This window comes from Streptomyces flaveus (assembly GCF_014647675.1).
Taxonomy (GTDB): Bacteria; Actinomycetota; Actinomycetes; order Streptomycetales; family Streptomycetaceae; genus Streptomyces; species Streptomyces flaveus.
Map to the genome: position 1 here is coordinate 72,920 of NZ_BMPQ01000007.1, position 57,671 is coordinate 130,590.

Annotated in this window: 49 protein-coding genes (1 of these 49 cut by a window edge); 27 read left to right on the forward strand and 22 right to left on the reverse strand. The window is 70.1% G+C overall.

Going from position 1 to position 57,671, the window contains the following annotated elements:
- Nucleotides 1–606, forward strand: a complete 606-nt coding sequence (locus tag IEZ21_RS16435; RefSeq protein WP_033322916.1) for a GTP-binding protein — start codon at nt 1–3, stop codon at nt 604–606.
- A 13-nt stretch (nt 607–619) separates the two neighbouring features.
- On the opposite strand, the gene IEZ21_RS16440 is transcribed toward IEZ21_RS16435, so the two are convergent.
- The gene (locus tag IEZ21_RS16440; protein ID WP_189322645.1) at nt 620–1,048 is read right to left on the reverse strand and encodes a PPOX class F420-dependent oxidoreductase; all 429 of its coding nucleotides are present in this window, start codon (nt 1,046–1,048) and stop codon (nt 620–622) included.
- Between the two features lie 94 nt (nt 1,049–1,142).
- On the opposite strand from IEZ21_RS16440, the gene IEZ21_RS16445 reads away from it, so the two are divergent.
- Entirely contained in the window at nt 1,143–1,556 is a 414-nt protein-coding gene (locus IEZ21_RS16445; protein WP_033322920.1) for a roadblock/LC7 domain-containing protein, read from the forward strand.
- A gap of 151 nt (nt 1,557–1,707) precedes the next feature.
- Nucleotides 1,708–2,649 carry a DUF6397 family protein gene (locus tag IEZ21_RS16450; RefSeq protein ID WP_189322646.1) on the forward strand — a complete coding sequence of 314 codons (942 nt, stop codon included), beginning with the start codon at nt 1,708–1,710 and terminating at the stop codon, nt 2,647–2,649.
- Between the two features lie 4 nt (nt 2,650–2,653).
- Here the strand turns inward: IEZ21_RS16450 and IEZ21_RS16455 are convergent, their stop codons facing one another.
- Nucleotides 2,654–3,526, reverse strand: coding sequence for an acyl-CoA thioesterase (locus tag IEZ21_RS16455; RefSeq protein WP_189322647.1), 873 nt, complete (start codon nt 3,524–3,526; stop codon nt 2,654–2,656).
- 19 nt (nt 3,527–3,545) lie between these two features.
- The gene (locus tag IEZ21_RS16460; protein ID WP_033322924.1) at nt 3,546–6,059 is read right to left on the reverse strand and encodes a DEAD/DEAH box helicase; all 2,514 of its coding nucleotides are present in this window, start codon (nt 6,057–6,059) and stop codon (nt 3,546–3,548) included.
- A gap of 145 nt (nt 6,060–6,204) precedes the next feature.
- On the opposite strand from IEZ21_RS16460, the gene IEZ21_RS16465 reads away from it, so the two are divergent.
- Nucleotides 6,205–6,999, forward strand: a complete 795-nt coding sequence (locus IEZ21_RS16465; protein ID WP_033322926.1) for a metal-dependent hydrolase — start codon at nt 6,205–6,207, stop codon at nt 6,997–6,999.
- Between the two features lie 5 nt (nt 7,000–7,004).
- On the opposite strand, the gene IEZ21_RS16470 is transcribed toward IEZ21_RS16465, so the two are convergent.
- The 4 genes from IEZ21_RS16470 to IEZ21_RS16485 all read right to left on the reverse strand — a co-directional run bounded on the left by IEZ21_RS16470 (nt 7,005) and on the right by IEZ21_RS16485 (nt 11,680).
- The gene (locus tag IEZ21_RS16470; RefSeq protein ID WP_189322648.1) at nt 7,005–7,280 is read right to left on the reverse strand and encodes a type B 50S ribosomal protein L31; all 276 of its coding nucleotides are present in this window, start codon (nt 7,278–7,280) and stop codon (nt 7,005–7,007) included.
- Nucleotides 7,281–7,334: 54 nt separating this feature from the next.
- Entirely contained in the window at nt 7,335–7,805 is a 471-nt protein-coding gene (locus IEZ21_RS16475) for a DUF5709 domain-containing protein (RefSeq protein WP_189322649.1), read from the reverse strand.
- 288 nt (nt 7,806–8,093) lie between these two features.
- The gene (locus IEZ21_RS16480; protein WP_189322650.1) at nt 8,094–9,884 is read right to left on the reverse strand and encodes an ABC transporter ATP-binding protein; all 1,791 of its coding nucleotides are present in this window, start codon (nt 9,882–9,884) and stop codon (nt 8,094–8,096) included.
- Nucleotides 9,881–11,680: an ABC transporter transmembrane domain-containing protein gene (locus IEZ21_RS16485; protein ID WP_189322651.1), complete on the reverse strand. Its 1,800-nt coding sequence runs from the start codon at nt 11,678–11,680 to the stop codon at nt 9,881–9,883. The genes IEZ21_RS16480 and IEZ21_RS16485 overlap by 4 nt, the downstream gene beginning before the upstream one ends.
- Before the next feature lie 188 nt (nt 11,681–11,868).
- Here IEZ21_RS16485 and IEZ21_RS16490 point away from each other — a divergent pair, with 188 nt between their 5' ends.
- The 3 genes from IEZ21_RS16490 (at nt 11,869) to IEZ21_RS16500 (ending at nt 15,867) form a co-directional block, all read left to right on the forward strand.
- Nucleotides 11,869–12,612 (forward strand): hypothetical protein, encoded by a 744-nt coding sequence (locus tag IEZ21_RS16490; RefSeq protein WP_189322652.1) that lies wholly within the window; start codon nt 11,869–11,871, stop codon nt 12,610–12,612.
- Nucleotides 12,613–12,670: 58 nt separating this feature from the next.
- Entirely contained in the window at nt 12,671–14,296 is a 1,626-nt protein-coding gene (locus IEZ21_RS16495; protein ID WP_189322653.1) for a peptide-N4-asparagine amidase, read from the forward strand.
- A 146-nt stretch (nt 14,297–14,442) separates the two neighbouring features.
- Nucleotides 14,443–15,867: a cation:dicarboxylate symporter family transporter gene (locus IEZ21_RS16500; RefSeq protein ID WP_189322654.1), complete on the forward strand. Its 1,425-nt coding sequence runs from the start codon at nt 14,443–14,445 to the stop codon at nt 15,865–15,867.
- Between the two features lie 63 nt (nt 15,868–15,930).
- Here IEZ21_RS16500 and IEZ21_RS16505 read toward each other — a convergent pair whose 3' ends face one another.
- Nucleotides 15,931–16,380: a MarR family winged helix-turn-helix transcriptional regulator gene (locus IEZ21_RS16505; protein WP_033322941.1), complete on the reverse strand. Its 450-nt coding sequence runs from the start codon at nt 16,378–16,380 to the stop codon at nt 15,931–15,933.
- 95 nt (nt 16,381–16,475) lie between these two features.
- Here IEZ21_RS16505 and IEZ21_RS16510 point away from each other — a divergent pair, with 95 nt between their 5' ends.
- Nucleotides 16,476–18,275 carry an ABC transporter ATP-binding protein gene (locus IEZ21_RS16510; protein ID WP_189322655.1) on the forward strand — a complete coding sequence of 600 codons (1,800 nt, stop codon included), beginning with the start codon at nt 16,476–16,478 and terminating at the stop codon, nt 18,273–18,275.
- Nucleotides 18,276–18,318: 43 nt separating this feature from the next.
- Entirely contained in the window at nt 18,319–19,152 is an 834-nt protein-coding gene (mltG, locus tag IEZ21_RS16515) for an endolytic transglycosylase MltG (protein WP_189322656.1), read from the forward strand.
- Between the two features lie 18 nt (nt 19,153–19,170).
- Here mltG and IEZ21_RS16520 read toward each other — a convergent pair whose 3' ends face one another.
- Entirely contained in the window at nt 19,171–20,265 is a 1,095-nt protein-coding gene (locus IEZ21_RS16520) for an NAD(P)-binding domain-containing protein (protein ID WP_189322657.1), read from the reverse strand.
- A gap of 275 nt (nt 20,266–20,540) precedes the next feature.
- Here IEZ21_RS16520 and IEZ21_RS16525 point away from each other — a divergent pair, with 275 nt between their 5' ends.
- Both IEZ21_RS16525 and ybiA read left to right on the forward strand, forming a co-directional pair.
- Nucleotides 20,541–20,963, forward strand: a complete 423-nt coding sequence (locus IEZ21_RS16525) for a secondary thiamine-phosphate synthase enzyme YjbQ (protein WP_189322658.1) — start codon at nt 20,541–20,543, stop codon at nt 20,961–20,963.
- 112 nt (nt 20,964–21,075) lie between these two features.
- Nucleotides 21,076–21,669, forward strand: a complete 594-nt coding sequence (ybiA, locus tag IEZ21_RS16530; protein ID WP_189322659.1) for a riboflavin biosynthesis intermediates N-glycosidase — start codon at nt 21,076–21,078, stop codon at nt 21,667–21,669.
- A gap of 111 nt (nt 21,670–21,780) precedes the next feature.
- On the opposite strand, the gene IEZ21_RS16535 is transcribed toward ybiA, so the two are convergent.
- On the reverse strand, nt 21,781–24,906 hold the full coding sequence (locus IEZ21_RS16535) for an amidohydrolase family protein (protein WP_189322660.1): 3,126 nt from the start codon (nt 24,904–24,906) through the stop codon (nt 21,781–21,783).
- Nucleotides 24,907–25,203: 297 nt separating this feature from the next.
- On the reverse strand, nt 25,204–25,977 hold the full coding sequence (locus IEZ21_RS16540) for a sulfite exporter TauE/SafE family protein (protein ID WP_189322661.1): 774 nt from the start codon (nt 25,975–25,977) through the stop codon (nt 25,204–25,206).
- Between the two features lie 252 nt (nt 25,978–26,229).
- Between IEZ21_RS16540 and IEZ21_RS16545 the strand changes: the two genes are divergently transcribed.
- Complete coding sequence (locus tag IEZ21_RS16545) at nt 26,230–27,531, forward strand: MFS transporter (protein ID WP_189322662.1); 1,302 nt, start codon at nt 26,230–26,232, stop codon at nt 27,529–27,531.
- Between the two features lie 60 nt (nt 27,532–27,591).
- Here the strand turns inward: IEZ21_RS16545 and IEZ21_RS16550 are convergent, their stop codons facing one another.
- The 10 genes from IEZ21_RS16550 to IEZ21_RS16595 form a co-directional block, all read right to left on the reverse strand.
- Nucleotides 27,592–28,344 (reverse strand): SDR family NAD(P)-dependent oxidoreductase, encoded by a 753-nt coding sequence (locus IEZ21_RS16550; protein ID WP_189322888.1) that lies wholly within the window; start codon nt 28,342–28,344, stop codon nt 27,592–27,594.
- Between the two features lie 34 nt (nt 28,345–28,378).
- Nucleotides 28,379–29,437, reverse strand: a complete 1,059-nt coding sequence (locus tag IEZ21_RS16555) for a phosphotransferase family protein (protein WP_246567805.1) — start codon at nt 29,435–29,437, stop codon at nt 28,379–28,381.
- Nucleotides 29,434–30,636, reverse strand: a complete 1,203-nt coding sequence (locus tag IEZ21_RS16560; protein ID WP_189322889.1) for an acyl-CoA dehydrogenase family protein — start codon at nt 30,634–30,636, stop codon at nt 29,434–29,436. The genes IEZ21_RS16555 and IEZ21_RS16560 overlap by 4 nt, the downstream gene beginning before the upstream one ends.
- Nucleotides 30,637–30,674: 38 nt before the next feature.
- Nucleotides 30,675–31,478 carry an SDR family NAD(P)-dependent oxidoreductase gene (locus IEZ21_RS16565; RefSeq protein WP_189322663.1) on the reverse strand — a complete coding sequence of 268 codons (804 nt, stop codon included), beginning with the start codon at nt 31,476–31,478 and terminating at the stop codon, nt 30,675–30,677.
- A gap of 20 nt (nt 31,479–31,498) precedes the next feature.
- A complete protein-coding gene (locus IEZ21_RS16570; protein WP_213089305.1) occupies nt 31,499–33,238 on the reverse strand; it encodes an ABC transporter permease in 1,740 nt (579 codons plus the stop codon).
- Nucleotides 33,239–33,242: 4 nt separating this feature from the next.
- Nucleotides 33,243–34,418 (reverse strand): ABC transporter ATP-binding protein, encoded by a 1,176-nt coding sequence (locus IEZ21_RS16575; RefSeq protein WP_189322664.1) that lies wholly within the window; start codon nt 34,416–34,418, stop codon nt 33,243–33,245.
- Between the two features lie 97 nt (nt 34,419–34,515).
- Complete coding sequence (locus tag IEZ21_RS16580; protein WP_189322665.1) at nt 34,516–35,580, reverse strand: ABC transporter substrate-binding protein; 1,065 nt, start codon at nt 35,578–35,580, stop codon at nt 34,516–34,518.
- A gap of 373 nt (nt 35,581–35,953) precedes the next feature.
- Nucleotides 35,954–37,015 (reverse strand): NADP-dependent oxidoreductase, encoded by a 1,062-nt coding sequence (locus IEZ21_RS16585; RefSeq protein WP_189322892.1) that lies wholly within the window; start codon nt 37,013–37,015, stop codon nt 35,954–35,956.
- Between the two features lie 61 nt (nt 37,016–37,076).
- Nucleotides 37,077–38,444 (reverse strand): FAD-dependent oxidoreductase, encoded by a 1,368-nt coding sequence (locus IEZ21_RS16590; protein WP_373302237.1) that lies wholly within the window; start codon nt 38,442–38,444, stop codon nt 37,077–37,079.
- Between the two features lie 30 nt (nt 38,445–38,474).
- Complete coding sequence (locus IEZ21_RS16595; protein WP_189322667.1) at nt 38,475–39,515, reverse strand: NAD(P)-dependent alcohol dehydrogenase; 1,041 nt, start codon at nt 39,513–39,515, stop codon at nt 38,475–38,477.
- 97 nt (nt 39,516–39,612) lie between these two features.
- Between IEZ21_RS16595 and IEZ21_RS16600 the strand changes: the two genes are divergently transcribed.
- From IEZ21_RS16600 to IEZ21_RS16625, 6 genes are all read left to right on the forward strand, one after another.
- Complete coding sequence (locus tag IEZ21_RS16600) at nt 39,613–40,416, forward strand: SDR family NAD(P)-dependent oxidoreductase (RefSeq protein ID WP_213089306.1); 804 nt, start codon at nt 39,613–39,615, stop codon at nt 40,414–40,416.
- A 183-nt stretch (nt 40,417–40,599) separates the two neighbouring features.
- A complete protein-coding gene (locus IEZ21_RS16605) occupies nt 40,600–41,754 on the forward strand; it encodes an acyl-CoA dehydrogenase family protein (protein WP_189322668.1) in 1,155 nt (384 codons plus the stop codon).
- A 123-nt stretch (nt 41,755–41,877) separates the two neighbouring features.
- Nucleotides 41,878–43,839, forward strand: coding sequence for an oxidoreductase (locus IEZ21_RS16610; protein WP_189322669.1), 1,962 nt, complete (start codon nt 41,878–41,880; stop codon nt 43,837–43,839).
- Entirely contained in the window at nt 43,836–44,243 is a 408-nt protein-coding gene (locus tag IEZ21_RS16615; RefSeq protein ID WP_189322670.1) for a hypothetical protein, read from the forward strand. Before IEZ21_RS16610 ends, IEZ21_RS16615 begins: the two co-directional genes overlap by 4 nt.
- Nucleotides 44,244–44,368: 125 nt before the next feature.
- Nucleotides 44,369–45,826, forward strand: coding sequence for an aldehyde dehydrogenase (locus IEZ21_RS16620; protein ID WP_189322671.1), 1,458 nt, complete (start codon nt 44,369–44,371; stop codon nt 45,824–45,826).
- Nucleotides 45,827–45,961: 135 nt separating this feature from the next.
- Nucleotides 45,962–47,482: a GMC family oxidoreductase gene (locus IEZ21_RS16625; protein WP_189322672.1), complete on the forward strand. Its 1,521-nt coding sequence runs from the start codon at nt 45,962–45,964 to the stop codon at nt 47,480–47,482.
- A 331-nt stretch (nt 47,483–47,813) separates the two neighbouring features.
- Here IEZ21_RS16625 and IEZ21_RS16630 read toward each other — a convergent pair whose 3' ends face one another.
- Nucleotides 47,814–48,614 (reverse strand): alpha/beta fold hydrolase, encoded by an 801-nt coding sequence (locus IEZ21_RS16630; protein ID WP_246567809.1) that lies wholly within the window; start codon nt 48,612–48,614, stop codon nt 47,814–47,816.
- A 430-nt stretch (nt 48,615–49,044) separates the two neighbouring features.
- On the opposite strand from IEZ21_RS16630, the gene IEZ21_RS16635 reads away from it, so the two are divergent.
- The 9 genes from IEZ21_RS16635 to IEZ21_RS16675 form a co-directional block, all read left to right on the forward strand.
- A complete protein-coding gene (locus IEZ21_RS16635; protein ID WP_246567811.1) occupies nt 49,045–50,505 on the forward strand; it encodes an FAD-binding oxidoreductase in 1,461 nt (486 codons plus the stop codon).
- Nucleotides 50,506–50,909: 404 nt separating this feature from the next.
- Complete coding sequence (locus IEZ21_RS16640) at nt 50,910–51,698, forward strand: enoyl-CoA hydratase/isomerase family protein (protein ID WP_189322674.1); 789 nt, start codon at nt 50,910–50,912, stop codon at nt 51,696–51,698.
- A gap of 5 nt (nt 51,699–51,703) precedes the next feature.
- Entirely contained in the window at nt 51,704–52,090 is a 387-nt protein-coding gene (locus tag IEZ21_RS16645; protein ID WP_189322675.1) for a Zn-ribbon domain-containing OB-fold protein, read from the forward strand.
- Complete coding sequence (locus tag IEZ21_RS16650) at nt 52,087–53,232, forward strand: thiolase family protein (RefSeq protein ID WP_189322676.1); 1,146 nt, start codon at nt 52,087–52,089, stop codon at nt 53,230–53,232. The genes IEZ21_RS16645 and IEZ21_RS16650 overlap by 4 nt, the downstream gene beginning before the upstream one ends.
- Before the next feature lie 47 nt (nt 53,233–53,279).
- The gene (locus IEZ21_RS16655) at nt 53,280–54,500 is read left to right on the forward strand and encodes an acyl-CoA dehydrogenase family protein (RefSeq protein ID WP_189322677.1); all 1,221 of its coding nucleotides are present in this window, start codon (nt 53,280–53,282) and stop codon (nt 54,498–54,500) included.
- A gap of 16 nt (nt 54,501–54,516) precedes the next feature.
- Entirely contained in the window at nt 54,517–55,497 is a 981-nt protein-coding gene (locus IEZ21_RS16660) for a phosphotransferase family protein (RefSeq protein ID WP_189322678.1), read from the forward strand.
- 60 nt (nt 55,498–55,557) lie between these two features.
- Nucleotides 55,558–56,814: an acyl-CoA dehydrogenase family protein gene (locus tag IEZ21_RS16665; RefSeq protein WP_189322679.1), complete on the forward strand. Its 1,257-nt coding sequence runs from the start codon at nt 55,558–55,560 to the stop codon at nt 56,812–56,814.
- Entirely contained in the window at nt 56,811–57,587 is a 777-nt protein-coding gene (locus tag IEZ21_RS16670) for an SDR family oxidoreductase (protein WP_189322680.1), read from the forward strand. Before IEZ21_RS16665 ends, IEZ21_RS16670 begins: the two co-directional genes overlap by 4 nt.
- Nucleotides 57,584–57,671, forward strand: partial view of an SDR family NAD(P)-dependent oxidoreductase gene (locus IEZ21_RS16675; RefSeq protein ID WP_189322681.1) — the start only. It continues 686 nt past the right edge of the window; the window shows 88 of its 774 coding nt (coding positions 1–88); the start codon lies at nt 57,584–57,586; its stop codon lies off the right edge, out of view. The genes IEZ21_RS16670 and IEZ21_RS16675 overlap by 4 nt, the downstream gene beginning before the upstream one ends.

The window sequence follows — 57,671 nt, forward strand, 5'->3', positions numbered from 1 at the left end:
ATGGTCTCCGAGCACTCCGACACCCCGAACGGTGAGACGGCCCCACTGGCCTTGAAGATCCTGGTCGCCGGCGGATTCGGCGTGGGCAAGACCACCCTCGTAGGAGCCGTCAGCGAGATCAGGCCGCTGCGCACCGAGGAACTGCTCAGTGAGGTGGGCCAGTCGGTCGACGACACCGGCGGTGTGGACCAGAAGGTCACGACGACCGTCGCCATGGACTTCGGCCGCATCACCATCAGGTCCGGTCTGTCGCTCTACCTGTTCGGCACACCGGGACAGGACCGGTTCTGGTTCCTGTGGGACGAACTGTCCCAGGGCGCCCTCGGTGCCGTCGTCCTCGCGGACACCCGGCGGCTCGGGGACTGCTTCCCCGCGGTCGACTACTTCGAGCACCGGCGCATCCCGTTCGTCGTGGCCGTCAACTGCTTCGCGGATGCGCGTACTTACGGAGCCCACGAGGTATCACGCGCCCTCGACCTCGACCAGGGCACACCCGTGGTGCTCTGCGACGCCCGTGACCGCGACTCGGGGAAGGAGGTGCTGATACGTCTCGTCGAGTACGCCGGGCGGATGCACACCGCCCGGCTGCTCGACTCCGTCGGCTGACGCTGCGGCTCGCTCAGTCCGAGACAGCGGCCTGGGCGAGGACCTTCTCGATGCTCACCCGCACGAGGAGTTCGCCCGGCACGCCGTTGCGGGCGGCGAACTCCTCGGCCCGGTCCTCGCCCATGTAACGCGCCCCTATCCGCCCGGCCCACAGCCGGACCTCATCGAGATCCTCCGAGATCCGGGCGCGCCCCCGCAGGACCACGAAGGCGTACGGGGGCCGGTCGTCGTCCACGCACAGGGCGACCCGGCCGTCCCGGGCAAGATTGCGCCCCTTGACGGTGCCCTTCCCGGTGTTGAAGACAAGGTCGTCCCCGTCGAGCACGAACCAGATCGGTGCCACATGCGGACTTCCGTCCGCTCGGACAGTCGACAGCTTGCCGGTGCGGGTGCCGTCCGAGACGAACGCCCGCCATTCCTCATCAGTCATGTTCTGTGCCATGCACCCATCCTGCTTGCCCGGACGGCGGCTGTGGGGAAGGCTGGCTCGTCAGATCCTCAGGCCAGAGGTGACTCACAACACGGGGAGACGGATCATGGAGCCGAACCAGGGACTCGGCTGGCTGCTGGACGACCTGACCGAGCGCGTCGAACACGTACGACATGCGCTGGTGCTGTCCAACGACGGGCTGGTCACGGCGGCCAGTACGGGGCTCAGGCGCGAGGACGCCGAACACCTCGCCGCCGTCTCGTCGGGGCTGCACAGCCTGGCCAAGGGCTCGGGCCGGCACTTCGGCGCAGGCCGAGTCCGGCAGACGATGATCGAGTTCGATGACGCGGTCCTGTTCGTCACGGCGGCGGGCACCGGCAGCTGTCTGTGCGTGCTCAGCGCGGCCGAAGCGGACATCGGCCAGGTCGCCTACGAGATGACGCTCCTCGTCAACCGCGTCGGTGAACACCTCGACATCGATGCGCGACAGCCGGAACACGCACCCGCCATAGACCCCTGACCTGCAGAGACGTTGACCCGCTCCAGGTTGTCCACAGGCTGAGCGGGGGCGTGGCGAACCGGCTACGGTTTTTCCCGAAGCGAGCGCACGCATACGGCGCAAGCAAGGCAAAGGCACGCAAGTGCATGTCGCTGTACGGGGGAGAACCATCATGTCCGGCAACACCATCACGCAGTCCGCCCTGCCCACCACTGCCCTGGCCGCCGCGGCGGCGGTCCGGCGGACACTCGCGCCGAGCCGTGCGGCGCGGGAACTGGGCCTGAAACGAGGCGAGTTCGACCTCGCCGTCCGACTCGGATGCATCAGGACCGTCCCCGACGAAGGGGGCGGAGGCCGTCGCGTCGCCTGTGTGGAGATCGACCGGGTGCGTTCCGAAACCGGTTTTCCCGAGGCGCTGCGCGAGCGCGTCAAGGCCGTGGGCACCGCGGAGGGCGCGGCCCTCATGGGGGTGTCGGCAGCCCGGTTCACGCGGTTCGCACGCCTCGGCCTGATCTCGCCCGTCAAGTGGTACCTGAACCGGTACAGGGCTGTGGTCTGGCTGTATCTGGCCGAGGAACTGCGGCAGTTCGCCGCGGGCGAGGACAACGCCCCGCTGTTGAGCGGCCGTACGCCCGAGGGTCTGCGCGACCAGTTGGACGCGGGCGTGGACCTGCGGGCCCGCAACTGGCGCGGGCGGCATGTGGGATTTCTGCTGCGGCAGACCGGGGATCCCTGGGCGCGCGCCGCGGCCGTGGCGTCCCTGCTGGATCCCGTGCAGGTCGCGGAGATCATCGAGGACCCGTACGAACGCGCCTATCTGAACCGCTTCCGCCCCGAGCAGCCGGCCCACGGCGCGCCTGATTCACCCGCCGCCCACGTCGTCGCACGGATCACGACTGCACAGGACCCGGACGAAATCAGCTGGCTCCGCAGCGACTTGGCGAACACGATCGATGAGGCACGAGAGGACCGGCCCGCCCCACGTCCGACACCGAGGGAAGCCGAGACACCGCGTGCGCGTCGGGAACCACGGCTGATCGAGGAGCGGCAGAGCGTCGGGGAACCGGAACGCTCCCGCGGCCTCTTCGGATGGCTGCGCCGCAGAAACCCCTGACCCGTCAGGCCTCGAGCTTGCGGAACAGCCCTTCCTGGACGACCGAGACGAGCATCCGTCCGTCCCGGTCGTAGATGCGCCCACGCGCCAGACCTCGGCCACCCGTGGCGATCGGCGACTCCTGGTCGTACAGGAACCATTCGTCGGCGCGGAACGGCCGGTGGAACCACATGGCGTGGTCCAGAGAGGCCATGTCGAAGCCGCGGGGGCCCCAGAGCGGTTCCACCGGGATGCGGACGGCGTCCAGGAGGGTCATGTCGCTCGCGTACGTGAGCGCGCAGGTGTGGATCAGAGGGTCGTCGCCCAGGGGGCCGACGGCGCGCATCCACACGGCGCTGCGCGGCTCGGCGTGCTCGATCTCCTCGGGCGTCCAGCGCAGCCGGTCCACGTAGCGGATGTCGAAGGGCTGGCGCCGGGCCATGCGCTCCAACGTCTCGGGGAGCTCGCCCAGATGCTCCTTGATCTCCTGAGTGACGGTCGGGAGCGACTCAGGATCCGGGACCTCGCGGGCCGGTGGCAGCTGGTGCTCGAAGCTCCCTTCTTCAGGCTTGTGAAAGGAGGCGGTCAGATTGAAGATCGTGCGGCCCTGCTGCACGGCGGTGACGCGGCGCGTGGTGAACGACCGCCCGTCGCGGACCCGTTCGACCTGGTACACGATGGGCACACCCGGGCGGCCCGGGCGCAGGAAGTACGCGTGCAGCGAGTGCACAGGCCGCTCCCCGTCCGTGGTGCGGCCGGCGGCGACCAGGGCCTGGCCCGCCACCTGCCCGCCGAAGACCCGCTGCAAGGACTCCTGCGGGCTGCGGCCACGGAAGATGTTGACCTCGATCTGCTCCAGGTCGAGCAGATCGACGAGTCGTTCCGCTGGGTTCGTCATGTGTCGCGTTCTCCTGTGTTCACAGCTGGCCGACGTCGGTGACCTTGACGATGGCACGTCCCTCGGCGTCGGAGGCAGCGAGGTCGATCTCCGCGCTGATGCCCCAGTCGTGATCGCCGTTCGGGTCTGCGAAGGTCTGCCGCACGCGCCACAGGCCGTTCTGCGGCTCCTCCTCGATGAGCAGCAGCTTGGGGCCGCGTGCGTCGGGGCCGGTGCCGAGGTCGTCGTACTCGTCCCAGTACTTGTCCATGGCCTCGCCCCAGGCGTCGGCATCCCAGCCGGACTCGGCGTCCATCTCCCCGAGTTCCCCGACCTGGTCGAGGGCGGCGAGCTCGACACGGCGGAACATGGCGTTGCGGACCAGGACGCGGAAGGCACGCGAGTTCGAGGTGACCGGCTTGACCTGGTCGGCCTTCTCCTGGGCCTCCTCGGCCGTCATCTCCTCCGGGTTGGCGAGCTGCTCCCACTCGTCGAGGAGGCTGGAGTCGACCTGCCGCACCATCTCGCCGAGCCAGGCGATCAGGTCCTCCAGATCGTCGGACTTGAGGTCGTCCGGGACGGTGTGATCAAGCGCCTTGTACGCGCTGGCGAGGTAGCGCAGCACGATGCCCTCCGTGCGGGCGAGTTCGTAGTGGGAGACGAACTCCGTGAAGGTCATGGCCCGTTCGTACATGTCACGGATGACGGACTTCGGCGACAGCGGATGGTCACCGACCCACGGGTGGCTCTTGCGGTAGGTGTTGTACGCGTGAAAGAGGAGCTCTTCCAGCGGTTTGGGGTACGACACGTCCTGGAGCCGCTCCATCCGCTCCTCGTATTCGACGCCATCCGCCTTCATCGCCGCGACGGCCTCGCCGCGGGCCTTGTTCTGCTGGGCGGCGAGGATCTGCCGGGGGTCGTCCAGCGTCGACTCGACGACGGACACCATGTCCAGCGCGTAGGAAGGGGACTCCGGTTCCAAAAGCTCGAACGCGGCGAGGGCGAAGGTGGACAGTGGCTGGTTGAGCGCGAAGTCCTGCTGCAGATCGACTGTCAGGCGCACGATGCGGCCCTCGGCGTCCGGCTCCTCGAGCTTCTCGACGATGCCGCCGTCCAGGAGCGAGCGGTAGATGGCGATCGCGCGCCGGATGTGCCGCAACTGCTGCTTGCGCGGCTCGTGGTTGTCCTCCAGCAGATGGCGCATCGCGTCGAAGGCGTTGCCGGGCCGGGCGATCACCGACAGAAGCATCGTGTGCGTGACGCGGAAGCGGGAGGTGAGCGGCTCCGGATCGGAGGAGATGAGCTTCTCGAAGGTGTTCTCCGTCCAGCCGACGAACCCCTCGGGAGCCTTCTTGCGGACCACCTTGCGACGCTTCTTCGGATCGTCGCCCGCTTTGGCGAGGGCCTTCTCGTTCTCGACGACGTGCTCGGGAGCCTGGGCGACGACGAATCCCGCCGTGTCGAAGCCGGCCCGTCCGGCGCGGCCCGCGATCTGGTGGAACTCACGCGCACGAAGCGTCCGCACACGGTTGCCGTCGTACTTCGCCAGAGCGGTGAACAGCACCGTGCGGATGGGGACGTTGACGCCGACACCGAGGGTGTCCGTGCCGCAGATGACCTTCAGGAGGCCGGCCTGCGCCAGCTTCTCCACCAGTCGCCGGTACTTGGGCAGCATCCCGGCGTGATGCACACCGATGCCGTGCCGGACGTAACGGGAAAGATTGCGGCCGAACTTGGTAGTGAAGCGGAAGTTGCCGATCAGCTCGGCGATCTGGTCCTTCTCCGCACGCGTGCACATGTTGATGCTCATCAGCGCCTGGGCCCGCTCCACCGCCTGGGCCTGGGTGAAGTGCACGATGTAGACGGGAGCCTGCTTGGTCTCGAGGAGCTCGGTGAGCGTCTCCGTGAGCGGCGTCAGCCGGTACTCGTAGGAGAGAGGCACGGGCCGGGTCGCCGAGCGGACGACCGAGGTGGGGCGGCCGGTCCGACGAGTGAGGTCCTCCTCGAACATCGAGACATCGCCGAGCGTGGCCGACATCAGGATGAACTGGACCTGTGGCAGTTCGAGGATCGGGATCTGCCAGGCCCAGCCACGGTCGCCCTCGGCGTAGAAATGGAACTCGTCCATGACGACCTGGCCGACATCGGCCCGCTTGCCGTCACGCAGCGCGATGGACGCCAGGACCTCGGCTGTGCAGCAGATGACGGGGGCATCGGCGTTGACGGAGGCGTCGCCGGTCAGCATGCCGACGTTCTCGGTGCCGAAGAGCTTGCACAGCTCGAAGAACTTCTCCGAGACGAGCGCCTTGATCGGTGCCGTGTAGAAGGTGACCTCGTCACGGGCGAGCGCCGCGAAGTGCGCACCGGCGGCGATCAGACTCTTGCCGGAGCCCGTGGGTGTCGACACAATCACGTTGGCACCCGACACCACCTCGATCAGCGCCTCCTCCTGGTGGGGGTAGAGCGCGATACCGCGTTCCCCGGTCCACGACTCGAAGGCTTCGTAGAGGGCGTCGGGATCTGCGGTCTGCGGCAGCTGATCGATAAGGGTCACGTCCCCATCTTGCCTGTGATCCCGGGCAATGAGGGAATCGGTTGCCGGACAGAAGATCACGAACGTTACGCTGTGGCGCCGACGAGGGATCAGCGCACCTGGACGACTGGGCGCGAGTACACGAGGAATGGGGCGGGCCACGGCCATGATGGGACCAGCACACTCACTGTCGGGGGCCGCGGCCTGGCTGGGCGTCGGAGCCGCGGCGGCCGCCGCCGGGTACACGATGCCCTGGCCGGTCCTCCTGGTCGGCGCGCTGATCTGCGCCGGCGCCGCGCTCGCCCCGGACCTCGACCACAAGGCGGCCACCATCTCGACGGCCTTCGGCCCCCTCTCACGGGGCCTGTGCGAGATCGTCGACAAGCTCTCGTACGCCGTCTACAAGGGGACGAAGAAGCAGGGCGACCCGCGTCGCTCGGGCGGGCACCGCACCCTGACGCACACCTGGCTGTGGGCGGCGCTGATCGGTGCGGGCACCTCCGCCATCGCGATCACGGGGGAGCGCTGGGCGGTCCTGGCGATCCTCTTCGTGCACATAGTGCTCGCCATCGAGGGGCTGCTGTGGCGGGCGACGCGTGGCCAGAGCGCCGACGTACTGGTCTGGCTGCTCGCCGCGACCAGCGCCTGGATCCTCGCGGGAGTCCTGGACCAGCCGGGCAACGGCTCCGACTGGCTGTTCACGGCGCCGGGCCAGGAGTACCTGTGGCTGGGGCTGCCGGTCGTCCTCGGCGCGCTGGTGCACGACATCGGGGACGCACTGACGGTGTCCGGCTGCCCGATCCTGTGGCCGATCCCCATAGGCCGCAAGCGCTGGTACCCGGTGGGGCCGCCCAAGGCGATGCGGTTCCGGGCGGGCAGCTGGGTCGAGCTGAAGGTGCTGATGCCGGTATTCATGGTGCTCGGAGGAGTGGGCTGCGCGGCGGCGCTCAACGTCATCTGAGCTGTCTACGCCGCGTCGTCCCCGCCCGAGGCCGGGCCCCTGCTGCCGTATCGCTTCTCGAAGCGGGCGATCCGACCTTCCGTGTCCACGGTGCGTGCCTTGCCGGTGTGGAAGGGGTGGCTCTCCGAGGAGATCTCCACATCGACGACGGGGTACGTCCGCCCGTCGTCCCAGTCGATCGTCTGGTCGCTGGTCGCGGTGGACCGGGTGAGGAAGGCGTAGCCGGCGGCACGGTCGCGGAAGACGACCGGGTGGTAGTCGGGGTGCTTGTCCTGCTGCATATGTGCTCCTCGCATGGGGAGTCGGTGCGCGGGCAGGGGGCCGGGACTTGTGGATCAGCCGTACTGGGCGTCCTCGTCCACGATGTGCATGGCGGCCTCCTCCGCCGAGGCGGCGGCGCCGTCGATGCCGACGTCGGTGGCGATCAGCCCGCTCTCCTCGTCCTCGTGCACACCTTCGTCGGGGGCCACGAGACGTCCGGAGCGGATGGTGCCCACCTCGTTGTCCAGGGGCTCGCCGTCGGAATCGAGGCTGTCGCCGATGCCGTCCCCGTCGGACGGCGCGACCTCCGGCAGCTCCTCCGCGAGGCGTTCGTCCAGCGTCTCGCCGCGAAGTCGCTCGGCCGCGGTCACATCCCGGCGTTCCACGGCCCACGGCCGCTCCGGCGGCGACCAGCCCCGGTCCAAGGGGTTGTTCACACCGTCGGATTCCAGGGTGTCCTCGGCGTCGAGCAGCCCCGCGTCGTCCTGCACCTCGGACTGGTCGGGCTGGTAGACGTCGTCTCCCCATCCGTCGGTGCTGTCCACGGGTACCTCCAGGTGATGCGGGCCGACCCGCTGCCACCGCGTTCGGCGGCAGGCGCGCGGGCCGCTGGGCTCAGGCCTCGCTCATACGGAACCGGGTGGTGCCGGTGCGCTCCCCGAGCCCGTGCCGGTGTCCAGCCTTCCACCCCTGGTCGACACACCGCAACGCCACGGAGCGAACCGCCGGCCGGGCCCGCCCTCACGGGAGGGCATGGGCCCTGGCCAGGCCACCGGTACGGCCGCGGTGCAGGTCCGCCCGAACACAGGCGGACCTGGCACCGGAGCGGTGACTCACCCGTGCCAGGACCGCCACAGCGCGGCGTACGCGCCGTCGGCGGCGACCAGCTGGTCGTGGCTGCCGAGTTCGCTGATGCGGCCGTTCTCGACGACGGCGATGACGTCGGCGTCGTGGGCGGTGTGCAGCCGGTGGGCGATGGCGACCACGGTGCGGCCGTCGAGGACGCGGGCCAGGGAGCGTTCCAGGTGGCGGGCGGCGCGCGGGTCGAGGAGCGAGGTGGCCTCGTCCAGGACCAGCGTGTGCGGATCGGCGAGCACCAGCCTGGCCAGCGCGATCTGCTGGGCCTGGGCCGGGGTGAGGCCAAGCCCGCCCGAGCCGACCTCGGTGTCCAGACCGTCGTCCAGTGCCCGTGCCCAGTCATCGGCGTCGACGGCGCCGAGGGCCGCCCACAGTTCCGCGTCATCGGCATCTGTACGGGCGAGGAGCAGGTTGTCGCGCAGGGACCCCACGAAGACGTGGTGTTCCTGGTTGACCAGCGCCACGTGGGAGCGGACGCGTTCAGCGGACATCTCAGACAGTTCGGCGCCGCCCAGGGTGATGTGGCCGACGCGGGGCGCGTAGATCCCGGCGAGCAGCCTGCCCAGCGTGGACTTGCCCGCGCCGGACGGGCCGACCAGGGCCAGCCGGGTGCCCGGCGCGACCTCCAGCGAGACCTTGCGCAGGACGTCGACGCCTTCCCGGTAACCGAAGTGCACCCGGTCGGCGCGCACCTCGCGCCCCTCCGGGTCCAGCGACCCGTCACCGGCATCCGGCTCGATGTCGCGCACGCCCACCAGCCGGGCCAGCGACACATGGGCCACCTGCAACTCGTCGTACCAGCGCAGGATCAGGCCCACCGGGTCGACGAGCATCTGCGCGATGAGCGCGCCCGTCGTCAGCTGGCCGACCCCGATCCAGCCCTGGAGCACAAAGTATCCGCCGATCATCAGGACCGAACCGAGGACCGTGACATGCGTGATGTTGATGACCGGGAAGAGCACCGTACGCAGCCACAAGGTGTACCGCTCCCATGCGGTCCATTCCTGGACGCGCTGGTCCGACAGGTCGATGCGGCGCTCGCCCAGGCGGTGGGCCTCGACGGTGCGCCCGGCATCCACGGTCTCGGCGAGGACGGCGGCCACGGCGGCGTAACCGGCGGCCTCGGAGCGGTAGGCCGACGGCGCGCGCTTGAAGTACCAGCGGCAGCCGGCCACCAGGAGCGGGACGGCGATCAGCACGGCGGGTGCGAGCGGCGGCGCGGTCACGGCGAGCCCGCCGAGCAGCAGCGCCACCCACACCACACCGATGGCCAGTTGGGGCACGGCCTCGCGCATGGCGTTGGCGAGCCGGTCGATGTCCGTCGTGATCCGGGACAGCAGGTCACCCGTCCCGGCCCGCTCCAGGACACCCGGCGGCAGCCCCACCGACCGTACGAGGAAGTCCTCGCGCAGGTCGGCCAGCATGCGCTCGCCGAGCATGGCGCCACGCAGCCGCACCTGACGTACGAACACGGCCTGGACGACCAGCGCGAGGACGAAGATCGCGGCGGTGCGTTCCAGATGCAGTTCGCGCGCTGCGGCGGCGCTGTCGGAGACGCGCTCGACGAGGGAGCCCAGCAGGTAAGGGCCCACCATCGAGGCGACGACGGCGACCGTGTTGACGGTGATGAGCAGCAGGAAGGCCCGGCGGTGCCGTTGGAACAGTTCGGCCACGTAGGCGCGTACGGTCGCGGGGGCGCCGACGGGCAGGGTGTTCGCCGTCGTCGGGGCCGCCGGGTCGTAGGCCGGTGGCGCCACGCCGATCATGCGGTCTCCTCGATCTCTTCGAGTGCTTCCAGGTGGTCCATGTCGACTGCGGCGGCCTCGTCGTCGGTCTCACGGGTCACCACGGCGCGGTACCGGGGTTCGCTGTGCACCAGTTCGCGGTGCACGCCGACCGCGGCGATCTCGCCCTCATGGACGAGCACGACCCGGTCCGCGTGGTCCAGGAGCAGCGGGGACGAGGTGAAGACCACCGTCGTACGCCCCTGTCGCAGGGACCGGATGCCGTCGGCGATCCGCGCCTCGGTGTGCGAGTCGACGGCGGACGTCGGCTCGTCCAGGACGAGCACCTCCGGGTCCGTGATCAGGGACCGCGCCAGCGCGAGGCGTTGGCGCTGGCCGCCCGACAGAGAGCGACCGCGTTCGGTGATCCGGGCGTCCATCGGGTTCTCGGCGTCCAGCGACCCCTGGGCGAGCGCGTCCAGGACGTCACCGCACTGCGCGGCGGCCAGCGCGTCCTCGGCACTGACGCCGCCCGAGGCGGGCACGTCGAGCAGTTCGCGAAGGCTTCCGGACAGCAGCACCGGATCCTTGTCCTGGACGAGGACAGCCGTGCGGGCGGAGTCGAGCGGCAGTTCGTCCAGCGGTACGCCGCCGAGGAACGCGGAGGGCAGGTCCGAGGAGGCTGCGGCGTGTCCGCCGAGCCGCTCGGCCAGCACACCCGAAGCGTCCGGGTCGCCGCACACCACAGCGGTGAGCCGGCCGGCCGGAGCGAGCAGCCCGGTCGCCGGGTCGTACAGATCCCCGGCCGGCGCGACAGCCGCGCGCGAGCCCTCGCTGTCCATCGCGCGCTCCAGTGCCAGCACCCGGGCCGCACGTTTCGCGGACGGCCGGGAGAAGGAGTACGCCATCGCGATCTCCACGAAGTGGTGCAGGGGATACGACATGATCATGACGGCGCTGTACACGGTGATCATCTCGCCGACGGTGATCCGGCCCTCGCGGGCCAGGTTCACGCCGTGCCAGACGACCGCGATCAGCAGCAGACCGGGCAGCAGCACCTGGACCGCGGCGATCAGCGACCACATCCGGGCGCTGCGGACCGCGGCGTGGCGTACCTCCTGCGAGGCCCGGCGGTACCGGTCGAGGAACAGCTCCTCGCCGCCGATGCCGCGCAGCACGCGCAGACCCGCGACCGTGTCCGAGGCCAGCTCGGTGGCGCGGCCCGCCTTCTCGCGCTGGAAGTCGGCTCGCCTGGTGGCGCGCGGCAGCAGTGGCAGCACCGCGAGTGCCAGGACGGGCACGCCCACGGCGACGACGATCCCGAGCGCGGGCTCGTACACGACCAGGGCGACGCAGACGACGACGATGGTCACGGCGGCCGCGGTGAACCGCGACACGGCCTCCACGAACCAGCCGATCTTCTCCACGTCGCCGGTGGACACGGCGACCACCTCACCGGCCGCCACGCGCCGCGTCAGCGCGGAGCCCAACTGGGCGGTCCTACGGGCCAGCAGCTGCTGGACGCGGGCGGCCGCGGTGATCCAGTTGGTGACCGCGGTCCGGTGCAGCATGGTGTCGCCCACCGCGATACCGAGCCCGCACAGCGCGATCAGCCCACCCGCCAGAGCCAGCCGTGCGCCGGAGCGGTCCACGACGGCCTGGATGGCGAAACCGACACAGAAGGGCAGCCCGCACACGGAGAGGAAGTGCAGCAGCCCCCAGGCCAGGGACTTCAGCTGTCCGCCGAGTTGATTCCGGCCGAGCCACACCAGGAATCGGGGCCCCGAGCGAGCGTCCGGCACACCCGGGTCGGGATACGGAAGGTCTTGAATCTGCATGACGTCCCAGGGGCTCGTAGAACGGGGTGGGGGGAAGCAACAAACCGTGAAAGGTTCGCGCCACAGAGTGTCCGAAGGCAAACGATTTTCCGACGCCCGGCAAAGATTCGGCCCGGACCGCCCGCATATGGCCGGGATACCCCGGTGCCGGGCGCAATCATCCGGAACACGGTGCGACGATGGATCGCATGCGAATTGGCGGTGCGATGCGTACGGCAGCTGCGGCCGCGGCCTGTGGTGTCCTGCTCATGTCCCTGACGGCCTGCGGCGGTTCGGACGGCGGAAGCGGTGGCGAGAGCGACGCGCAGTCGAGTGACCGGCCGCGGCAGGCCCAGGCGCGCACCGTCGACCTCAAGCGCATCCCCGACGTCGGGGACAGGCTGCGGAAGCAGATCCCGGCCGACTCCCGCCAGGTCGTGACGGTCTACGGCGAGGGCAAGGACTCGGCGGACTCCAGGATCGTCCTCTACACGAAGTCCGGTTCCACCTGGGACCAGACGCGCAGTTGGCAGGGGCACAACGGCAAGAAGGGCTGGACCACCGACCACCGCGAGGGCGACAACCGCAGCCCTGTCGGCGTGTTCACGCTCAGCGACGCGGGCGGTGTCCTCCCCGACCCGGGTGCCAAGCTCCCGTACACGCGGTCCGCGGGCTTCCAGGCCCCGCGCTACTGGGCCAAGTCGCACTGGCACGACTTCGACTACGTCATCGCCATCGACTACAACCGGGTCAAGGGCACCTCGCCCAACGACCCGACCCGCCCCCAGGGCCAGTCCAAGGGCGGCAGCATCTGGCTGCACATGGACCACGGCAGCGGTACGTCGGCCTGTGTGAGCCTGTCCAAGTCGGGCATGGAGTACCTCCTGCGCACCCTCGACCCGGCCAGGCACCCGGTCGTGGTGATGGGCGACAAGGCGAACCTCAAGGCCTGACGAACATTGGCCCGAGGCCTCATTGCGGGCAGTGCCAACTCCCCGTAGAACTCCGGCCATGAGAAGACGGATCATCATGTCCATGCTCGCCGGAGCAACCCTCATGGCGAGCACCCTCCTCGGCGCGGCCCCCGCACCGGCCGCCCCGTCCCACGCCCCAGCCGCCGATTCCGCCGCCCCGCCCGCCGAGTTCGGCACCGACTGGCATGACCCCCTGACCGCCGCCCCGCCCGTCACCGCACCCGACGACGCGAAGTCCTGCGACATCACGGTTGCCGAAGCTCAGTTCCGCGACTTCACGCCGTACAAGGGCACGTACACACCCCCGCGCGGCTGCGGCGACCGATGGAGCAAGGTCGTGCTGCGGCTCGACGGCAAGGTGAAGGGGCGGCAGTTCGACCGGCTCGGCTATCTGCACATCGGCGGAGTCGAGGTCTTCCGCACCTCCACCCCGCAGCCCTCGCCGGACGGCATCGAATGGTCGGTGGAGAAGGACGTCACGCGCTACAGCGACACGTTCCGGCAGAGCCAGGACGTCGAGATGCTCATCGGGAACGTCGTCGACGACACGTACACGGGCATCATCGACGTCAAGGTGACGCTGACCTTCTACGAGGGCAGGCCCGCGGCCACCACCCCCGACCGCGTCCTCACCCTCCAGGACGGCACCCTCACCACGCCCCGCAACAGCGAACGCATCGTCGCCGAGGTGTACGCCACGGGATCCGGCGGCGGGTGCGAGGAGTACTGGTATCTGACGGTGCCCGAGACCGCGCCGTACTCCTGCAAGGCGGACGACGGCCCCTACCGCGAGGTGCAGATCAAGGTCGACGGGCAACTGGCGGGCATCGCCACGCCGTTCCCGACCGTGTGGACCGGCGGCTGGTCCAATCCCTTCCTCTGGTACGTGATTCCGGGGCCGCGCGCCTTCGACATCAAGCCCATCGAGTACGACCTGACACCTTTCGCGGGGCTGCTCAACGACGGCCGTCCGCACCGGATCGAGGTCTCGGTGGCCGGTGTTCCGGAGGGGCAGCCCGGCTGGAGCACCCCGGTGAACGTCCTCGTCCAGCAGGATGCCAAGAGCAGGCAGGTGACCGGAAAGCTGACCGCGCACAAGGCGGGCGATCTCGCCAACTCCTCGACGTACACGCCCGGTTCGGAGCACCGGCTGGACACCGACGCCGGTCACCGGCTGACCGTGTCCGGGTATGTCGACACGTCGCACGGCCGCGTGACGACCACCGTCAGCCGCAAGCTGGCCAACAAATCCGTGCACCGGTGGACCGACGGTGAGGCCACGGACGCCCTGAAAGCCACCTGGACCGACTTCGAGACGGTCACCGTCGACGGGCGCGGACCTGCCAAGTCGACCCGCACGCACCGCACATACACCATGGACGGCACCACGACGCTCGGCGCCGGGGACCGGCTGCGGACCGTCATGTCGCTGGTGGACCGGGCCACGATTCTGGAGACGCGGGGAGGCCGGCGCACAGCCTGGTCCCGGCTCGACGACAGCTACGCGGGCGACGCGACGTATACGGCGAATGTGCCTCGCGACCAGCGGCATGCGGTCGGCACGACGAGCGAGCGCTACCGGATGTACGGCTCGGACGGTTGCTATGACCGGAGCCTGGTCACCGTGCAGGGGACGCTCACCGAGGATCGAGACGGCTGCTGAGAGCAGAGCCTGTGTGACGTGTCACACCCTCCATCATTTACATGGACGTGACATGGGCGTTGTCGGCGGTAGCAAACTCCCCCGATAGTGATCGACGCGGAAGCGCTTTTCCGCATCCCAGAAGTCTCGTTTCGGAGGAGTGCCCCGTGCCGCCGCCTGTACCGTCCCCAACGCGACGCGTCGCACGCATACTGCGTACCTCATTGTTCGCGCAGGTCGCCGTCGCCCTTGTGCTCGGAATCGTCGTCGGAAGGTTGTGGCCGGACACGGCCACAACCTTCCAGCCGCTCGGCGACGGTTTCATCCGGCTCATCAAAACGGTGATCTCGCCGCTCGTGTTCTGCGTGGTCGTCGTCGGCATCGCCAAAGCCGGCAACCTCAAGGCCTTCGGGCGGATCGGGCTCAAGGCCCTGATCTGGTTCGAGGTCGCCTCTACGGCCGCGTTGATCATCGGCTTGGTCGCCGCCAACGTGGTCAGTCCCGGCTCCGGCATGAACGTCGACCCCTCGCAGCTCGACACCTCGGCGGTCGACGACAAGACCGCGGGCGGTTCACTGCCGTCGACCACCGAGTTCATCCTGGAAGCGCTGCCGCAGAGCGCGGTCGGCGCCTTCGCCGAGAACTCGCTGCTTCAAGTGCTGGTGCTGGCCTGCCTCGTCGGTGCCGCGCTGCTGCACCTCGGCCAGACCAAGGTTCCCAAGATCCTGCCGGCCATCGAGCAGGCCCAGGAGGTCATCTTCGCGATCGTCGGCTTCGTGATGAAGCTGGCGCCGCTCGCCGTGTTCGGCGCGATGGTCCACCTGGTGGGGGAGTACGGGCTGGGCGTGATGAAGACGTACGGCAAGCTCATCATCCTCTGCTACGCCGTCGCCGCGATCTTCCTCGTGCTGCTCGGCGTCGCACTGAAGCTGGTCACCGGGCTCAGCCTGTGGAAGTTCGTGCGCTACACGCGCGAGGAGATGCTGCTCGCGCTCGGCACCGCCTCCAGTGAATCCGTCCTGCCGCGCATGATGCAGAAGCTGCGCCAGGCGGGCGCCCGCGACGACGCCGTGGGCCTGGTGCTGCCCACCGGCTACTCGTTCAACCTCGACGGCGCCTCCATCTACCTCTCCATCGGCACGCTGTTCATCGCGCAGGCCGTCGGGGTGGACCTCAGCCTGAGCCAGCAGATCACCGTGGTCCTGGTCCTCATGCTGACCAGCAAGGGCATGGCCGGCATCCCCGGTTCGGCCTTCCTCGCCCTGTCGGCGACCGCCTCCTCGCTCGGGGCCATCCCCGCCGGGGCCGTGGCCCTGCTGCTCGGCGTCGACCGCATCATGGACTCGATGCGCGTCGTCACCAACCTGCTCGGCAACTGCGTCGCCGTGTTCGCGGTGTCGAAGTGGGAAGGGGCGCTCGACACGGAGCGGGCCAAGAAGATGCTCGACGGTGAGATCGCGTTCGTGGAGGAAGACGACGCCGACGAGGACACGCCGAAGACGAAGACCGCCGCGGGTGCGCCGAAGACGGAGGCGCCCGCTTCCGAGGACGCCGCTTCCGAAGGCGCCGAGGTCAAGACGCCAGTCAAGTAGCCCGCGGGCGAAGTAAGTTGAAAGACGGGGCCCGGCGTTCACCGCACGCCGGGCCCCGTTCTGTCAGTCCTCCACCGCGGGCATCCCGTCGACCAACGTGTCCAGCAGCCCCCCGAGCGCCTTGCGCTGCTCGTCCGTCAGGGGGGCCAGGATGTCCTCCGCCGCGGCCCGGCGCGCGCCGCGCAGCTCGCGCAGCGCCCGTCGCCCGTCGTCCGTGAGTTCGATCCGTATCACCCGGCGATTGGTCGGGTCGGGTACGCGACGCACCTTGCCGCTCGCCTCCAGACCGTCGACCAGCGTCGTCACGGCCCGGGGCACCACCTCCAGACGCTCGGCCAGATCGGTCATACGCGGCGGCGAACTGTAGGGCGCGAGGGTACGCAACAGCCGTGACTGGGCCGGGGTGATACCGAGCCCGCGCTGCTCCAGATGACGCTTCTGGATGCGGTGCACACGACGGGTCAACCGCAGCAGCTGCTCGGCGAGTACGCCGTCGGCGTCTGGGGTGTTCATAGCGGGAACAATATCAGGACGTTGTTCATTGTGAGTATAGGTAACAATGAGCTACGCTCCCTCAGATATCGTCCTCACACACACCGTAGGAGCCCATGCCCCGCGACGAAATCGCCTGGACACCGCCACCTGTCGAGCCCGGACAACCGCGGCAGGTGCGCCGCATCCTGAAGCTCTTCCATCCCTACCGCGGCCGGCTCGCCGTCGTCGGCCTGCTCGTCGGCGCCGCGTCGCTGGTCTCGGTCGCCACGCCCTTCATGCTGAAGGAGGTCCTCGACACCGCGATCCCGCAGGGCCGCACCGGCCTGCTGAGCCTGCTCGCGCTCGGGATGATCCTCAGCGCCGTACTCACCAGCGTCTTCGGCGTGCTGCAGACCCTCATCTCCACGACGGTCGGGCAGCGCGTCATGCACGACCTGCGCACCGCCGTCTACGACAGGCTGCAGCGCATGTCGCTCGCCTTCTTCACCAGAACGCGCACGGGCGAGGTCCAGTCGCGTATCGCGAACGACATCGGCGGCATGCAGGCCACGGTCACCTCGACGGCCACCTCACTGGTCTCCAACCTCACCAGCGTCATCGCCACGATCGTCGCGATGGTCGCCCTGGACTGGCGGCTGACCGTCGTCTCGCTGCTTCTGCTGCCCCTGTTCGTATGGATCAGCCGCAGGGTCGGCAACGAACGCAAGAAGATCACCACCCAGCGGCAGAAGCAGATGGCCGTGATGGCCGCCACGGTCACCGAATCGCTCTCCGTCGGCGGCATCCTGCTCGGCCGCACCATGGGCCGCACCGACTCGCTCACCCGGTCCTTCGCAGACGAGTCCGAGGGTCTCGTCGACCTCGAAGTGCGGTCGAACATGGCGGGGCGCTGGCGCATGGCCGTCATCTCGATCGTCATGGCCGCCATGCCCGCCGTCATCTACTGGACCGCGGGCCTGGCGCTCCAGTTCGGCGGCCCCGCCGTCTCCATCGGCACGCTCGTCGCCTTCGTCTCGCTCCAGCAGGGCCTGTTCCGGCCGACCGTCAGCCTGCTCTCCACCGGTGTGCAGATCCAGACCTCGCTCGCCCTGTTCCAGCGCATCTTCGAGTACCTCGACCTGCCCATCGACATCACCGAGCCCGAGCGCCCGGTCCACCTCGACCAGGTCAAGGGCGAAGTCCGCTTCGAGGGCGTCGAGTTCCGCTACGACGACAAGAGCACGCCGATACTGGACGGCATCGACATCACCGTCCCCGCGGGCGGCAGCCTCGCCGTCGTCGGCGCCACCGGTGCCGGAAAGTCCACGCTCAGCTATCTCGTGCCCCGGCTGTACGACGTCACCGGGGGCCGCGTCACGCTCGACGGGGTCGATGTACGGGACCTGGACTTCGACACGCTCGCGCGCGCGGTCGGCGTCGTCTCCCAGGAGACGTACCTCTTCCATGCCTCCGTCGCCGACAACCTGCGCTTCGCCAAGCCGGACGCCACCGACGAGGAGCTGCACACCGCCGCGAAGGCCGCCCAGATCCACGACCACATCGCGTCCCTGCCCGACGGCTACGACACGTTGGTGGGCGAACGCGGACATCGCTTCTCCGGGGGCGAGAAGCAGCGCCTCGCCATCGCCCGCACCATCCTGCGCGACCCGCCCGTGCTGATCCTCGACGAGGCGACCAGCGCGCTGGACACCCGCACCGAGCGCGCCGTGCAGGAGGCCATCGACGCCCTCTCGGCCAACCGGACCACGCTCACCATCGCCCACCGGCTGTCCACCATTCGGGGCGCCGACCAGATCGTGGTCCTGGACTCCGGGCGTACGGTCGAGCGCGGCACGCACGAGGAGCTGTTGGAGTGCGAGGGCCGTTACGCCGCTCTGGTCCGCCGGGACGCCCAACTGGAGCCAACAAGATAAAGATATGTCGGATTTACTGCCTTATGCGGGTTAGCGTGCCCGCATGCAGACCCACACTCCGCCACGGAGAACGATTCGACTGACGCGCCGGGGCCGGATCGCCCTCATCGCGACCGGCGCCTTCGTGGCGGCCACCGTCGTGGCGGTGCCGCTGCTGAGCACGGACGAGGCCGAGGGGCCGGGGCCCCTGGTGATCCCGGAGGGCTGGCGCGCCGGCCAGGTGTACAAGGCCGTCGACAAGGCCCTCGCCCTGCCCGCGGGCACCACCAAGAAGTTCATGGACACGGCCCGTCTGGGGCTCCCCGAGGACGCGAACGGCAATCCTGAGGGCTACCTCTTTCCGGCCACGTATCCGATCGACGAGAAGTCGACTCCGGCGTCCCTGCTCTCGTACATGGTCAATACGGCGAACGAGAAGTTCAGCGGCGGCACGGTCACGGCCGGGGCCGAGCGGAACGCGATGAACGTCTATCAGACGGTCACCGTCGCGAGCATGGTCCAGGCCGAGGCGGACACCAAGGCGGACATGGGCAAGGTGGCGCGCGTCATCTACAACCGCCTCGCCCGCGGTATGCCGCTCCAGATGGACTCGACGATCAACTACGCGCTGAACCGCACCACACTCCGCACCAGCGAGAGCGACACTAAGCTCAACAGCCCGTACAACACGTACCAGCGGATGGGCCTGCCGCCCACGCCGATCGCCAATCCCGGCGAGGCCGCGATGCGTGCCGCAGTCAGTCCGGAGCAGGGCGACTGGCTGTACTTCGTCATGGTCAAGCCGGGCGACACACGTTTCACGGCCGACTACGAGCAACACAAGAAGAACGTCGCGGAGTTCAACCGTCACCGCCGGAGCGCGTCCGCGTCCCGCTGAGCCGTGGCCCAGCGGACCTCACGCGGCGACCGGCACCCCCGCCAGCAGTCGGCGGATGTCCCGTACCGCTGAGCGCCCGGCACGGTTGGCGCCGATCGTGCTGGCCGACGGCCCGTACCCGACCAGATGGATGCGCGGATCGGCGACCGCACGCGTCCCCTCGACCCGGATGCCGCCGCCCGGCTCCCGCAGCCGCAGTGGTGCCAGATGGTCGATCGCCGCGCGGAAACCGGTCGCCCACAGGATGATGTCGGCGTCAACGCGGCGTCCGTCGTCCCATTCCACGCCGTCCGGAGTGATCCGGTCGAACATCGGCAGTCGGTCCAGGACACCGTCATCGATCGCCCGCCGGATCGTGTCGTTGAGCGGCAGCCCCGTCACCGACACGACACTCTGGGGCGGAAGTCCCTGCCGGACCCGTTCCTCGACGAGTGCGACCGCGGCCCGCCCCGTGCCCTCGTCGAAGGGCCCCTCGTGGAAGACCGGCGGTCGCCGCGTCACCCACGTGGTCTCGGCCGCGTACGGCGCGATCTCCATCAGATGTTGTGTGCCGGAGGTGCCGCCGCCCACGACGACGACCCGCTGACCGGCGAACTCCTCGGGACCGGGGTACTGAGCCGTGTGCAACTGCCGCCCCCGGAAGGTCTCCTGGCCCGGATAGCGGGGCCAGAACGGCCGGTCCCAGGTGCCCGTCGCATTGATCAGCGCCCGCGTCGACCATGTCCCCGCCGAGGTTTCCACAAGCAGGCGCCCCCGGTCGCCCTCACGCACGGTCCGTACGTCGACGGGCCGCCGTACGCGCAGGTCGAAGGTCTGCTCGTAATGGTCGAAGTACTCCGCGATGACCTCGGAGGACGGGCGGGCCGGGTCCGCGTCCATCAGTTCCATGCCGGGCAGCGAATGCATCCCGTGCACCTTGCCGTACGTGAGCGTGGGCCACCGGAACTGCCATGCGCCGCCCGGCTGTGGCGCATGGTCCAGAACCACGAAGTCCCGCTCCGGCTCGAAGCCGGTGCGCCGCAGGTGGTAGGCGCTGGACAGTCCGGCCTGCCCAGCCCCGATGACGACCACGTCGACTTCTCGTGCCGCGTCTTGTACCCCGGTTTCGTTCACGCTTCTACTAACTCGGCGGGGAGTCCGGATCTTCCCGTCAGCGCCCACTCGTGACAGACAGCGGCACGCCTTCCCGGGCGGCGACAGGCGGCGGAGGCCACCCGCTGCAGGTCGATGCGGCCGCGCGTGGTGAGCAGGGCTGAACGTAACAGGCCGCCGAAAGTAGCCAGATGGACCGTGCACGGTCAGCGACGTCTCGCGAAATGGACTGCGCGTATCACCTGTCAAGCGACCGGCCAGGGCACGGAACCCGGCCGATGCGCCAGGATTGACCCATGTCCGATGCCTTCACCACCCGCGTACTGAACGTCGCCACCGGCTCCTCGGAGAGGATCGTCGACCTCACCCATGAATGCGAGGCCTTCCTCGGGGAGGCGGCGGGCGACCGCGACGGCCTGCTGAACATTTTCGTGCCGCACGCCACCGCCGGAGTCGCGATCATCGAGACCGGAGCCAGCAGCGACGACGACCTCCTCGCCGCCCTCCACACCCTGCTCCCCGCCGACGACCGCTGGCAGCACCGCCACGGCAGCCCCGGCCACGGCCGCGACCACGTACTCCCCGCGCTTGTGCCTCCGCACGCCACGCTGCCGGTCCTGAGGGGCCGCCTGGAGTTGGGGACCTGGCAGTCGGTGTGCCTGGTCGACACGAACAGGGACAACACCAACCGTCATGTGCGGTTGAGCTTCCTGGGGTGAGCAAGGGGGATGGCCGTCGAATCTCCTTGGTGTAGACGGCCTCCCACACGCCGCACGTGCGTGGCGGAAATCCCTTCGTCTGTTGTCGGTGGTGGCTGGGAGGATCCCTGTCATGGAGACGATCGACACGAAGAGCCCGGTCCAGGCCCGCACCAGGGAAGGGCTCGCGGCGCTCATTGCTGCCGGAGCGCGGCCGAAGTGGCTGATGTTCTGGGGGCATCAGCCGCAGCGGGATGGTTCGATCGGTCCGGGTGCGCTCAGCCAGTGGTGGCCTTCCCCGTTCACCGTGGATGGCGTGACGTATGCAAGCGCCGAGCACTGGATGATGGTGGGCAAGGCCCGTCTGTTCGGTGACGACGCGTCGCTCTCGGCGATCCTCGCGGCGCGCTCTCCCGCCGAGGCCAAGAGCCTCGGGCGGCTGGTCCGCGCCTTCGACGAGGCGCGCTGGGTCGCCGCCCGCTTCGAGCTGGTCGTTGCGGGTAACGTCGCCAAGTTCGGACAGGACCCTGCTCTGCGCGCGTACCTGCTCGGCACGGGTAATCGGGTGCTGGTCGAGGCCAGCCCGCGCGACCGGGTGTGGGGCATCGGGCTCGGCGCGTCCGATGACCGTGCCACCGATCCCTCCCGGTGGCCTGGCCAGAACCTGCTCGGCTTCGCCCTGATGGAGGCGCGGGCCCGTCTGGCTGCCGCTCGCTGCGACGAGTAGTCGATGTCCATGGGACCGCCCGCCATGCGCGGAGCGACCGGTCACAGCAACTGCCCCGACGCCATCGCGACGGCCTGCCTGCCGCGGAGGGGCTCGTCGGCGAGGCCGGCATCAGCAGCAGGAGTGGTGGATGTGTTCCTCCCGGTGCCACCAGAAACGCTCGCGGACCGGTTGCTGGGGCAGGTCGGGCAGGGCGGCGTTGTGGACGGCTGTCTGACTCCGCTTCGTATTGGCCGTCAGATCCGCGACGGTGTGCGAGATGCCGCCGACGACGACCTGGCGTACGGCGGCCGCGGCCGCGATGTCCGTCGTCGGGTCGCCCTCGACCATGACGAGGTCGGCGAGCTTGCCCGGCTCGACGGTGCCGAGTTGGTCGGACAGGCCCAGGGTGCGGGCGCCCTGGACGGTGGCGGAGCGCAGCGCCTCGTAGGGGCTGACGCCGTGGCGGACCATGGTCTGCAGGTTGAGGTGGTAGTAGACGCCGGGCGGGACGAGCGGGCTGTCGGTGCCGACGGCGACGTTGGCGCCTTGTTCGACCAGGTGGCGGACGGTCTCGCCGTGCCGGGCGACGAAGGCGAGTTCGGCGGTCGGCTCCTCGGCCAGCGCCGCCTCGATGCCCTCGCGCAGCTCCGCGTACTCGGCGGCGGTGAGCAGGGAGGTCAGCCGGGTGTCGTCCAGAGCCCACTCCGCGTGGCGGTAGAGGGCGGCCCGGACGGCGGACAGGCCGAGACCGGAGAGTCCGAAGGTGGGCGTGAAGGCCATGCCGCTCGCGGCCAGCGGGCCGGTGACGTCCTGGTAGCTGTGGCCGAGGTGGGTCTCCTTCTGGCGGCGGCCGTAGCGGCTGGTGCCGCCGATGTGCTCGACGCCGTCGGCCCCGAGGTCGAGCGGGCCGAACAGGTAGTGGGACGTGGTCCGCAGGCCGATCCGGTGGGCGGCCCGGACGGCCTTGCGCTGGAGGGCGTAGGGCAGCCGGACGTACGTTTTGACCATGTCGTGGCCGAGGGCGCGGGCCTTGCTGATCTCGCGGCGCAGCTGCTCGTCGTCGGTGACCGGGCGGGCTGAGGAGTAGTAGATGCGGGAGCCGTCGACCATGTCGCCGGCGGCGAAGACGCGGGGGCCGGTGCGGCGGCCGGCGGTGAGGGCCTCCTTGGCCTCGACGGCCGCGTAGTGGGCTGTGCCGGGTGAGCGCAGGGCTGTGACGCCGAAGGAGAGCCACAGGCGCATGAGTTCGTTGCGCTCCCAGGGGCCGTGCTCGTGGACGGCGACGAAGCCGGGCAGCACCGTCAGGCCGCGGGCGTCGACGACCTTGTCGCCGGGCCGGACGGAGCGGGCTCCGCGCGGGGTGACGGCGGCGATGCGGTGGCCCTCGAGGACGATGTCGACGTCGCGCCGCAGGCCGGGGCCGGTACCGTCCCAGAGGGCGTCGGCCCGGACGACCGTACGGCCGGTGGGCAGCGCCGGGCGCCAGATGAGCCGGAGCGGGACGGCGGAGGTCTTGCCGGCGGGCGTGGTGAGGCGCAGGCGGCCGTCGGAGAGGTGGAGCAGGGAGGCGGAGTCGCCGCTCCAGCTGGGTGCGTCGGCGGTCTCCGCGCTGACCCGGCGGGCGGTGCCGGTGGTGCGGCCCTCGGCGTCGAGGTCGCTGATGTGCAGGGTGCCGTTCGCGATGTACGCCGTCCTGGTGCCGTCGGGGGAGTGGACGGGGCCCGCGTCGATGCGGTTGGCGAGGGAGCCGCCGGGGAGGGGCTCGCTGTAGTGAGCCTCGCCGGTGGCGAGGTCAACGGTGAGGATCCGGTTGTGGCCCTCGCGGTAGCGCGGGGTGACGGGGACGAGGACGGCGGCGGACAGGCGTGTGCCGTCGGCGGTGAAGGTGGGGCGGCCAGGGGCGTTGAGCGGGCCGGCGACCTTGCGGACCGCGCCGGAGGCGAGCCCCAGGGTGCAGAGGGTGGCGCCCTCGGAGACGAAGGCGACGGTGGTGCCGTCCGGGCTGACGACGGGCGCGGCGGCGGACAGACCGGTGTCGGTGAGGCGGCGCCGGGCGCCGGTGGCGACGTCGTACCGCCACAGCGCGATGCCGCCGTCGCGGTCGCTGACGTATACGAGGCTGCGGCCGTCCGGCGCCCAGGCCGGGTCGGTGTTGCGATGCCCGTCGGCGACGACCGCCTCGGGATCCCGGCCGCGGCGCATGACCCACAGATCGCCGAGGGCACCGAAGGCGACACTCCGGCCGTCCGGGGAGAGGGCGGGCCCGACGACGCCCGTCGTCTGACGGCCGCCGGTGCCGTCGAAGTCCCGTGCGGCGGCGGGCCGTTCGGTGACCCTGGGCACGGTGACGCGGGCGCTGAACGGGACGTCCTCGACCGTGCCTTGGATCGTACGGCGGCGAAGGCGGCCGTCGGCGGTGTAGAGGAGTTCGTCCGGACCGGCCCAGCGGGCGGCGAAGGGGAACACGTCCTCGCCGTCGTCGGACACGGTCTCGCCGTCGACGACGAGCGCGGTGCCGGTGGTGGTGAGGTGGACGTAGGCGAGGCGGCTGCCGTCGGGCGAGAAGGAGGGTCCGGCGAGGCGGCCCTCCGTGACCTTGGCGAGGGTGGTACGGGTGCCGTCGGCGGTCACCTGGTCGATGGCCTGCGGGGCGTCGGCGGTCCCGGTGGTGAAGGCGATCGCCGTGCCGTCCGGCGTCCAGCAGGGCTGGCCCTCCTGGACGGTGCCGGTGGTCCAGGAGGTGGCCTCGCCGCTGTCGACGTCGACGACGTGGACCGCGTACCGGCCGTCGCTCTCGGCGGCGCAGGCGATCCGGGTGCCGTCGGGAGAGAAGCGCGGCTCGCGGTGGTCGGCGTCACCGGAGGTGAGCTGCCTGCGCCCGGTGCCGTCGGCGTTCATCAGCCACAGGTGGAACACGCCGCCGGTGTAGACCTGGTAGACGATCCGGCGGCCGTCCGGCGAGAAGTCCGGCTCGCTCGCCTCCTCCTCGACACTGGTGAGCGGCACGGCGTCACCGCCCTCGGCGGGCAGCGTCCACAACAGGTTCAGCAGGTCCAGGACGACGGTCCGGCCGTCCGGGGCGAGCGAGGCGGAGGCGTTGGTCGCCTCCGTGACGGTCACGCTCACGGCACGCGCGCCCGCCACACCGTCCGCGGCCGGGGATGCCCACGCCGGAGTCCCGTGACCGCCCAACACCCCTGCCCCCGCCGCGAGTCCAGCTCCACGCCTGATGAGCGCACGACGTGTCAGTCCCATTGGTCCACACCTCTCCGCAGGTTTGGATGCACCCTACAGATAAGGGCAGGCTCATGGAACAGCCCATTCCGCTCTGTTCGCGACACGCAAACTCCCGTTTACGCAAGGGAGTTGACGCCTGCGGCCGGCAACGCGAAGCACCGCGTCGGCTACCCTCGCGGGGCACGAACGGCGCCCCCTGGACAGGGCAGCGTTGCCTGATGCGGCATCAGGCAACGCTGCGCGCGCTGGTCCGGCGGCTCCTGGGGCGGGCCTTCGCCGTGTGCCGGCCGCGGTGTGTCAGTGCAGCAGGAGCTGTCAGCGCAGCAGGAGCTGCACGATCGCGATGACGCCGACGGCGACGATGACGGCGCGGAGCGCGGTGGGCGGGAGGCGGCGGCCGACCTTGGCGCCGATCTGCCCGCCGAGGGCGGAGCCGACGGCGATCAGCAGGACCGCCGTCCAGTCGAACTCGGCGACGAAGAGGAAGAAGCAGGCGGCGACGCCGTTGACGACGGCTCCGAGGATGTTCTTGACCGCGTTGACGCGTTGCAGGTCCTCGTCGAGGAACAGGCCCATCAGGGAGAGGTACAGGACCCCTTGGGCGGCGCCGAAGTAGCCGCCGTACCCGCTCGCGAGAAGCAGTCCGGCCAAGAGGACGGGGCCGCCGTGCTGGCGGGAGGTGGTGCCGTTGTTCGCGCGGCGGCGCTGTACGGCTTTGGCGAGGCGTGGCTGGAGCAGTACGAGGACGAGCGCGAGGGCGATCAGTACCGGGACGATCGTGTCGAAGGCCTCGGAGGGCAGGGCGAGCAGCAGGATGGCGCCGCCGAGTCCGCCGATGAGAGCGGTGAGGCCGAGGACGAGTGCGCGGCGGCCCTGTCCGCGGAGTTCGGCGCGGTAGCCGATGGCTCCGCTGATGGAGCCGGGGACGAGGCCGAGGGCGTTGGAGACGTTGGCGGTGATCGGCGGCAGCCCGGTGGCAAGCAGTACCGGGAAGGTGATCAGGGTGCCGGAACCGACGATGGTGTTGATGGTGCCCGCTCCGATGCCGGCTGCGAGGACGGCCAGTGCTTCCCAGATGGACAACGCCATCTCCTTACATGATCAGTGTGTCGCCTCCCCGCCGCGCGGCAGGCGGTCGAGGGGCTCGCACTGATCATGCACGATCAAGCGCATGGCCCAGCGTGTGCGCTCAGCATGTGGTCACGAAACTGAATCCGATTCAAATCACAGGCAATTCTGTAGTAATCCTATGCACTAGGGCTAGCTGTACTGAGTTCAGTTCTGTAGCGTCCCCGGCGTCGGCAGGGTACGGGACCGTGCCGTGGGAAGGAGAGCCGGAGGATGCGTGCCACTCAGCAGCCCGCCACATCAGGGGCGGAGTCAGCGTCGTACGATCCGCGTACGGTGCGCCGCGCGATGCTCGCCGGGAGCCTGGGCACCCTGATCGAGTACTACGACTTCAGCGTCTATGGCTATCTCGCCGTAGTGATCGCTCCGCAGTTCTTCCCGAGCGACGATCCGGCGGCCTCGCTCCTGGCGGCGCTCGCGGTGTTCGCCACCGGCCTCGTGGTGCGGCCGGTCGGTGGCGTGTTCTTCGGGTGGCTGGGCGACCGATGGGGGCGTCGCAAGGCGCTGGTGTCCTCGGTGGTGTGCATGGGAGTGGCCAGCAGTATCACGGGACTGCTGCCGACCTACAGTCAGATCGGTGTGGCCGCCGCTGTGCTGCTCCTCCTCACCCGGCTGGTGCAGGGCATCTCCACGGGCGGGGAGTCGGTCGGCGCCTACACCTACATCTACGAGTCGGCGCCGCCCCGGCGCAGGGCCTTCCTCGGTGCCGTCACGCCCATCGGGTCCAACCTCGGGTTCATGTTCGCGGCTGCCACGGCCGGGGTGATCTCCGCGCTCGCCACCAAGGAGCAGATGGCCGACTGGGGCTGGCGGTTGCCCTTCCTGATGGCCGTGCCGCTCACGCTGTTCTGCCTGTGGGCCCGGCTGCGGATCGAGGACACCCCGGAGTTCGAAGAGGCCGCACGGCGCGCCGACATCCCCTCGGCTCCGATCCGGGAGGTCCTGGCCACCCACCGCGCGGCGCTGCTGCAGTCCATCGGCCTGTCCATGGCGCAGGGCGGCGCCATCTTCCTCGGCCTGACGTACATCGGCATCCATCTCTCGAACAACCTGGGGTACGACTCCACGCAGGTGCTCTGGCTGAGTGCGGGCGTCGTCCTCGTCACCGTGCTGCTCATGGTGCCGGCCGGCTGGCTCGCCACCCGGTTCGGCTCCCGCCGCATCCTGCTGTGCGGGTTGCTGGGATTCCTGGTGACCGCCTACCCCGCGATGATGCTCATGGGCCGGCACAACCTGGTCCTGGCCGGCCTGGCCTACACGCTTTTCATGCTGAGCAGCGCGTTCGTGCAGGTTCCGGCGGCCAGCCTGTGGCCGCATCTGTTCGAACGCCGGGTCCGCTACACCGGGATGGCGATCGGGTACAACATCGGCACCGTCCTCGCGGGCGGTACGGCTCCGTACATCGCGACCTTCCTGGTCCAGCGGACCGGGAACCTGCTCTCTCCGGCGTTCTTCGTCATGCTGGTCTGCCTGATCGGAATCGGTGCCCTGCTCACCGTCCGCAAGGATGTGTAGGCGCGTCGGGCGCGACCGCCGCTGGGCGGCTGCCTCGGCTCACTGCGTAGCTTCAGCGGTTCAGCGTGCGGTCCAGCCTCCGTCGACGTAGAGCTCCGAGCCGGTCATGAAGCCCGCGTCGTCCGAGGCGAGGAACGCCACGGCGCCCGCCACCTCCTCGGTCGTGCCCAGCCGCCCGAGCGGGGTGCCCTCGATCATCGCGGTGAGGCGTGGCGTGCCCTGCCACAGTTCCCGCGACAGGGGCGTCTCGATGAAACCCGGATGCAGCGAGTTGACCCGTACGCCGCGCCCGCCCCAGTGCAGTCCGGCGTTCTTGGTCATCAGCCGTACGGCGCCCTTGGCGGCGTGGTACGAGAACTGGGCGCCGAAGCCGCCGACGGTACCGAAGATCGAGGCGATGTTGACGATGGAGCCGCCGCCGGAGTGCTCGATGGCAGGACCGCCGTGCTTCATGCCGAGCCACACCCCGGTCTGCGTCACCCCGATCACCCGGTCCCAGGTCTCCCGGGTCTCGGTCTCCACCGTGCCCATCGCGGCGATCCCCGCATTGTTGACCAGCACCGACAGGCTTCCCAGACGGTCGGTCACCTGGGCGACGACCGTCTCCCAGGCCGTCTCGTCGGTGACGTCCAGGCGCAAACCCAGGGCGCCGCCCGGCAGTTCCCCGGCGAGCTTCTCGCACTGGTCCACGTCGAGGTCGGTGACCACGACGGTCGCGCCCTCGGCCGCCAGCCGTCGCGCGATCGCCTCGCCGATGCCTCCGGTGGCACCGGTCACCAGCGCCACCTTTCCCGAGAGCCGGTCTTCCCTCACCACTGCTCACACTCCTTCTCAGGTATGTGGCACATCAGTTGCACGGAACATCGATCGACAGACCGGAGCGCAGCAGCGCGGGAACCGCAGAGCCGACCCGGTCGAAGCCCGGGCCGACGGTCTGTCCGGCGAGATGGCGGGCGTGGATGCCCTCCGCGATGACCGCAAGCTTGAAGTACCCGAGGGCCCGGTGGAAGGGCAGCGCCGACACATCGCGGCCGGATCGCGCCGCGTACCGTTCCGCCAGCTCGGGTGCGGAGGGGAAGCCTGGGTTGGCCGCCGGGACATGCCCGCCGCCGAGGACCGGCTCGCACGCCGGGTCCCAGTAGACGAGGAGCAGGCCGAGATCGGCGAGCGGATCACCCAGGGCCGCCATCTCCCAGTCGACGATCGCGGCGATCCGCCCCGGGTCGTCGGCGCTCAGGATGACGTTGTCCAGTCGGTAGTCCCCGTGCAGGACCGCCGACGCGGTGCTGTCACCATCGTCCCGCACCACGGGCAGTCCGCGTTCCAACTTCCTGTGTAGCGCGTCCAGTTCGGGTAGTTCACGGGTGGCGACCCGGTCCCACTGGCCGCGCCACCGCCGCACCTGCCGCTCCACATACCCGGCCGGGCGCCCGAATCCGCCCAGCCCGACCTCGTACGGATCGACCGCGTGCAGCGCGGCCAGTTGATCGACCAGCGCCTCGGAGCACCGCCTCGCATCGTCGGCGGACAGCTCGGCCGCCCGTTCGACGTCCCGCAGCACTTCGCCGTCGACGAAGGAGACGACGGTGAACGGCGCGCCGATCACCGACTCGTCGGCGCAGGAGAGCACGGTCCGCGGCACCGGGACCTCGGTGGCGGCGAGCGCGGCCATGACGCGGTACTCGCGGTCCATGTCGTGCGCGGTCGGGGTCAGCGTGCCCAGCGGCGGCCTGCGCAGCACCCAGCGGTGTGTGCCGTCGGTCACGAGGTACGTGAGATTGGAGCGCCCACCGAGCAGCAGGCGGACGTCCAGGGGGCCGGCGCACTGCGGTACCTCGCGCTCCAAGAAGCGCTGCAGCGCGGGCAGGTCCACCCCGGCCACGGTGGCGTCGTCGGTCGCCGTCACCGAACACCCCCTCGCTCCCGTGCGGCCCGGACCGCGCGCTTGGCGATGGCCCAGCGGTGGGTCTCCGACGGCCCGTCATAGACGCGGAACGGCCGGACCTCCCGGTAGAGGGAGGCCAGCGGCGCGTCCTCCGAGATGCCGAGCGCCCCGCAGATCTGGACCGCGCGGTCCACGACCCGGCCCACGGCCTCGGACACGAAGGTCTTCGCGATGGAGGTGTGCTGGGCGCCGGACCTGCCCTGGTCGAGTTCCCAGCAGGCACGCCAGAGCACCGCCCGGCTCGTCTCGATGTCGATCTCCGAGTCGGCCAACTGCTGCTGCACCATGCCGAGTTCGGCCAGCGGACCGCCGAAGGCCGTACGCGCGACGGCCCGGTCCAGGGCGATGTCCTGCGCCCGGCGGGCCACCCCGAGCCACCGCATGCAGTGCGTCAGCCGGGCGGGCCCGAGACGCACCTGTGCGTACTCGAATCCCTTGTCGGCCTCGCCGAGCACCGCGTCGTCGGTCACCTCGCAGTCGTCGAAGGCGAGTTCGCTGTGACCGGCGAACAGGCCCCGGTCCAGCGTGCCGATGTTCCTGACCATTTTCATGCCCGGGTTGTCGGCGCCGACCAGAAACATCGTCGCCCCGCCCGGATCACCGGGCTCACCGCTGGTGCGCGCCATACAGATGGCGAACGCCGCCCCGTCCGCCCCGCTGATGAACCACTTGCGGCCGTTGATCCGCCATCCGCCCGGGATGCGGACCGCCGTGGTGGCCAGCGCCCGCGGGTCGGAGCCGGCGCCGGGGGAGGGCTCGGTCATCGCGAAGCACGACCGCGTCTCCCCGGCCGCCAGGGGAGCGAGAAAGCGAGCTTTCTGTTCCTCGGTCGCGACCGCTTCGAGCAGATGCATGTTGCCCTCGTCGGGCGCCGCGCAGTTGAGGGCCAGAGGACCCAGCAGCGAGTATCCGGCGGCCTCGAAGACGACCGCCTGACCGCGCAGATCCAGACCGAGCCCTCCCCACCGCTGCGGGACATGGGGAGCGAACACCCCCGCCGCGCGGGCCGCCTTCTGTAGGCCGCGCCGCAGGGGTTCGGGGCCCGCGTGTACGTCCCCGTGGCAGTCCTCCTCCGCAGGCAGAACGGTGTCCCGGACGAAGTCGGCGGTCCGCCGCGCGATTTCGGAGACGTCCCGGTCGATGTCGAACTCGATGGCCATACGGCCCCTCTCGATCCTGTACTTGGTGGTGTACGAGGTCACTCCCTGACCCCACGCCACGCGAGCGCCCCGCCGTCGATGACGTACGAGGTGCCGGTGATGAACGCCGCGTCGTCGGAGGCCAGGAAGCAGGCCAGCTTCGCCACCTCCTCCGGCCGCCCGAGCCGCCGCACGAGCTGCGGCGCGGTCAACTCCCGCTCCATGGCGTCGCCTTTGCCGGACGCCTCGAAGAAGTCCCGCGCCAGCGGCGTCTCGATGACGCCGGGGCAGAAGCAGTTGCAGCGCACGGGTGCCAGATCGACGGCGGTGACCTTGGTGAGGTGGATGACGGCCGCCTTGGTGGTGCCGTAGATCGGTGCCAGGGGACGGCCGGTGAGCCCGGCCACCGAGGCCGTGTTGACGATGGCGGGTCCGCGGGTGGAGCGCCGCAGGTGGGCCGCGGCGAACTTCGTCGTGAGCCAGACCGCCTTGAGGTTGACCTCGTAGACCGTGTCCCAGGCCTCCTCGGGGAGCGTGTCGACCGCGCGGTCCTCCGGCCGGTCCACGAGCGCGGACTCGATCACGCCGGCGTTGTTCACGAGGACGTCGAGCCCGCCGAACCGTTCCGCCGTGCGGGCCACCATCGCCTCGATGTGGTCGCGGTCGCGCAGGTCGCAGACGATTGCCTCCGCCTCGGCCCCGGCGGCGCGTACGAGGTCGGCCGTCTCGGCCGCGGTTGCCTCGTTCCGGTCGGCGACCGCGACCGCCGCCGCGCCCTGGCGCGCCATCTCCACGGCGATCGACCGTCCGATGCCCTGGCCCGCGCCCGTCACGAGGACCGTCTTGCCGTCGAGCGAGCCCATGCCCATATCCCTGCCCCTGCTCACAGCTTCTCGAAGATGTCGGAGCCCGCGACGGACATGGCGATGAAGACGCCCACAGATGTCACCAGCGTCATGACGAGCGCGATCGCCGCTACCAGCGGATAGGAACCGTTGGCCCAGTAGTCGAACAGGATGGTGCCCATGACCTGCGTCGTGGGTGCCCGTACCAGCAGCGATGCCGTGAACTCATGGGTGAGCAGCACGAACATCAGGGCTCCGGCACCCGCGAGGGTCGGGCGCAGCAGCGGCAGCACGATCTCGGTGTTGGTCCGCAGCGCGCCCGCGCCGCTGGTACGCGAGGCCTCCAGGTACGTGTCGCCGAGTGCCACCATTCCGGACAGCTGCATCCTGGTGGCGAAGGGCAGCATCAGGGTCACGTAGACGAGGACGATCACCGTTCGGGTGCCGTACAGGATGAACGGCTCGCGGCTGTAGGTGAGCAGGAAGCCGGCGCCGAAGACCACTGCGGGGATTCCGAGGGGCATCGCCACGATGAAGTCGACCGCGGCCCGGATGATGCGGAACCGGCGCCCCTTGAGCAGCAGTGAGGCGGCGATGAAGCCGAGCGGCAGCGCGATGGCGACGGAGATGACCGAGGTGACGAGGCTGTTGACGATCGCGTCGGTGATCCCCGACTCCTGGAACACGCGCCTGAAGTTGTCGAGCGTGAACCCGCTCGGTTGGATCCTGCCGCTCCAGAAGGCGGAGAGCGATACGACGACGAGTGCGCCCAGCGGCAGCGCCAGCGCCACCAGGCCGTAGAGGAGGATGCCGGTGACCGCCACCCACGACGGCCGTCCGCCGGACCGGAACGCCTTGCCGCCATGTGTGACGAAGCGGCTGTGGTCGCCGAGGATCACCTTCTGGAAGAGCACGACGGCGATGCCGAAGAGCAGCAGGGGTGAGCCGATCGCGGCGGCCCTGCCGTAGTCGACCGGGCTCTGCGACACGGCGACGTACATGTCCGTGGTGAGCACGTTGACGCCGTTGTTCCTGCCGAGCAGCAGTGGTCCCGTGAACTGGCCGAGTCCAAGGAGCAGAGCAACGAAGCCCCCGTACACCAGGACCGGGCGCAGCAGCGGCAGTGTCACCCGGAAGAACACACCGGCCGGTGACGATCCGCTGACCTGTGCCGCCTCGATCAGCTCCGCGTTGATGTTGCCGAAGCCGGCGCTGACGAAGAGGTAGACGAAGGCGGTCAGGCCGAAGCCGGTGATGAGGACGATCCACGGCAGCGTGTAGATGTCGACGGGGCCTTCGTCGAGATGGTCCCACCAGGGCAGGTTGCGCAGCGCCGCGTTGAGGTAGCCGGGGCGCGGCGAGAACAGGAACGCCCAGCCGGTCACCGCGGCCACGGCCGGGACCACGATGGGCAGGACGGGCAGGACGCGAAGCAGCCGCAGGCGGGGTGGCAGGCGGGTCGCCGCCCAGGCCAGGAACGTGCCGAGGACGAGTGCGATGACCAGCGAACCCAGCGCCATACCGGCCGTCGTGCGCAGCGTCTCGGCCATGTCCGGACTGTCGAAGGCGGCGCTGTAGCCACGGGCGTCGTCCTCGAAGGCCAGCCGTTGCAGGCCCACCAGCGGAGCGATCACCAGGTAGCCGATGGCAGCCAGGAAGGCGAGCGCGCCCAGCCGTGGCAGGTGGCGCCGCGCACGGGTCAGTGCCGTCGGATGCGGCGGGGCCGGGTGCGGTGGTGTCGTCGTGGGGGAGGGGGCGGGTACGGCGGGTGCGGCCACGACGTCACGCTCCCACTGCCGCGGTGGGGGTGTGCCCGGCTGTCCGTACCCCGTCGGCGTCGTAGTAGATGGCCACGTCCTTGGCGAACCAGGCGGTCACCCGCTGCCCGCGCGACAGACTTCGGGCCCATGGCTTGCCGGTCAGCGGTGCCTGCGCGTGCAGGCGGCTGCCCCCGACGGTGACGACCACGTCCATGTGACGCCCGCCGAACTGCGCGTCGACGACCTCAGCCGGGAGGCCGACGCTGTGGGCCGGCGGTTTCTCCTCGGCGGGACAGAGCTGAAGGTCGTCGGGGCGCAGCCGCGCGGAGACCTCGCTGTGCGAGCGGGGCACCGGGAGCTCGTCCACCACGGTCTGGCTTTCCGCACCCGCCTGGCCGTCGGCGCCCGATGCGGAGGCGAGGGCCCATCCTTCGCCCTGACGCAGGAGTGGAAGCCGGTTCGACATCCCGATGAAGCCGGCGACGTACTCGGTGGCCGGCTCCTCGAAGACCCGCTCCGGCGTGTCCAGTTGCTCGATCCGCCCCGCCTTCATGATCGCCAGACGGTCGCCGAGTGCCAGCGCCTCGCTCTGGTCGTGGGTGACGAACACGGCGGTGAAGCCCAGTCGTGCGTGCAGCTCGTGCAGCTGGGCGCGTACCTGGTCGCGCAGCCGGGCGTCGAGGTTGCTCAGCGGCTCGTCGAAGAGCACCAGGTCGGGTTGGGCGGCCAGACCGCGGGCCAGGGCGACCCGCTGCTGCTGGCCGCCGCTGAGCTGCGCCGGATAGCGGTCGAGCAGGGCGGCGCAGTCGACGAGCTCCGCCGCCTCCTCGATCCGCGTGCGCGCCTGCTCACGAGGCACCCGTCTGGTTCTCAGGGGATATCCGATGTTGCGGCGCACTGTCATGTGCGGCCACAGCGCGTACGACTGGAACACCATCCCGATCCGGCGCTTGTTCGGAGGGAGGTTGACCTTCCCTCGTACATCCAGCACTGTCTGGTCGCCCAGCGAGATACCTCCCTCGTCGGGCGTCTCCAGACCGGCCAGACAGCGCAGAGTCGTGGTTTTTCCGCAGCCGCTCGGGCCGAGCAGAACGATGAACTCGCCCGGTTCGATCTCCAGCGACAAGTTGTCCACCGCGACAGCCGGCGGCTTGCCGGCGAACCTTTTCGTCAGACCCTCGATGCGCACGTGGGACACGGGGGACTCCTCACATCCAAAGATCGAGTGAGTGGGCACCGTTGGTATGGGTGCCCACACTGCTGTGCACCGGCACCGGCCGATGCACCCACCGCCCCTACTGGAAGAGGGACTTCCACTTCTTCTGGTACGCGGCCACGGCCTCCGGCGTGAGCTTGGCCGGATCCTGCACCCGTACCTTGTCGTTGGTGATCACTGTGCCGGGAACCTTGGGCAGCACCGAGCCGGCGGACGGCGTGATCAGCTTCTGTCCCTCGGCGGTCACCATGAAGTTGGCGAACAACTGGCCGGCGTTGGGGTGCGGGCCGGTCGACAGCACCATGCCGTAGTACCGGGCACCCCACACGCCGTTCGGCGGCATGCGGTAGTCGACCGGTGCACCCTTTTTCTTGGCGGGATCGAGCGTGATAGGCGCTACGAAGCTGCCGGCGGCGATCTCGCCGGACTGCATCGCCTCACCCATGGGCAGGGCGCTGGGGTAGATGCGGGGCTTCTGGGCGGCCAGCTTCTTCACGAAGTCGGCGCCGTACGTCTCCTCCAGCCACAGGTAGAAGTCGACGATCGAGGGCGCGGTCGGCTCGATGACGCCGATCTTTCCGCCCGCGAGGGACGGGTCGAGCAGGTCCGGGTAGTCGGTCAGCCCTTGGGAGTGGAGCTTGGTGTTCCAGCCGAACGTGAGCACGGCGGAGTTGGTCTCGAAGTAGTTGCCGTCGTGGACGTACTGCTTGGCGTCGTAGTCGCCCTTGCCGGTGAGTTCGGGACCGGTCGGCGCCAGGAACCGCTTGGCCTCGGCCTGCGGCTTCACCCAGGACAGGCTCGCGCTGACGTACATGTCGGCGATGCCCTTGCCGGTGTTGAACTCCGTCTCGACCTTCACCCCGAGGTCACCGTCGACGCCCCGGACGGTCTTGACGTCGATGCCCGGGTATTTGGCCTCGAAGGCCTTTGCGAGGTTGTTGAGGGCGGTCAGATCCTGGGCCGAGTAGACAGTGAGCTGTTCTTCTTTCTTCGCTGCGGCGACCAGCTCGTCGATACCCGCCGAGGCGGGCACGACCTTGGACTCGGCGTTGTTGGCGGTGCCGCCGCCGCACGCGGCGGCCAGCAGTGTGGTGATCGACAGCACGATGAGCAAAGCCCCGCGCCGTCGCGGATCTGATCTCATTCTCGGCTCCCTTAGGTGAACCGGCCCCCGGCCGAACCGGCGCAGAACCGAGCGGACTTTGCGCTGAACGGTGGCCGGATGGCCAAGATTTCGTGGAAGTTACCAAACTGAACTCGGTTAGGCAATAGTGTGCGCAGCCGCGCGACGGAAGGATTGGTGGAAGGTTCGAAGGAGTCGCGTGCCGCGGCTTTCGTGGCATCGGTTGCCGCAGGAGTGGGTGGGCGTTGGCCGGTCTGCGCGCGGGGTCGGGCGGGGGCGACTGGAGTGTTCGACCGGGCCATCCCGTGGTGGCAGCTGTTGGGCTTACTTCAGTTCAGTTTGACAGGCGGCAGGGTGCTGGGCTCGGTATGCCGGGCGCCCCACGGGGCGGGCCTCAGTCGACGGTGTTCTCACGATGCGTGCCGCCATCGATCCGCACAAGCGTCTTGCCGGTGTTGTCGCCTCGCAGTAGCCCCGCCAGTGCCAACGGCGCCTGCGGCAGCCCGTCTACGATCGTTTCGCGGCAGTGGAGGCGGCCTTCGCGGACCCATGCGCCCACTTGCCGTCTCATCTCGGGCAGTAAGCGGGTGTGGCCGCTGGCCCGGAAGCCGCGAATCGTCAGGCCCTTCGTCACCGCCAGCATGAGGTTTCCGGGGCCGTGCGGCGGCTCCTTGGCCGCATACTCCGAGATCATGCCGCAGATCGCGACGCGGCCCGACCTCCGCAGCGCCCCGAGGGCGGCCTCGAGATGGTCGCCGCCGACGTTGTCGAAGTACACGTCTATGCCGTCCGGGGCCGCTTCACGCAAGAGGTCGGGGAGAGGGCCGCGCTTGTAGTTGAACGCGGCGTCCAGGCCGAGCTCCTCCAGGAGGTAGCGCACCTTCTCGTCGGAACCGGCGCTGCCGATGACGCGGTGCCCGCGGATCTTCGCCATCTGCGCGGCGAGGCTGCCGACCGCGCCGGCCGCGGCGGAGACCCAGACGACGTCGCCGTCGCGCAGGCCCGCGGCGTGGAAGAGGCCGGCGTAGGCGGTGAGTCCATTGGCGCCGAGCGCGCCGAGGTGCGCCTGGGGAGGTGCAACGTCCACGTCGAGCTTCGTGAGCGTGCCGACGCCGCCGAGGGCCTGCCTCCCCGCCTCGACGACGGCGTAGTCGCGCCATCCGGAGGCGTGCCACACCATGTCGCCGGGGGAGAACCCGTCGGCGCGGGACTCGACGACCTCCCCGACGGTCATGATCCCGTCCATCGGCTCTTCGAGGGGGAAAGCCGGAAAGTATCCCGGTGGCGCCGTCTCCCTGAGCCGCAGACGGAGGGCGGCGTCGACGGATGTCCATGTGTTCCGGACCAGCACCTCGCCCGGCCGTGGTCGCCGCACCTCGACCTCGACGACGCGAAAGTCCGACGCGCGGACCTCGCCGCGGGGATAGGTGACCGGCCAGACCTCACGGCTGATCATTGCCGTGTCTTCCCGGGGCGCTTGACCCGACTCGGCCAGGGTGTGCATCTGGTCGTCCATGTCAGCCGCGGCCCTCCTGCCCATGGGACGCGGCGCGAAGCGTCGCGGTGCCGGCCGCCGTGAGGCCGAACACGAGGGCTGACGCGATGCCGCCGGCGTAGGCCCGGTACCACAGGCCTCCGGTGTCCGAACCGGCCGCGAGGAGCCCTTCGATGGGCTCGCCGTCCTCTCCCCGAACCCGGGCCCGGTCGTCGATGCGGACTCCATGGAACGGGAAGGTGATGGCCGGCACCGCCTCGACGACGTAGTAGGGCGGTTCGTCGAGCGGCAGGCGGTCGAGCCGGCGGCCCGGAGCCGGATCCTCACCCGCCGCCGTCCGGGCGTTGAACCGCTCGACGGCCGCGCGGACGGCGAACCCGTCGTATCCCCACTCCTCGGGAAGGTAGACGAGTTCGTCGAGTTCCTCGGCGAAACCGACCCGACCGCCCCGTTTACCCGCCAGCGCGAACTTGTCGACGGCGACCGCCCCTTCCACGTACGAACCCACCACCCAGTCGCGGAACACGCGGGCGTCGGCGATGAGGAGCCCGCGGTTCTCGGGCTGTTCCATCAGTGCCATCGTCGTCAGGTGATCGCCCAGCGTTTCGTCGGTGAACCGCTCGCCCAGCAGGTTGAACAGCAGGGCGTGCTCGCTGTAGTACAGCGACAGGTCGACGAAGTCCGACGGGCCCGCGAACGGGATGCCGCTCGGGATCAGATGTCCGTAGAAGCCGGCCCCGGGCAGCCCGGTCGATGCGCCGGCGGCGGTCGCCAGGCGGTAGCCGGCCCCGCGGCTGTGGGGGTTGGAGCGCAGTTCCAGGCGGTCGGCGTGGGGGTGGACGAGTTTGTTGCGGAGGTCCACGTCCCCCTGGAAGCCTCCCGTGGCCAGGAGTGTCGAGGTGGCGCGCACCTGCCGTCGCATGCCGTCGCTCGTGACGAGTTCCGCTCCGGCCACGGCGCCGTTCTCCACGAGGAGCCGCTCGGTGTCGGTGGTCAGCAGCAGCTCGCCACCCGCATCGACGATGATGCGGCGGCAGGTGTCGACGTAGTGATTGGTGTCGAACTGGTGCCCCTGGCCGAAGCTGAGGATGGGCTGAGCGTCCTTGGCCTCGACCCCCGTGCTCCGAATCCAGTTGATGCCGTCCTGGAAGCGGTCCACGAGGGCGCACTTGAGCGAGGCGTCTCCGCCCGGGTTGTGCCGCTCCATCTCCTCGTGGCTCGGGGCGGTCCAGGCGTAACCGGCGTAGCGCGCGGACCCCCCGACGTCATCGCCGATCTCGACGACCACGACGGACAACCCGTTGCGTACGGCTCGCGCGCCCGCGGTCAGCCCGGCCATTCCCGCCCCGATGACGAGCAGGTCGACCGTCTGGTGGTCCGGCATGCGCATTCAACCCCTTTCCTGACGTGCGCTGCGTGGTCAGTCGGGGACGAGCACGGCCCGCCCCCGCACCCGGCCCCGGCGAAGCCGGCCGATTGCCTCCGGTGCGGCGGACAGCGGGAACTGCTCCGTCTCGACGTGGATCGCCCCCGACTGGGCCAGCGCGACGACCTCGGCGAGCTCGGGGTGGGTTCCCCAGAAGGGGAGTGAGAGCCTGAAGCCCGGCGGGAGAACGCCCGGCTTGGAGACCGTCAGCCGGCCGCCTCCGCTGCCGACGACGGCGAGTTCACCCCCCGGACGCAGGATGCCGGCCGCGAGTTCCAGCGTCTGCGTGGTGCCGACGAAGTCGAGCACGGCGTCCGCTCCCGTGCCACCACTCCGCTTCCGCAGGACATCCGCGGTGTCCGCCCGCACCAGGGTGCCGAAGTCCGCGCCGGAGCGGTCCGCGAGAGCCAGCGCCTCCTCCCGGACGTCGACCGCCAGTACGCGGCTCGGGGTGGTCGCCCGAAGGATCTGCACAGCCAGGTGACCTAGCCCGCCGACACCGATGACGACGGTGGTGGTGCCCTCTTCGAGCGCGTGCCGGAGACCGGCCACGGCGTGATAGGACGTCAGGCCCGCGTCGGAGAGCGGAGCCGCCTGATCGGCAGGCAAGTCGCCGATCGGCACAAGATGGCGGGCGGACGGGACGAGTACGCACTCGGCCATTCCGCCGTCCCGGCCCAGTCCCGCGCCGTGCCAGGCGAGGGTGTCGCGCCGGTCGCAGTAGTTGTCCCGGCCGGCGGCACAGCGGTCGCAGGCGCCGCAACCCCACGGTCCGTACAGCACCACGCGGTCACCGACCGCCACCCCGTCGGCGTCGGGCCCCAGGGCCAAGGTCCGCCCGGCGACCTCGTGGCCGAGGGTGAAGGGCAGCCGGTAGGGGAGTGCTCCCGGAGGCGCGTCGATGACGTGCAGGTCGGAGTGGCACAGCCCGGTGGCCTCGACGCGTACCAGCACCTCGGCGCCGTGGGGGACGGGTTGCTCGACCTCGGTCTGTGTCGGGGGTTCGCCCCACGCCGTCAGCCGCAGTGCCCTCATCTTCACCGTCCCAGGTCTTGTCAGCCCCGCGGCCGTCACGGTAACAGAGGTGAAGTCAGTTCAATAGAACGGGGCAGGCAGTGAAGGAGGGATTGGCTTGACGCGCAGGGACGTCCAGGCAGAGAGGTTCGCGGGCAGGGTCGCGATGGTGACGGGCGCCGGCTCCGGCATGGGTGCGGCGGTCGCCCGGCAGCTGGCGGCGGAAGGGGCGCGGGCCGTCGTACTGGCCGACGTGAACGGCGAGGGTGCCGCGGCCGTCGCCAAGGAACTGCCCGCCGCTGAGTCGGTCGCATGCGACGTGGCGGACGCGGCGGGCGTCGACGCCGCCGTCCAGGACGTACTGCAGCGGCACGGACGGCTCGACGTCCTGGTGCACGCGGCCGGGGTCGACGACCCCGAGGCCAAGCAGCGCATCGCGGACGCGCTGGTCGAAGGGCGGCCGGTCGAGCTGACCGATTCCCTCGACGATGCCTCCTGGCGGCGCGTCATGCGCGTGAACCTGGACGGTACGTTCCATGTGCTGCGCGCGGCGGTGCGGGTCATGCGGCCCCTCGGAGCCGGGGCGATCGTGGTGATCGGCTCGTCCTCGGCCTTCGACACCCCTGCCGGCTATCCCCACTACGCCGCCTCCAAAGCGGGTGTGCACGCACTGGCTCAGGCCGTGGCCAAGGAGGTCATCGCGTCCGGGATCCGCGTGAACGTGGTGGCTCCGGGGCCGACGGAGACGGGGATGGCGGCGCGCACGCCCGAGGCGCTGCGCGCCGGTTTCGCCGACCCGCGGGTGCGTCCGTATGCGACGCCCGAGGAGATCGCCGACATCGCTCTCTTCCTCGCGAGCGATGCCGCGGCGAACCTGGTCGGCGCGGTGCTGCTCGCCAACGGCGGCCGGTTCACCGCCTGAGTGTGGTCCGGTCCGCTCGGCCTTGCCGGGAGCCGAAGGCGCCCCAATGGACTTGTGCACGGGTCTTGCCTGTCTCGCAGGTCTATGCCTAAGTTCTCGAATTGAGTTCAGTTTATAGATCTGTTTTACGGCTCTGAGTTCTCGGCTCTCAGCTCTCCGGCACACGAGCACGAGGGGGACCCCATGCACCGTCGCCACCCCGAGATCGACCCCCAGCTGCTGTCCGAAACCGAAGAACAGCGGCAACTGCGCACCGTTCTGCGGGACTTCTACACCGAGGCGAGCGGCCCCGAGGACGTCCGCAAGCATCTGGCCACTCCGCGCGGATACGACGAAGTGCTCTGGACGCGTCTCGCGGGTGAGATCGGCGTCCACGGGCTGGCCGTTCCCGAGGAGTACGGCGGCTCGGGTTTCACGTTCGCCGAACTGGCCGTGGCCCTGGAGGAATCAGGGCGCGCCCTGTACTGCGCGCCGCTGCTGCCCACGGTGGCCCTCGCCGCCCCCGCCCTGCTGCACAGCGGCGACCGCGCGGCATGCGAGCGCCATCTGCCGCGGATCGCCGACGGCACACTCACGGCGACGGTGGCCGGGTTCGACGCCGACGACCCCGACAGCATCGACGTCACCGCCGAGCAGGGAGGCTCGGGCTGGGTGCTGCGCGGCCGGGCGGACTTTGTACTCGACGGGGCCGGCGCGGACCTGATCCTGGTACGAGCTCAAACTCCCGCCGGGCCGCGGCTGTTCGCCTGTGAGCCCGCACCGGACTCCTGCCATCGGACTCCGCGACGTGTCCTGGACGAGACGCGCCGTCAGGCGCTGGTGGAGTTCCGAGGGGCCCCGGCCACCACCGTGGGTACGGCGGAGGGCACCGAAGCCGCCGTCTCGGCGACGCTCGACACCGGGCGGGCCGCGCTGGCGGCCGAACAGGTCGGCGGCAGCGGGCACGCGTTGGACGCCACGGTCGAATTCGCCGCGCAGCGCCACCAGTTCGGGCGGCCCATCGGTTCCTTCCAGGCCGTCAAGCACCGGCTGGCCGACGTGCTGGTCGCGCTGGAGGCGGCCCGCTCGGCGTCCGCGTACGCGACTGCCTGCACCGCCGCCGCCTCGCCGCAGCTGCCGGTGGCCGCCTGCGCGGCCGCCGTGGTCTGTTCCGAGACCTTTCGCCTGGCGACGGCCGAATACGTCCAACTGCACGGCGGAATCGGCTTCACCTGGGAGCACCCGGCTCATCTGTACGTGCGCCGCGCACGCAGCGGCGAGGTCCTGTTCGGCACGACGGACCGGCACCGGGTCCGGCTCGCCGAACTCATCGGTCTCGCCACCCGTTCGGCCGCCTGACCAGGCGAAGAGGATGAACACGTACCGGCGAAGAGGACAGACGGAGACCGGCGAGGGGGACAGACAGCGACCAGCGAAGAGGACAGACGAAGACCGGCGAAGAGCACAGACGAAGAGAGCCGCATGACGCCACGCACCCCACGCGCCCTCGCCGCACCATCCCTGGCCGCACCGTTCACGCTCTGCGGTCTCACCCTCCGCAACCGCCTTGTCGCCACCGCACACGCCACCGCCGCCGTCACCGACGGCGCCCCCACCGAGACCGACGCGGCCTACTGGCGGCGGCTGGCCGAGGGCGGCGCCGGCATGGTGATCACCGGAGGCACCGCCGTGGCCCCCGAGTCGACGCTGCCGCAGCGCTACCTGACCGAAGCGTGGCGCCCCGAGATCAAGGACGCGGTACGCCGCCGCGCAGAGGCCATCACCGACGGGGGCGCCGTGGCCGTCGCGCAGCTCGTCCACCTCGGCCGGGAGACTCTCGGCGCCGGCACGTTCTACGCGCCGGTCTCGGCCGCGGCCGTCCGCTCGCCCCGCGAGGCGACCACGCCGCACCCGCTGAGCACCGAAGAGGTACGTGGTGTCGTCGACGCCTTCCGTATCTCCGCGGCGAACAGTGTGCAGGCCGGTTTTCACGGCGTGGAACTGCACGCCGGCCACGGCTATCTGCTCGCCCAGTTTCTCTCCAGGGTCAACAACACCCGGGACGACGAGTATGGCGACCGCATCGCCCTGCCGGCCCAGGTGATCGACGCCATCCGTACCGAGATCGGTCAACTCCCCATCGGCTTACGGGTGTCGGTGGAGCCCGGCGAGGAATCCGGACTCGGCCTGGACGACCTGATCGAGCTGCTGCCCCGCCTGTGCGCCGCCGCGCCCATCGCGTACGTCAACGTCACCACCGGCGTCCGCAACACCTACGTTCCCGGTATGGCCACCACCCGCCCGCCGCTGCTGGAGTCCGTGGCCCGTATCCGCTCGGCAGTCGCGGTGCCGCTCCTGGTCAGTCAGGGATTCCGGTCGGTCGCGGACATCGAGCGGGCGCTGGACTCGGGGGCCGATCTGGTCGGGATGGCCCGGCCGTTCATGGCCGACCCCGACTTCGCCCGCAAGGTGATCGCGGGCGACGAGCGATCCGTACGCCCCTGCACGGGCTGCAACGAGGGCTGCCGTACCTTCGAGCCCACCGGATCGTGCTCGGTGAACCCCGAACTCGGCCCGCCGGGAGCAGCCGCCCGCCCGGCCATCCCGCTGCTGCTTACCCGGCGGGGTGCCCGCGGCGGCCCTGTCGCCGTGCTCGGAGCGGGCCCCGCCGGCATGGAGTGCGCGATGGCGCTTGCCCGTTCCGGCGCCGAGGTGACGCTCTTCGACACGGCTCGTCGAGCCGGCGGCCAGGCACGCCTCGCCTCCCTCGCCCCGCACCGCTCCGGCTGGCAGAAGTTCGTCGACTACCAGCGCGATCAGCTCGCCGACCTCGGCGTGCGGGTGCGGCTGGGCACCTCCCCGGCGCCGGACGACCTGGCGGCGTACGCCCAGATCGTGCTCGCCACCGGCGCGGCGGAAGAGTCCGTCCACGTGCCGGGCGAGCTTCTGACACTCACCAGTACGGACTTCCTGAGCCGGTACTCGGACGTCGTACCGGAAGCGTCCGGCGTCGCCGTCCTCGACGACGGCTTCGGGTGGTGGCAGGGCATCAGCGCCGTGGAGAGCGCGCTGGCGGCCGGCGCCCGCGAGGTCACGGTCATCACTCCCGGCACCGGTTTCGCGACGGGCCTGTCGCCGGAGAACCGCACCCAGTTGATGAACCGGCTCACGGGTGCGCCCCTGCGCGTCGTCGCGATGAGCACCGTGACCTCGACGACTACAGACGGTGTACGCCTGCGCCATGTCCTGGACGGTCAGGAGACGCACCTCGCCGCCGACGTCCTGGTCACCGTCGGCGAACGCCGGCCCCGCCGTCCCGACTTCGCCCCTGCCGCCCACCAGACCGTTCGCGCGATCGGCGATTGCGTCGTGCCGCGCCGTGTCGCGCACGCCGTCGCGGAAGGGCGCGCGGCGGCGGAGGCCGTCGCCGCGAGGCTGCTGTGACGATCCGCGCGTGGGCGGCGATCCGTCAGTGGGCCGGGCGGCCGGTGGTGCTCCCGCCCGAGGTCTGCGCCTGCGGCATCGGCCATGCCGGCGTGATGCGCCTCGATGACATCGATCGCCTCGATCGCATCAACGGCATCAACGGCATCAACGGCATCAACGGCATCAACGGCGTCGACGGCCGCGGCCTCGTAGGGGCGCACCAAAGAGTGAGCCGTCGACGGAGACCGGACGGCGACCGCGGGAGGCCGGACGTCGCATGTTTGAGCCCGGACGTTGGCCGCGGGAGGCTGGACTTCCCGCGTTGGAGTCCGGACGTTGGCTGCCGGAGGCTGGACGCCGCACGTTGGAGCCCGGACGTCGTTCACCGGAGACGGACGTCATCTCTCGGGCCGGTCGACTGATGTCCCGCACTTCTGACCGCACCGCATGAGCTCCGGGCGATGCCTGTGCCCTCGCGTGCCGTCTGAGCCGAGCACACCTTCTCCTCCGCGGCACTTCCGCGCTTCCCCAGAGAGGCAGTCCCCGCATGGCACACCAATACGACCGCATCCTCATCGGAGGCCGGCTCACGGACCCCTCCACCGACCGCGTCGCGCAGGTCGTCTCACCCAGCACCGAGGAGGTCATCGGCCACGTCCCCCTGGCCTCGACGGCGGACATCGACGCCGCCGTGGCCGCGGCCCGGCAGGCGTTCGACGCCGGCCCCTGGCCGAGGTGGAGCGTTCAGCAGCGTGCCGCGGCCCTGCGCGACCTGGCCGACCGCCTCGACACGCGCGCGGCCGAACTCGCCGGTCTGGCCATGGCCGAGACCGGCTGCCCGCGCGGCTTCGCCGAGGGATACTTCGCCATAGCCCCCTCCAACTACCTACGCTTCTACGCGGAGTTGGCCGAGGGATACGTCTTCGAGGAGGTGCGGGTCAACGGACCGACCCGCACCCTGGTCGTCCGCGAACCCGTCGGCGTCGTCGTGGCCATTCCCGCCTGGAACGGCCCGCTCCCGCTGACCACCCAGAAGATCGCCGCCGCCCTCATGGCCGGCTGCACGGTCATCGTCAAGGTGCCGGTGCAGGACCCCCTCGCCTGCCATGTCTTCGCCGAGGCCGTGGCCGAATCGGCCGTTCCCGAGGGCGTCATCAGCGTGTTCGCTGCCGATGCCGTGGAGAGCGAGTACGTGGTCGCCCACCCGGGTGTGGACAAGGTCAGCTTCACGGGAAGCACCGCCGTCGGCTCCCGTATCGCCGAGGCCTGCGGCCGCGACATCCGCCGTGTGACCTTGGAACTGGGCGGGAAATCGGCGGCGATCGTGCTGGACGACGCCGACATCGACGCCGTCGTCCCGGCTCTCGTGGGCTGCGGCGTCGCCTTCATGCAGGGCGAGATCTGCACCGCTCAGACCCGCATCCTGCTGCCGCGCTCCCGCTACGCAGAGTTCACCGACGCCTTGGCCCGTCACATGAGCTCCCTGCCCATCGGTGACCCGGCCGACCCCGCGACCGTGATCGGACCGATGATCACCGAAGCGCACCGGGCGCGTGTCGAGGAGTACATCGCCCTCGGCCGGAAGGAAGGCGCCACCGTCGCCTGCGGCGGCGGCCGCCCTGCGGGCCTGGCCACCGGCTGGTACCTGGAACCCACCCTGTTCACCGACGTCACCAACGACATGCGGATCGCGCAGGAGGAGATCTTCGGCCCGGTCGTCGTCGCCATCCCGCACGACGGCCCCGACCATGCCGTCGAGCTGGCCAACGACTCCCCGTACGGGCTCTCCGGAACCGTCTGGACCCAGGACGAGGAAGCCGCCCTCCGCATTGCTCGCCGCGTACGCACCGGAACCTTCAGCATCAACAGCTACACCCTCGACATCAATGCCCCCTTCGGCGGCAGCAAGAAGTCCGGCATCGGCCGCGAGAACGGCCACGAAGGCCTCGACGACTACCTCGAGCCCAAGGCGATCGCCCTGTCGGGCGCGCCGCTGACCGACTGAGCCGCGACGCCCGCCTGTCGATTCCTCGGTCTCGGTCACGTCCTGGATCTCGTACATCTCCTGTCTCGTCACGTCTCACGTCTCGTACGTCCCCTTCGTCCAATCCTTGGTCTCAAAGAAGAGAAAGAGGTAAGCATGGCGCGTCGCATAGTGGTGTGCGGCGGAGGTTCCGCCGGTGGTGTCCTGGCCGCCCGGCTCAGCGAGGACCCCGCGAACACCGTCACGCTCGTCGAGGCCGGCCCCGACTACCGCACCCCGGAGGAGACCGCCCCCGAGCTGCTCGACGCCAACCAGTTCGGGTTCACCACCCACGACTGGGGCTATGAGTCGGCCGACCACGTTGCCGATGCCGACAGCATTCCGATGTTCGGGATCGTCGAGCAGGGCATCCTGCCCGTTCTGCGCGGCAAGGTCATCGGCGGCTCCTCGTCCGTCAACGGCGCCAACGCCCTGCGGCCCACGCCCGAGGACTTCGCCCGCTGGACCGGACTGGGCAATGACCGCTGGTCCTGGGACCACGTCCTGCCGTATCTGAAGAAGCTGGAGGACGATCCGGTCGGCGGAGAACTGCACGGCACCGGTGGACCCGTACACATCGAGCGCTTCACCGAAGGCAACGGGCTGCGCCCGGTCATGTCCGCGTTCCTGGAAGCCTGCGCGCAGGCCGGCCACCCCGTCCACGAGGACATCAACGGCGTCCGCAAGCGTGGCGCGGGCCCGATCCCCTTCAACCGCAAGAACGGCATCCGGCAGAGCTCGGCCATCGCCTACCTCGGCCCGGCCCGCCACCGAGAGAACCTGACCGTATTAGGCGAACAGACCGTTGACCGCGTGGAGTTCACCGAGGACGGGACGGCCCGAGCGGTGATCCTCGCTGACGGCACCGTTCTCGAAGCCGACCTGGTCGTCCTGTCCGCCGGAGCCATCGGCAGCCCGGCGATCCTGATGCGCTCGGGCATCGGCCCGCGGCGGCTGCTCGACAGGCTGTCCATCCCCACGGTCCAGTGCCTGGAAGGCGTGGGCTGCAACCTCCGTGACCACCCCATGGTCTACCTCACCTACGCCGTGGACGAGGAGGCGGTCGGTGAACTCATGCCGCCGTTGCAGACCGCCCTGGCGTTCTCCTCGGCCGGGGCAGCCGGACAGGGCGAAGTCGACCTGCACGCGCTGCCGTTCACCATGGAGCCCGGGGTGATGCTGGTGCCTCTCGCCGTGGTCCGCCCGTACTCGTTGGGCAGCGTGGAGATCACCTCACGCGCTCCTGAGGCCGACCCGAGGATCCGGTTGGGTCTGTTCGACCACCCCGACGATCTGCGGCGCATGGTGGCCGGCATCCGGCAGATCCGGGAGATCATGGGCTCGGGACCACTGGAGAAGTACGTCCGTGCCGAGACGTGGCCCGGGCCCGAGGCGACCACGGACGCCGACCTCGCACGAGCCGTCCTCCAGGGCAAGAACACCTACTGCCACGCGGTGGGCACGTGTGCGATGGGCGGGGAGGGCACCCCGGCCGCGGTGGTCGACCAGGCCGGCAAGGTGCACGGGGTCGACGCACTGTACGTCGTCGACGCCTCCACCATGCCGGACATCCCGGCCGTGCCGACCAACACCACGGTCATGATGATGGCAGAGCGCTGGGCGGACCAACTGGGCTGAGGCGACTGACGGTTGGTGCGATCGCACCGCACGATCGCACCGCATGACCGCACCGCACGACCGCACCGTATGAGTGATCCGGTCGCCGGACATCCGGCGGCCGGCTTACCGGCGGCATGGAGTCGGTGGCGCTGACGCGACCGAGGTGCAGTGCAGGTCGTCACGGACGACCGCCATGTGCTTCAAGGCCAGGGCGGCTGCATAGGCTCGCATGGCCGGAACCCGCCCGCGCCGCATGAGTCCGACCTCCTCGCCGACAGAGACGAGGACGGGGGATCAGCGACCGGTCGGCCACGTCAGCGGCCGCCTGAGTGGTCCTCAGCCTTGTCGTTCAGCCTTGTGCCTCGACCTCACGCCAGAACGCGTCGACGCGGGCGTTGAACAGGTCCGGGACCTCCTGGAAGGGCTGATGGGCCTCCCCGGGCAGTACTTCGAACACGGCGCCTGGGATCCCCTCGGCGACCGCGCGCCCGAGGCGCGGTGGTGCGGCGATGTCGAGCTCGCCGGCCAGGACGAGCGTCGGTGCGGTGATCTCTGCCAGGCGGTCGAGTGTGTCGTGGGTTCTGAACGGGGCGAGCTGGCGCTGAAAGGCTTCGACCGACTGCGGGTGCGGGAAGGCCAGCGCCTCCTCGATGATCTGGTCGACCGTGCCGTCGGCGTGTGCGCGCGGTGTATAGATCCACAGGAAGAACGCCTCGAGCATGGCACGCTCGCTCGGGGCACGCTCGGCCATCCAGTGCCAGAAGCCCATCATCGAGCGCACATAGGCGTCGAGGCGGGCCCACGTGCTCATGAGGACGAGGCTGCGGACGAGCCCGGGATGGTTGAGCGCCAGCTCCTGGGCGATGAGGCTGCCTCCCGAGAATCCGGCGACGTGGGCGGCCGGGACCTGGAGCGCGCGCAGTAGCGCGGCGGCGTCGTCGGCCATCATGGGTACCGAGAGCGGTTCCTCGGGCAGCGGCGTACGTCCGGCGCCACGGTTGTCGAAGGCGGTGACCCGGTAGCGATCCGAGAGCCCGTCGAGCTGCGACTGCCATGCTTCGGCGGGATCGCTGAGCCCAGCGACGAGCAGGACGTCGGGCCCCCGGCCCCGGCGCTCGACCCAGAACTCGGTGCCGTCGACATTGATCATCTCGCCCATTCTCAGCCTCCGGGACACCTGATTCTGCCCACGCCTGTGCAGTCTCGTGGTGCTGCTGCGCCCGTCCTCGTGGTGCTGCTGCACCGTCCTCGTGCTGCCGCTGCACGTCGAGGTCGCCGGCCTGCTGCTCGGCGCGGTCCACGTGCAGGCGCCCGGCGCTTTCGCCGTCACCGAGCGAACTGGCTCGCCCGGGCTCGGCACCAGGCGCGGCGGCATGACGAGGCGCGCCATATCGACACCGTCCCACAGACTGCGGAGGTCTGCCTGCGGTAGCTCGCGGTCCCCGGATCCTTGCGGCGCAGCCCGCGCGCGAGGTCATCTCCCCGACCGATGCCCTCAGCAAAGAGCCACAGGGCGCGCAGCGAGATCGGATCGCGTCTCGGCCCGCTGGGGGTGATGCTGAAAAGCCTGGGAGGTTGCCATGAGTGAGAGGCACAGCCACAGCGACGGCCCGCCAGTGAGCAGGGACGAAGGGCGGCGCGGCACGGAGGCCGGCATTCCGGGCTCCCTCGTGGAGGAGCTCGCTTCGAGGTTTCGGGGGCAGCTCATCCGGCCGGGGGACCCGGGCTACGAGCCGGCACGAGAGATCTGGAACGGCATGATCGACAGGCACCCCGCACTGGTGGCGCGGTGCGACGGTGACGAGGATGTGATCGCCGCAGTGAGCTTCGCCCGCGACAACGAACTGCCGCTCGCGGTACGCGGAGGCGGGCACGGCGTCGCCGGCCACGCGCTCTGCGACGGTGGAGTGGTCATCGATCTGTCCGAGATGATGGCGGTCGATGTCGACCCCGAGGGACTCACAGCTCGTGCGCAGGGTGGCTGCAGGCTGGGAGACCTCGACCGCGCGACCCAACGGCATGGGCTTGCCACTCCTACGGGGGTGGTGTCGGCGACCGGGATCGCCGGACTCACCTTGTCGGGCGGGATGGGCTGGCTTCGGCGCAAGTACGGGCTGAGCTGCGACAACCTCGTATCCGCGAAGGTGGTTACCGCCGATGGGACACTGGTTGCCGCCGACGCGAGCGAGAACAAGGACCTCTTCTGGGCGATCCGCGGCGGCGGCGGCAACTTCGGGGTCGTGACGTCCTTCGAGTACCGCCTGCATCCCATCGGACCCGAGGTGTTCTTCTGCTTCGTGTTCTACCCCGCGGACCGTGCCGGAGAGGTGCTGCGGTCCTGCGAGCGGTACCTGTCGGCGGCACCCGATCAGGTGGGTCCGATCGCGGTGTTCGGCCGGGTGCCGGAAGCCGAAGAGTTCCCGGCGGAGTGGCACGGAGAGCCCTACGTGGCGCTCCTGGCGCTGTCCCCCGACAGCCCCGCGGAGGGCGAGCGAGCCCTGCAGCCGCTCCGGGAAATCGCCGAGCCGATCTGTGACCTCAGCAGCGCCACCACATACCTGGAGGCGCAGGCAGTTCTGAACGACGACTACCCGGATGGCGGGCGCTACTACTGGAAGTCCGTGAACGCGCCCGAGCTCAGCGACGAGTTGATCGAGTGTCTGGTGCAACACGCTGCTACGGCGCCGTCGAGGGCGTCGACCATCGACGTCTGGTTTCAGGGCGGCGCGATGGCACGTGTGGGCGAGGAGGAGACTGCCTTCGCCAACCGCGGTGCGGCGTACCTGCTCGGCATCGAGGGAAACTGGGGGGACGATGCCGACTCGGCGGAGAACGTGACTTGGGTGCGAGACACCTTCGCCGACCTGCGCACGTACTCCTCCGGGGGTGTCTACCTCAACTTCCCCGGCTTCCTCGAGGAGGGGGAACAGCTCATGCGTGAGGGCTACGGCGTCAACTACGAACGGCTCTCGGCGGCCAAGGCGACATACGACCCCGCAAACCTCTTCCGCCTCAACGCCAACATCGAGCCGAAGCGCTGAGCCGCTCCAGAGCAGAGTTTGGCCTCGTGGCGGGGGCACTGCCCGGCTTCCTGACCTCGTCGGCGATCCGCCTTTGTGCAACGGCTCCCTGCCCGCTCACGCCAACGCGTGCGCCTTCAGCAAGTCCTGGACGGTTGACCGCTTGACCGCCGGGGCGAGCAGGTAGGTGGCGAGGGCCCGGCGGCTTCTGGGGCCTGCGCGTCGGTTCAGGGATTGAACCGAAGTAGGTATGCTCATCAGGAAGCGATTTGAACCAGATTCGGTTCGATCACCCTGTAGAACTGTCTGCTGCGAGTTGCCGGACGGCGACATCCTTCGAACTTGTCTCGATCAAAGGGTTGACAGGGTCCCTCGGTGCTTCCAAACTCGGAGTGAATTCAGTTCAGTTTGGAAGGGTGAGCAGCATGGCAGTGGAAGACGAGATCCAGTTCGAGCGTGACGGCCACGTGGCCCGTGTGTGGCTCAACCGCCCGTGGAAGAAGAACTGCGTCACGGTTCCGATCCTGAACCGGCTCGACGAGATCATCACCGAGGTCGACGAAGACCCCGAGCTGCGAGTCCTGGTGGTCCGCGGTCGCGGCGGCACCTTCTGCTCGGGCTTCGACCTCGACAGCCTGAAGGCCGAGTACGTCGGCAAGTCGAACGCGATCGATGTCGCCGTGAAGTCCGCGAAGGTGTGCGACCGCCTCTACTCGATGAAGACCCCCTCGGTCGCGGTCCTGGAGGGCCACGTCACCGCCGGCGGCTTCGAGATCATGATCTCCTGCGACTTCGCCATCTCCGCGGACGACGCCAAGATCGGCGACTTCCACATCCGCCGCGCGCTGTTCGGCGGGGCCGGCCCGATCTACCGGGTGCCGCGCATGATCGGCATCCGCAAGACCAAGGAGCTGATGCTCACCGGCAAGCTCCTCTCCGGCATCGAGGCCGTCGAGTTCGGACTGATCAACAAATCCGCCCCGGCCGACAAGCTGGACGAGACGGTCGATGACTTCATCGGGGACCTCATCGACAAGAGCCCCTTCATGATGTGGCTGACGAAGATGACGATCGACCGCAGCCTGGACGCCGACACCCAGTCGCTGATGGTGATGGAGCACCTCGCCGTGGGCGTGGCCCTCAACTCCGAGGACGCGAACGAAGGTGTGTCGGCGTTCCTGGAGAAGCGTGAACCCAAGTGGACGGGGCGCTGATCCGGATGGCCACGGATCCGCGGAGTCCGACCGTCGCCGTCGGGCTCCAGGGCTCATGCTGCTCCGGCTGCGCGGTGACGGCCTACCCCGCGGAGGACGCGTGCCCGCGCTGCGGGGGACCGGCCGAGCCGGCGGTCCTCCAGGGCACGGGCAGGCTGTGGACCTGGACGGTGCAGCGGTACGCCCCCAAGTCCCCGCCCTATCAGGCCCCGCCCGGCGGCTTCGTGCCGTTCGCGCTCGGTTACGTCGAGCTGGTGGAAGGCGTGCGGGTGGCCGCCGTACTCGAGGTCGACGACCTCGACGACGTCCGCATCGGCATGCCCCTCACCGTGACCGCGGGCCACGGCGTCCCGCGGGCCAGGCCCACGACACCCGGCGAGGAGGGCTCATGAGTACCGACGTACTGATCTGCGGCGCCGGGCGCACCCCGTTCGGCCGGTCGGAGGCGAGCGGTCGGCAACTGGCCGTCGGTGCGGTGAACGCCGCGTTGGCGGACGCCGGGATCGAGTGGTCGCGGGTGCGGGCCGCGTTCGGCGGCAGTGACAGCGCCGGCCTCGCCGACACGCTGGTGGCCCAACTCGGCCTGACCGGGGTGCCGTTCATCAACGTCAAGAACGGCTGCGCCACCGGCGGCAGCGCGCTGGTCTCCGCCGTGAACGCGATCCGCTCCGGAATGGCGGACGTCGTCCTCGCGGTCGGCTTCGACAAACACCCGCGCGGCGCCTTCGACCCGCGGCCGGAGGACTGGGGGCTGGGAGCGGAGTACGGCAGCGACGGGCTGATGGTGACAACCCAGTTCTTCGGCATGAAGATCCAGCGCTACATGTACGACCACGGAATCACGCCCCGCACTCTCGCCCTGGTCGCCGAGAAGGCGTACCGCAACGGCGGTCTGACCCCTGAGGCATGGCGGCGCAAGCCGGTGTCGGCCGAGGAGGTCCTCGAATCCGGCATGGTCAGCGATCCGCTGACGCGCTACATGTTCTGCTCCCCGGGAGCAGGCGCGGCCGCGCTGGTGCTCTGCTCGCCCGAAGCCGCGCGCAGCCTGGACGGCCCGCCGGTCGCCTTGCGCTCGGCGGCCGTACGCACCCGGCGTTTCGGCTCGTTCGAAGTCTTCAGCCCCTGGATCCCCGGTGGTCAGCTGACCAGCGTCAGCCGTGATGCCTCGGCCGCCGCCTTCGAGGAAGCCGGGATCGGCCCCGGCGACGTCGATGTCTGCCAGCTGCAGGACACCGAGAGCGGCGCCGAGGTCATGCACATGGCCGAGTGCGGGTTCTGCGAGGACGGCGAGCAGGAGCGGCTGATCGCCTCCGGTGTCACCGAGATCGGCGGAACGCTGCCGGTCAACACCGACGGCGGCTGCATCGCCAACGGCGAACCCATCGGCGCTTCGGGGCTGCGCCAGGTCTACGAGATCGTCCAGCAGCTGCGCGGTCGGGCCGGCGAACGCCAGGTCCCGGGCGAGCCCAGGGTCGGCTTCACCCATGTGTACGGCGCCCCGGGCGTGAGCGCCTGCACGGTGCTGTCCCGCTGAACGAACGTCCCCGTTGAACGTCCCGCCGATCGGAGGTGGAAGAAGACATGAGCGATATCCCGGAAGCCGGCGCTGTCCCGGAGCCCGAGGAGTTCCGCACCCAGGCCCAGCAGTGGCTCGCCACGGTCGCCAGGCCCCGCGCCGCCGACGAGGAATGGGGCAGCGGCTCCGACTCCGTCGCCGTGTTCGAGAACTGGACCGAGGAGCAGGAGAGCGAGCACACCGCCCGCATCCAGGAGTGGGAACGCACCCGCTACGACCAGGGGTGGGGGGCGCTCAACTGGCAGGAGGCGTACGGGGGACGTGGACTGCCCGCGTACTACGAGCAGCTCTACCGCACCGAAGAGGCGGCCTTCGACGTGCCGCACCGCACCGAGGTCTTCCCGGTGACGCAGCAGCTCGTCGCCCCCGCGATCGGCATCTGGGGCACCGAGGAGCAGAAGGAGCGCTGGCTGCGGCCCATGCTGCGCACCGACGAGCTGGCCTGTCAGCTGTTCTCGGAGACCGAGGCAGGATCCGACCTCGCCGCGGTGCGGACCAGGGCCGTGCGCGACGGCGACAACTGGGTGCTGACCGGGCACAAGGTGTGGACCTCCGGAGCTCGCGTCGCGACCTGGGGTGTCGCGGTGTGCCGCACCGATCCGGACGTACGCAAGCACGCCGGCATCACCGTCTTCCTGGTGCGCATGGACGCGCCGGGCGTGACCGTACGGCCCATCCAGCAGATGACCGGCGGCACCAGCTTCAACGAGGTCTACCTCGACGGCGTGGTGGTGCCCGACACCGACCGGCTCGGGCCGGTCGGCGAGGGCTGGCGGGTCACGCTCAGTGTGCTGGCCGCCGAGCGGCTCGACTCCGGCAACCTCGGCCTTGACAACGCCGACCGGGCGCTGGAACTGGCCGGGAACCTGCCCCGTCCGCTCACCGGCAGCGAACAGCAGCGGGCCGCCGACCTCCACATCCGCACCCTCGTCCAGCGGCTCATGGGACTGCGGGTGACCGCGGCCCTCGTGGCCGGACGCGAGCCCGGCGCGGAAGCCTCGGTCGGCAAGCTCTACGCCACCGAGACCATGCGGCGCACCAGCGATCTGGTCTCCGAGCTGCTGGGGGCCGGCCTGGTCGCGGACACAGGGGAGTGGGGCACCTACGCCTGGACGGAGCACCTGCTCGGCGCCCCCGGCTACAGCATCGCGGGCGGCACCGACGAGATCCAGCACAACATCCTCGCCGAACGCGTGCTCGGCCTGCCCAGGGAGCCGGTCCGATGAGTAAGGAGCACGTCCGATGAGCACGGCCACCCAGGTGCCGGAGCTGTCCGTCCGCGTCCGCGACCGGCTCGCCCGCCGCCATCCGGGCGCCCCGATCGGCGAGTTGACGGTGCTGCCGGGCGGCCACTCGGGGCTCACGTACTCCGTCACGGCCGGGGATCACAGGTACGTCGTCAAGGCAGTGCCTCCGGGGCAGCGGCCCGTCGGACGCAACGACGTGCTGCGTCAGGCGCGCGTGCTGGGCGCGCTGGCCGGGGCCGTGGAGCAGGTCCCGGTACCGGGGGTCGTGGCCGTCGACGAGACCCAGCCGGCGTGGTTCGCCATGGACTTCGCGGTCGGCGAGGCCGTCGAGCCCGTACTCGACGAGCCCGAGGTGCCCGCCGCCACGGCCCGCGCGCGCATGCTGGAGATCGCCTCCGTGCTGCGGCGGCTGCACGCCACCGACACCCGGACGCCCGGGCTCGACGCACCGGAACCGCTCGACGCGGCCGGTGAGTTGGAGCGGTGGAGCCGCACCCTGCACGCCGTACCACCGGAACTCCGGCCGGGCGGCGAGGAGTTGCTGGCTCGCCTCGCTGCCGACGTGCCCGGCGGCATGCCACCGGTTCTGCTGCACGGGGACTTCCGGCTCGGCAACGTGCTGTGTGACGGTGAGCGCGCGATGGCGGTCGTCGACTGGGAGATCTGGAGCGTCGGCGACCCGCGCATCGACCTCGGCTGGTTCCTGCTCTTCGCCGACCACCGCAACTTTCCCCAGCTGGGGCACGCCGTGCCCGGTCTGCCCAGCGAGGCCGAACTGCTGGACGCCTACCTCGACGGTCGGCCCGCGCTGCCCGCGATGGACTGGTTCCGGGCGCTCGGCCGCATGAAGATGGCCGCGATCATGGGCCACAACCTGCGCCGGCACCGCGAGGGCAAGCACCACGACCCGGACCAGGAGCGACTGCCGCCGACCATCGCCGCGATGATCCGCACGGCACGCGACATCCTCGGCTGATCCGGACCGACCACACGAACCCCGGCACCCCGCACCCCGGCACCCCGGACAGGAGCAATCGTGGATTTCGGATTCTCGCCACGGGCGAGTGAACTCCAGGACCGCATGCGGTCGTTCATGGAGCAGCATGTCTTCCCCGCCGAAGCGGTCTACGACCGGCAGCTCGCCGAAGGGGACGACCCGCACGCGCTGCCGCCCGTGATGACCGAGCTGAAGGAGAAGGCGCGCGCCGAGGGTCTGTGGAACCTCTTCATGGCGCACGGCGACTGGGGCGCGGGGCTCACCAACCTCGAATACGCGCCGCTCGCCGAGCTGGCGGGCCGCTCCATCATCGGCCCCGAGGTGTTCAACTGCTCGGCGCCCGACACCGGCAACATGGAACTGCTCGCGCTGTTCGGCACGCCCGAGCAGCAGGAACGCTGGCTGCGGCCCCTGCTGGACGCGGAGATCCGCTCCTGCTTCGCCATGACCGAGCCGGAGGTCGCCAGTTCCGACGCCCGCAACATCCGGACCCGTATCACCCGCGACGGCGACAGCTACGTCGTCAACGGCCGCAAGTGGTACACCTCCGGGATCCTCGACCCCGACTGCAAGCTGATCATCCTGATGGGCAAGACCGACCCGGACGCGCCCACCTACCGGCAGCAGAGCATGCTGCTCATCCCCCGGGACACCCCGGGCGTCACGGTGCTGCGCGACCTGCCGATGTTCGGCTACACCGACCGGCTGGGACACGGTGACGTGCTCTTCGAGGACGTCCGCGTGCCGGTGGAGAACATCCTCAGGGGCGAGGGGGAGGGCTTCGCGCTCGCCCAGGGACGGCTCGGCCCCGGACGGATGCATTACGCGATGCGCGCCGTGGGCTTCGCCGAGCGCGCCCTGCAGCTGATGTGCGAGCGCGTCACCGAACGCACCGCCTTCGGCGGGCCGCTCGCCGACCAGGGCGTGGTGCGTGAGTGGATCGCCCGCAGCCGCATCGAGATCGAGCAACTGCGCCTCCTCGTCCTCAAGTCCGCCTGGCTGATGGACACGGTCGGCAACGCCGCCGCACGCATGGAGGTCGCCGCGATCAAGGTCGCGGCGCTGGAGGTCGCCCACAAGGTGGTCGACCGCGCGGTGCAGGCGCACGGCGCGGCGGGGGTCAGCGACGACACCGTACTGGCGCGGCTGTACGCGATCACGCGTGCGCTGCGCATCGCCGACGGCCCCGACGAGGTGCATCTGCGGACGGTGGCCCGCCAGGAACTCGCCAAGTACCGCAAGACCGGCCCGAAGAGCGAGCACCGGACGACCGACACGAAGGCAGGAGCAGCGTGAGCGCCAACACCCTCGACGGCAAGGTCGCCGTCATCACCGGTGGATCCCGCGGCATCGGCCTCGGCATCGCAACCTCCTACCGGGCGGCCGGCGCGCATGTGGTGATCGCGGCCCGCAAGGCGGCCGGACTCGCAGAGGCACGCGAGGAGTTGCTCCGCGTCAAGGGCGACGGCGACGTGCACACGGTGGTGGCCAACGCCGGCGAACCCGAGCAGGCCGAGGCCTGCGTCGACGAGACCATGTCCCGCTTCGGCCGGGTCGACGTCCTCGTCAACAACGCGGCGACCAACCCGTACCACGGCGACCTGCTCGACCTGGACCTGCCCCGCGCGGAGAAGACCGTACGCGTCAACCAGTACGGCATGATCGCCTGGACCCGCTGCGCGTGGCGTGCCTGGATGGCCGAGCACGGGGGAGCGGTGGTCAACATCGCCTCCGTGGGCGGGCTGATCGTCGACCCGCACATCGGCTACTACAACGCCACCAAGGCCGCCATGCTGCACATGACCCGGCAGCTCGCCTACGAACTCGGCCCGCGTGCGCGGGTGAACGCCATCGCTCCCGGTCTGATCAAGACCGAGCTGGCGCGGGCGGTGTGGGAGGTGCGCGAGCCGATCCTCACCGCCAAGCTGCCGCTGCGGCGCCTCGGCACGGTGGAGGACGTGGCGAACGCGGCGCTGTTCCTGGCCTGTGACGCCTCCTCCTGGATGACCGGCCAGACCCTCGTGCTCGACGGCGGCGCGACCGCCCTGCCGATCGGAGTGGACGAGTGAGCGCGCCGCAGTCGACCGCCGAGCTGTTCTCGCTCCAGGGCCGGACAGCCCTTGTCACCGGCGCCTCCGCCGGGCTCGGCGCAC

What these genes read in the sequence shown, in the direction of transcription:
- IEZ21_RS16435 (WP_033322916.1), top strand. Translation starts at nt 1, where the DNA reads ATGGTCTCCGAGCACTCCGACACCCCGAACGGTGAGACGGCCCCACTG.
- IEZ21_RS16440 (WP_189322645.1), bottom strand. Translation starts at nt 1,048, where the DNA reads ATGGCACAGAACATGACTGATGAGGAATGGCGGGCGTTCGTCTCGGAC.
- IEZ21_RS16445 (WP_033322920.1), top strand. Translation starts at nt 1,143, where the DNA reads ATGGAGCCGAACCAGGGACTCGGCTGGCTGCTGGACGACCTGACCGAG.
- IEZ21_RS16450 (WP_189322646.1), top strand. Translation starts at nt 1,708, where the DNA reads ATGTCCGGCAACACCATCACGCAGTCCGCCCTGCCCACCACTGCCCTG.
- IEZ21_RS16455 (WP_189322647.1), bottom strand. Translation starts at nt 3,526, where the DNA reads ATGACGAACCCAGCGGAACGACTCGTCGATCTGCTCGACCTGGAGCAG.
- IEZ21_RS16465 (WP_033322926.1), top strand. Translation starts at nt 6,205, where the DNA reads ATGATGGGACCAGCACACTCACTGTCGGGGGCCGCGGCCTGGCTGGGC.
- IEZ21_RS16470 (WP_189322648.1), bottom strand. Translation starts at nt 7,280, where the DNA reads ATGCAGCAGGACAAGCACCCCGACTACCACCCGGTCGTCTTCCGCGAC.
- IEZ21_RS16480 (WP_189322650.1), bottom strand. Translation starts at nt 9,884, where the DNA reads ATGATCGGCGTGGCGCCACCGGCCTACGACCCGGCGGCCCCGACGACG.
- IEZ21_RS16485 (WP_189322651.1), bottom strand. Translation starts at nt 11,680, where the DNA reads ATGCAGATTCAAGACCTTCCGTATCCCGACCCGGGTGTGCCGGACGCT.
- IEZ21_RS16490 (WP_189322652.1), top strand. Translation starts at nt 11,869, where the DNA reads ATGCGAATTGGCGGTGCGATGCGTACGGCAGCTGCGGCCGCGGCCTGT.
- IEZ21_RS16495 (WP_189322653.1), top strand. Translation starts at nt 12,671, where the DNA reads ATGAGAAGACGGATCATCATGTCCATGCTCGCCGGAGCAACCCTCATG.
- IEZ21_RS16505 (WP_033322941.1), bottom strand. Translation starts at nt 16,380, where the DNA reads ATGAACACCCCAGACGCCGACGGCGTACTCGCCGAGCAGCTGCTGCGG.
- IEZ21_RS16510 (WP_189322655.1), top strand. Translation starts at nt 16,476, where the DNA reads ATGCCCCGCGACGAAATCGCCTGGACACCGCCACCTGTCGAGCCCGGA.
- mltG (WP_189322656.1), top strand. Translation starts at nt 18,319, where the DNA reads ATGCAGACCCACACTCCGCCACGGAGAACGATTCGACTGACGCGCCGG.
- IEZ21_RS16525 (WP_189322658.1), top strand. Translation starts at nt 20,541, where the DNA reads ATGTCCGATGCCTTCACCACCCGCGTACTGAACGTCGCCACCGGCTCC.
- ybiA (WP_189322659.1), top strand. Translation starts at nt 21,076, where the DNA reads ATGGAGACGATCGACACGAAGAGCCCGGTCCAGGCCCGCACCAGGGAA.
- IEZ21_RS16535 (WP_189322660.1), bottom strand. Translation starts at nt 24,906, where the DNA reads ATGGGACTGACACGTCGTGCGCTCATCAGGCGTGGAGCTGGACTCGCG.
- IEZ21_RS16540 (WP_189322661.1), bottom strand. Translation starts at nt 25,977, where the DNA reads ATGGCGTTGTCCATCTGGGAAGCACTGGCCGTCCTCGCAGCCGGCATC.
- IEZ21_RS16545 (WP_189322662.1), top strand. Translation starts at nt 26,230, where the DNA reads ATGCGTGCCACTCAGCAGCCCGCCACATCAGGGGCGGAGTCAGCGTCG.
- IEZ21_RS16560 (WP_189322889.1), bottom strand. Translation starts at nt 30,636, where the DNA reads ATGGCCATCGAGTTCGACATCGACCGGGACGTCTCCGAAATCGCGCGG.
- IEZ21_RS16565 (WP_189322663.1), bottom strand. Translation starts at nt 31,478, where the DNA reads ATGGGCTCGCTCGACGGCAAGACGGTCCTCGTGACGGGCGCGGGCCAG.
- IEZ21_RS16580 (WP_189322665.1), bottom strand. Translation starts at nt 35,580, where the DNA reads ATGAGATCAGATCCGCGACGGCGCGGGGCTTTGCTCATCGTGCTGTCG.
- IEZ21_RS16585 (WP_189322892.1), bottom strand. Translation starts at nt 37,015, where the DNA reads ATGATCAGCCGTGAGGTCTGGCCGGTCACCTATCCCCGCGGCGAGGTC.
- IEZ21_RS16590 (WP_373302237.1), bottom strand. Translation starts at nt 38,444, where the DNA reads ATGCGCATGCCGGACCACCAGACGGTCGACCTGCTCGTCATCGGGGCG.
- IEZ21_RS16595 (WP_189322667.1), bottom strand. Translation starts at nt 39,515, where the DNA reads ATGAGGGCACTGCGGCTGACGGCGTGGGGCGAACCCCCGACACAGACC.
- IEZ21_RS16605 (WP_189322668.1), top strand. Translation starts at nt 40,600, where the DNA reads ATGCACCGTCGCCACCCCGAGATCGACCCCCAGCTGCTGTCCGAAACC.
- IEZ21_RS16610 (WP_189322669.1), top strand. Translation starts at nt 41,878, where the DNA reads ATGACGCCACGCACCCCACGCGCCCTCGCCGCACCATCCCTGGCCGCA.
- IEZ21_RS16620 (WP_189322671.1), top strand. Translation starts at nt 44,369, where the DNA reads ATGGCACACCAATACGACCGCATCCTCATCGGAGGCCGGCTCACGGAC.
- IEZ21_RS16625 (WP_189322672.1), top strand. Translation starts at nt 45,962, where the DNA reads ATGGCGCGTCGCATAGTGGTGTGCGGCGGAGGTTCCGCCGGTGGTGTC.
- IEZ21_RS16630 (WP_246567809.1), bottom strand. Translation starts at nt 48,614, where the DNA reads ATGATCAATGTCGACGGCACCGAGTTCTGGGTCGAGCGCCGGGGCCGG.
- IEZ21_RS16635 (WP_246567811.1), top strand. Translation starts at nt 49,045, where the DNA reads ATGAGTGAGAGGCACAGCCACAGCGACGGCCCGCCAGTGAGCAGGGAC.
- IEZ21_RS16640 (WP_189322674.1), top strand. Translation starts at nt 50,910, where the DNA reads ATGGCAGTGGAAGACGAGATCCAGTTCGAGCGTGACGGCCACGTGGCC.
- IEZ21_RS16645 (WP_189322675.1), top strand. Translation starts at nt 51,704, where the DNA reads ATGGCCACGGATCCGCGGAGTCCGACCGTCGCCGTCGGGCTCCAGGGC.
- IEZ21_RS16650 (WP_189322676.1), top strand. Translation starts at nt 52,087, where the DNA reads ATGAGTACCGACGTACTGATCTGCGGCGCCGGGCGCACCCCGTTCGGC.
- IEZ21_RS16655 (WP_189322677.1), top strand. Translation starts at nt 53,280, where the DNA reads ATGAGCGATATCCCGGAAGCCGGCGCTGTCCCGGAGCCCGAGGAGTTC.
- IEZ21_RS16660 (WP_189322678.1), top strand. Translation starts at nt 54,517, where the DNA reads ATGAGCACGGCCACCCAGGTGCCGGAGCTGTCCGTCCGCGTCCGCGAC.